We start from the raw sequence: 57,500 nt of genomic DNA, 5'->3' as shown, positions 1-57,500 counted from the left end.
CGACCGCCGTCTGGGCCCTGGTCGCCGGGTTCGTCGAGGCCGGCGAGACGCTGGAGGAGGCGGTGCACCGCGAGGTCGCCGAAGAGGTCGGCCTCGACGTGCACGAGGTGGACTACTTCGGCAGCCAGCCGTGGGCGATGTCCGGCCCCGGCGTGGTGCTCGCCGGTTTCACCGCCCGCGCCGGGCCGGACGTCGAACCGGTCGTCGACGGCCGGGAGATCGCCGAGGCCCGGTGGTTCGCCCTGGACGACCTGCCGGCCGAGCTGCCGGCAACGTACTCGATCTCCCGCTGGCTGATCGAACACCAGCGGGGCGGCGGCCGGTCAGATCGACATTAGCGCCGGCAGATGCCGTGGCGGCGGGGAGCCGTGCGACAGCATCGCGTCGTGCCACTGCCGGGCCGGTACGCCGGCTGGCCGCGCCGCCGCCACCTGTGCCACTTCGGCGTAGCCCACGAAGTACGTGGACAGCTGGGTGGAGGTCAGCAACGCCCGACGCCACTTGCCGGCCGCTTCGCCCTCCTCCTGGAAGCCCCGACCGGTCATCAGTGCCATCGCCTCGGCCTGCGGCAGCTCCGCGCAGTGCGTCAGCTGGTCCAGGATCGCGTTGATGGTCATCCGCAGCTGCATCTTCAACTGTTGCAGCCGTACCGGCAGGCCACCGAACCCGGCGTGGACCATCATCTCCTCGGCGTACACCGCCCAGCCCTCGACGAACGGCCCGGACCGGCCGACCGCCCGCGCCCGGGTGGTGCCGAGGAACCGGCGAGCGTGCGCCAACTGCAGGAAGTGCCCCGGCATCGCCTCGTGCACGGTCAGGTTACGCACCATGTGGTCGTTGTACTCGCGGTAGAACGACTCGACCCGCTCGGCGGGCCAATCCGTCGGCGTCGGCGCGATGCAGTAGAACGTCGGCACGTCGGCTCGCTCCAGCACCCCGGGCGGGTCGCAGTAGGCCACCGCGACGCCCCGGGCGAACTCCGGCATCTCCTGGATCACGCACCGGTCGTCCACCATCGACACCAGATCGTGGGCGGCGACGAACTCGGTGGTCTCCCGCATCGCGGTCTGCGCCAGCGACACGATGGACGAGTCGTCCGGATGCTCGGCGGCCAGCCGGGCCAACGCGGTGCGTACCGTGTCGTCGGTGGCCGGCCCACCGGTCAGCTCGGCCGCCGCCGCCCGGATCTCGCCGGTTACCCGCTCCAGATTCGCCCAGGCCCGGTCCAGCACGTCGGCGGCGGTCAGCTCGGTGTCCAGGGTGTGCCACAGTTGAGCCTCCCACAGCCGCCGGCCCAGCCGTGGGTCCCGCCGGTCGACGTCGCGGTCCAGGCTGTCGCGAAGCCAGCCGGCGAACTCGTCCAACGCGAACGCCGCCTCGGCCGCCAGCGGCTCGACCTTGTCCCGCAGCCCCGGCTCCTCGGCCAGCAGCCCCGGCACCTGGTCGCGAACCAGCGCGGCGGTGCCGGCGAACTGGCCGGCGGCGGTCTCGGCGTGGATCGCCGGCACGCCGCGCAGCGTCTCGCGCGCGGTGGCCAGCACGTCCGGTACGGCGCCGAGCCGCCCGGCCAGGCTGGTCAGCCGCTGCGCGGCCGGCGCGAACGGGCGGGCGATCAGCCCGTGCAGCAGCGGCCCCGGGTTGTAGACCAGCGGATTCCACTCCCGGGCACGCACCTCGGTCAGCTCGAACAGCCGCCGGTCGACGATCGCCGACAGGATCGCGTGATCCACCCGCTCCTGGGTGGACAGTGTGTCCGCGTCCACCTCGGCGAGCGCGTTGGTGGCGTCCAGCAGCATCGTCGCGGTCGCGGCGACCCCGTCGACCGACAGGTCCGGCAGCCGGTCGTCGTGGCGGTGGTCACCGGCCGACGACGCCAGGGCCGGATCGCTGGCCAGCAGCGCGTCGATGATGCGTTCAGCCAGAGGTACGAACGACGCCATGCCACCGACCCTAGGCCATCCCACCGACACCGACGCGGAGACCGGGCTGGCCTCGGGCCATTCGCCAACCGCTCCGTCACGCGATACGGCTGACACCGGTCCGCCGAGGTCGGCCGCTGTTTTGCCGGCCAGCACCGCCGGCCCAAGATCCGGCGGTACGCTGAACCAGCCCAGCCGCATCCCAGGCGCCAGGGCCTTGCTGACCGAGCCGATGTACGCCACCAGGTCCGGGGCCAGCCCTTGCAGGCAGCCGACCGGGTCCCGGTCGTAGCGGAACTCGGCGTCGTAGTCGTCCTCGATGATCAGCCGGCCGGTACGCCGGCTGGCGATGCTCGGCCCGCTGCTGCGCGGCTGCCGCCCGGCAGCCCGGCTGGTGCTTGCCGCCGGCATCGTGGTCGTCGGTACGGCGACCGTCCACGGCGCCGGCACCGCCGATGCCGTCGGGCTGACCGCCTGCGCGGGGGCGCTCGCCGGCGAGGTGGCGTTCTCACTGCTCGCCGCCGCCCTGCTGGACCGGCTCGGGGCGGTACGGGTCTCCGCGTACAGCTGCGGCTTGGCCGTGCCGATGTTCGCGCTGGCCGCGCTCGTCGCCGGAGAGGCGAGCCGCTGGCGGCTACCGACGGCGGCCGAGACGGCGGCGCTCGGCTACCTGGCGGTGATGCTGACCGTGGTGGCGTTCCTGGCCTGGTTCACCGGGCTGCGCCGGCTCGGAGTGGAACGTGCCGGCATGTTCATCGGTGTGCTGCCGATCGCCACCCTCGTCTCGGCCGCTCTGCTCGATCGGGAACCACCGTCGGCCGGGCAGAGCCTCGGCGTACTGATCGTCGCGGCCGGCCTCGCCATCGGGCTGGGTCGAGTTCTGCCGGCCCGGCAGCCCTCGTGCCGGACAGTCGACGCCGCGCCGGTCGAGCCAGAGCACCAGCAGGGCGTGCGGTGCGGTTAGCCCGGCCAACACCGCGAAGCCGGTGGACAGCCCCACCTGCGGCGTGGCCGAGACGGCGAACGGCACCAGGACAGCCAGTACGGCTCCGGTAGGGACCGCCGCCTGGGCAGCGAACCGCCACAGTGCCGGACCGAGCCGGCCGGCGGCCAGGGTGGCAGCGTTGCCGGGGTCGGCCAGCAGCAGCCGGGCCACATGCCGCACCGAGTGACCCGCCGCGAAGTAGGTGCCGAACGCCCACGCAGGCGGCACCAGCACGAACACGGCGATCAGCAGCCCGAGGTATCCGGCGTCACCGCGCCGGCCAGCCCGCAGGTCGTCGACCATGGTGGCGACCACCGCCGCGCCGGCAAGCACGACGGCACTCACCCGGACCTCGCTGTTCAGCAGGTACGCCGAACCGGCACCGATGCTCTCCAGCAGCGGATCAACGTGGTCCGGCCAGAGCGTCAACGGCAGCAGCACCGGCGGCGCTCCGTAGGCGAGCACGGCGTACGGCCGAGGCGGTGTTCGTCGCGCGTCCCGTTGCCGGTGGAACGCCTCGTCGCCGGTGCCGAAGTGGACGACCGCGACCATCAGGAACACGACGAGCGCCGGGCCGGGGACGCGGTAGCAGATCCACCAGACGAGGACTGCGAGGCAGACGTACCCGACGAGCAGACCTGCCCGTGCTCGCCATTCGTCGGCGGCGGGTTTCAGCCAGGCCGGCACCAGATGGTCGACGGCACCGTGGGGTAGGCCGAGTAACAGCCCCACCAGCAACGGTAGCGTGGAATCGGCCGTTGATGTCGGGTGGCTCAGCGCCGGGAGTTGGATCAGCAGCACCACGCCGAACGCCGGGACGACGACCCGCCCGGCCCGGCGCAGCAGCCAACGGTCGGCACTCAATGCACGACGTGCAGCGCATCCCGGTTGGCGAACAACCGCAGCCGCCCCAGGTCGAGCGCGCTCCACACGATCTTCATCAGCACCGTGAGGACCACGAACACCGCCGTCGTGGTGGGCTCGTCGAACACGCCTAGACCGGCTGGTCCCACCAGCCAGACCAGGGTGAAGCCGAGCCACAGTGCGCTGAGCAGCACGGCCAACTGGTCGAAGTGAGTCCGCATGTGGTCCGGCTGCTGGGCTGCCGCTCTGCGCAGCGGCCCCCAGATCACGACATAGTTGGCGCCGAGCGCGAGCACGCCGACGCCGTAGGCGAGGTACCGCGTGGTCGGTTCGAGCGCCAGGTCCCCGACCAGTCCGCAGAAGATCATGGGAACGCTGGTCACTACCACGAGGGCCACCAGGTCGGTCCTCCTGCCGGCCGACGCATGCGTTCCGACCAGCACCAGCGCGTAACCGAGCAACGGTGCGGTGACGATCCAGTCGGCGTAGTACCCCCAGTGCACGGCATGGTCGCCGACCGTGGTCAGGGCGCCGCCAAGCGCCATCACCGCGTGCCAGATGGCAGACCAGATCAGGATGACGATCGCGAGCAGGTACACGGCGACCGGGACGCCCTTGGGCTCGCGCATCCAGCGGACGAAGTACAGCACGGCACCGAGCGCGACCACCACGAAGGACCACAACCACAACTGCGACACCACGAACCCTCCGCAGTCAGGAAGCCCGCCGGAAACCTCTTCCCAACGGTATCCCCTTTCTGCGCCCTTGGTAGCTGTTCGCAACATCGGCCGACCTGCCAGTTGCACCGTCCACCTAGGCTTGAGTCGTGCAGGCGGAGCCAGTGGCGTACTCCGACCCTGCCGGGCAGGGTGCGGGGTTCGGGGAGCCTGTCGACGCGGCTGTGCACTTCCGGGCAGCGGTGGGAGAATCACCGATCATGAGCGATCGGGCCGGCACCGACGAGAGCATCCACGAACCGACTGACGGCGGTACGGCAGCACGCGCGCCCCGGCGGCAGCGATGGACCGAGCGGGCTCCGTGGCTCGCCTTCGCAATCGCCGCCACGGTGCTCGTCGTCGACCAGTTGACGAAGATGTGGGCAGAGGCGACGCTGACCCGGGGCGAGCGAACCCCGCTGATCGGCGACGCCCTCGGCATTCAACTGATCTACAACCCGGGTGCCGCTTTCTCCTTCGGCGAGAACACCACGTGGATCTTCACCGTCGCCGCCGCGATCGGTGTCGGCGTGACCGCCTGGTTCGCGTGGCGGGCCCGTTCTCGGGCCTGGGCGACAGCGCTCGGCCTGGTGCTGGGTGGGGCGTTCACCCATCTGCTGGACCGGCTGTTCCGGAAGCCGTCGTTCGGGCAGGGCCACGTCGTCGACTTCATCGCGTACTTCGACTGGTTCATCGGCAACGTCGCCGACATCGCGCTCTTCTTCGGCGTCGTCACGTTCCTGACCCTGGAGCTGCTCGGCATCCGGCTGCGCCCGGAGGCCTCCGAGCCGACGACCGGTGACGGTGCCGACCGGTGACGCCACGCGACCGCCGTCACCCGGCCGCGGCGCGGACGGCGGCGGCGTACGCGAGGGCCGCCCGGCGTAACGCGCCTTCGGCGTCCAGGCCGTCGGCTCGGGCCTGCGCGACCAGCGCAAGCAACTGCGCGCCGAGCCGCGTCGACGGATCCGCCGCACCGTCCGGCTCCAGGTCGGCCGCGTCCGGCTGCGGCAGCGGTACGTCGACCCCAGCGCGTCCAGCCCGGCGCAGCACCTTGTCGGCCAGTGACAACGCCGGCTGGGCGAGCACGATCCCGTCCATCGGTGACGGAATGCCACCCGCCCCGGAAGCGACACCCGACGCGGCCCGTTCGGCGGCCTTGATCCGCTCCCAGTTGTCGATGATCTCATCGACGTCGGCCACCGCGACACCGGCGAAGACGTGCGGGTTGCGGCGGATCATCTTCGCCACCAGGCCTCCGGCCACGTCGTCGACGTCCCAGCGTTCACCGTCCGGCAGCTCCTGGGCGAGTCTGGCGTGCAGCACCACCTGCAGCAGCACGTCACCCAGCTCGTCGCGCAGCGCCGTCAGGTCACCGGCGGAGATCGCGTCGTACGCCTCGTAGCTCTCCTCCAGCAGATACCGCGCCAGCGAGTCGTGGGTCTGCTGCCGCTTCCACGGATCGCCGCCCGGTGAGACGAGCCGGTCGATCACCTCGACCGCGTCGAGCAGCCGGGCGCCGGGCGGATCCCAGGAGCCGTACATCAGCTCCAGCTCGGCCAGGGCGGGCTCGCGGGCCAGCCGCAGACCCAGCCGGCGGGCCAGGTCCTCGTCACCGGCCGGACCGGCCAGCCACACCGCCGTACCGTGCTCGGCGGCGGCCGCCAGCAGCGTCTCCTCAGCCGACTCCGACTTCGGTGCCGGCACAGTGACAGCGCCACCGGCGACGCTGACCGCCGCGGCCAGCTCACTGTCCACGGCGGCGAACACCGGAAACCGGCGTACGACGTCCCAGGCCTGCGCGGTGAGCAGCCCGGCCGGCAGCCGGGGCGAGGTGACCAGCAGGATGATCCGGGGGTTCACTGCCGTTCGGAGACCGTGCCCGAGTCGCCGTCGCCCAGCGGGATGCCGACCGCGATCACGTTGCCCTGAGGGGCCTGGAAGCTGAGCACCGGGAACTCCAGTGGGCGGTACCGCGGGTTGACCGTGACGTCCTGTTCGGCGACCGCGTCGGCGAGCGCGTCGCGGGCGGCCAGCGAGGAGCGCAACTGCTCACCGTCGAGCTGGCCGGCGGCCTCCTCGTCGGTGACCTCGTCCGGGATCACCCCGGCGGCCCGGCCCTTCTCGACCAGGTCGAACAGCTCTTCCTGGGTCGGCTGCACCTGGCCGCCGGCCTGCAGGCCGACGATACAGGTCCAGGCCTGCGAAGCCGTCTGCCCGTACTCCGATGCGGGCGGCAGACCCAACTGCTGCGGGGAGACCGGCTGCGCGCCGCCCGGCACATCGAGCTGGGCGCAGACGTCGGCGAGCACCAGAGCGCTGACCACCTGCTGCCGAGTCGGCAGCAGCGGGGCACCCTGCTGGCCGGCCTGCTCGCCGAGCTGGTCGGCCATGTCGTCGATGAGGCTGGTCACCTGCTCCTCGGTGTACTGCTCGTCGCCGACGTAGGCGGCGACCCCGGGCTGCGACCGGCAGGCGGACAGTGCGGCGACCCCGACCAGGGCAATGACGGTGATCGACGCCAGGCGACGGACACGCTGCATGGACGACACTCTCTCACGCACCCCTGCCGGCCGGTGCACCGACCCGGGCACTGTCCGTCGACAGTACGGCACCCGTGGTCGGCGGGTCACCGAGCACGTCGCGCAGCAGCTGGGCGCACCAGTCCAGCAGCGCCTGGTCGCGCAGCGGCTCGCCCCCGATCCGCCGGGTCGTCGGCCGAGGCACGCTGACCTGGTCGGCGGCCGACTTGTAGACCGAGTCCGGGTGGTAACGCTTGAGCCGCAGCTGCTTCGAGTCGGGCAGCACCAGCGGGGCGAACCGGACATGCTTGCCCTGCATCGACACGTCGGTCAGCCCGTACGCCTTGGCCAGCAGCCGGAACCTCGCCACCGCCACCAGGTTGCCGACCTGCGCCGGTGGTTCGCCGTACCGGTCGGTCATCTCGGCGACGACCTCCTGCAGCGCGGCGGCGTCGCGGGCCCCGGCAAGCTTGCGGTACATCTCCAGCCGCAGCCGCTCCACCCCGATGTAGTCGTGCGGCAGGTGCGCGTCAACCGGCAGGTCGACCTTCACCTCGGCGGCCTCGGCGTCGTCGGGCGCCTCGCCCTTGAAGTTCTGCACCGCCTCGCCGACCATCCGCACGTACAGGTCGAACCCGACTCCCTCGATGTGGCCGGACTGCTCACCGCCGAGCAGATTGCCGGCGCCCCGGATCTCCAGGTCCTTCATCGCCACGTACATGCCGGCGCCCAGCTCGGTGTGCTGGGCGATGGTCGCCAGCCGCTCGTGGGCGTGCTCGGTCAACGGCTTCTCGCGCGGATAAAGGAAGTAGGCGTACGCCCGCTCCCGACCCCGGCCGACCCGGCCGCGGATCTGATGCAGCTGGGCCAGGCCGAGCAGGTCGGCCCGCTCCACTATCAATGTGTTCGCGTTCGGGATGTCGATGCCCGACTCGACGATCGTGGTGCAGACCAGGACGTCGAAGTCCTTCTCCCAGAAGCCGACCATCACCTTCTCCAGGGCGTCCTCACCCATCTGGCCGTGCGCCACCGCAACCCGCGCCTCCGGCACCAGCTCGCGCAGCCGCCGCGCAGCCTTGTCGATCGACTCGACCCGGTTGTGCAGGTAGAAGACCTGGCCGTCGCGGAGCAGCTCGCGGTGGATCGCGGCGGCGACCTGCTTGTCGTCGTACGCCCCGACAGCGGTCAGCACCGGATGGCGCTCCTCCGGTGGGGTGGCGATCGTCGACATCTCCCGGATACCGGTGATCGCCATCTCCAGGGTGCGCGGAATCGGCGTCGCCGACATGGTCAGCACGTCGACCGAGGTGCGCAACGACTTCAGGTGCTCCTTGTGCTCCACCCCGAACCGCTGCTCCTCGTCGACGATGATCAACCCGAGCGCCTTGAAGCGAGTGGCCGACTGCAGCAGCCGGTGGGTGCCGATGACGATGTCGGCGGTGCCCTCGGCTGCCATGGTCAGCGTCTGCTCGGTCTCCTTCGGGGTGGCGAACCGGGACAGCTGCCGGATCTCGACCGGGAACTGGGCCATCCGCTCGGCGAACGTGTTGAAGTGCTGCTGGGCGAGCAGCGTCGTCGGCACCAGCACCGCCACCTGCTTGCCGTCCTGCACCGCCTTGAACGCCGCCCGTACCGCAATCTCGGTCTTGCCGTAGCCGACGTCGCCGCAGATCAGCCGGTCCATCGGGGTCGACTGCTGCATGTCGCCCTTGACCTCGTCGATCGCCGCGAGCTGGTCCGGGGTCTCGGTGTACGGGAAGGCGTCCTCCAGCTCCCGCTGCCACGGGGTGTCCGGGCCGAACGCGTGCCCCTTGGCTGCCTTGCGGGCCGCGTACAGCTGGATCAGCTGGGCGGCGATCTCCCGGACCGCCCTGCGGGCCCGGGTCTTGGCCTTCTGCCAGTCCGAGCCGCCCATCTTGTGCAACGTCGGCTGCTCCCCGCCGACATAGCGGGACAGCTGGTCCAGCTGGTCGGTCGGGACGAACAGCCGGTCGCCGGGCTGGCCGCGCTTGGCCGGCGCGTACTCGATGACCAGGTACTCCCGGTCGGCGCCGTTGACCTTGCGCTGCACCAGCTCGACGTAGCGGCCGATACCGTGCTGCTCGTGCACCACGTGGTCGCCGGCGCGCAGCTCCAACGGGTCGATGGTGTTACGCCGCCGGCTCGGCATCTTGCGCATGTCCTTGGTGGACGCACCCCGACCGCCGCTGATGTCGGCGCCGGTGACGATCGTCAGCCGGGCCCGCTCGGCGACGAAACCGTTGCCGAGGCTGCCGCAGGTGACGACCAGCTCGCCGGGGGTGGGCGCGGTCGCCAGGGTCTCGACGAGCGTCGCGCCGAGACCGGCGTCGCGCAGCACGCTGACTGACCGCTGTGCCGGCCCGTGCCCCTCGAAGACCAGCACCACCGACCAGCCGTCGCCGGTCCAGCGTTTGAGGTCGTCGACGACCCGAGCGGTCTCCCCGTGGTACAGCGGTGCCGGGACGGCGGCCAATGCCACCGCGTCGCCAGTGTCCGGGCTGACGCTCACCGGGGCCAGCGCGTCCTCCCATGGCTGCGCGCCTGCTGTGTCGGTGTCGGTCGCCGTGTCGGCTTCGGCCAGGCCGAACGGGGACAGCGTCCACCACGGCTGGTCGAGCGTGGCGGCCACCGCGCGTACCTCGGCGAGGGTGCGGAAGGCTGCTGCGCCCAGGTCGATCGGGGCCTGGCCTCCGACGGCGGCCGCAGCCCAGCTGGCTTCGAGAAACTCCGCCGAGGTACGGACCAGATCGTGGGCCCGGGTACGGATCCGCTCCGGGTCGCAGAGCAGTACGTGGGTGCCGGCCGGCATGCAGTGCAGCAGCAGCTCCATGCTGTCGGTGCCGTCCAGCAGGGCCGGGGCCAGTGACTCCATGCCTTCGACCGGGATGCCCTCGGCCAGCTTGTCCAGGATCTCGCCCAGCTCGGGATGCTGCTTGGCCAGCTCGGCGGCCCGCTGGCGTACCGGGTCGGTGAGCAGCAGTTCCCGGCACGGCGGTGCCCACAGCCGGTCGACGGCTTCGATGGTGCGCTGGTCGGCGACGGCGAAGGTGCGGATCTCCTCGACGTCGTCGCCCCAGAACTCGACCCGGGACGGGTGCTCGTCGGTCGGCGGGAACACGTCCAGGATGCCGCCGCGAACCGCGAACTCACCGCGCTTGGTGACCAGGTCGACCCGTGCGTACGCCATCGAGACCAGCCGGTCGACGACCTCCTCCAGGCTGGCCGCCCGGCCCGGTGCCAGCTGGACGGGTTCCAGGTCACCGAGCCCTTTGAGCTGAGGCTGCAGCACGGAGCGGACCGGGGCCACGACCACCCGCAGCGCACCGGTCACCCCGCGCGCCGACTCGGCATCCGGATGGGCGAGCCTGCGCAGCACCTCCAGCCGCCGCCCGACAGTGTCCGAGCGGGGCGACAGCCGCTCGTGCGGCAACGTCTCCCAGCTCGGGAAGACCGCCACCTGGCCGGCCGGCAGCAGGTCACCGAGGGCGGCGGCCAGGTCGTCGGCCTCCCGGCTGGTCGCGGTGACCGCCAGCACCGGTCGCCCCGCCCCGCCCGCCTGCGCCTCGGCGGCCACCGCCGCGACGGTGAACGGACGCAGCGCCGGCGGCGCGGTGACGTCCAACCCGTCCTTTTCCGGCGTGGCAATCTCGGCCAGATCCCGTACCCGGGTCAGGGCGGGATCGGCGAGGGCGGCGCTGAGCAGGCCGGCGAGCGCGGTCATGGTTACAACCTCCGCGGTGGGATACGCCTTGCTGTGGTGCGCGCTTCGGCGGCGCGCACGCGACGACAACCCCACGCCCGGTCCGGGCGGGGGGTCAGGCCTACCAGCCTATCCGCCCACCGATCCGCCCTCACCCACTAACCTCGCCGGACATGGGCACACCGACCAAGAAACGGTTCGTCGAACTCAGCCACGTCGTCCGGGACGGTATGGTCACCTATCCGGGACTACCCGCTCCGGCGATCACCGAGTGGCTCAGCCGGGAGGCCTCGGCCGAGCGGTACGCGGCCGGCACCACGTTCCGGATCAACCAGATCACGATGATCGGCAACACCGGCACGTACCTGGACGCCCCGTCGCACCGCTGGTCCGACGGGGCGGACCTGGCCGGACTGCCGCTGGAGAAGCTGGCTGATCTGCCCGGCGTGGTGGTCCGGGTGCCGTCCTCGGTGCGAGCGGTGGACGCCGCGCTGCTGCGCCCGCACCTGGCCGGGGCTGCCGTCGCCGGCGACGCGGCTGCCAACGACGGCACGGCCGCCGGCGGCGCGGTGGCGGGGCGGGCGGTGCTGCTGGACACCGGCTGGTCGGCGCACTTCGGCACCGAGCGGTACGCCGACCCGGACCACCCGTACCTGACGGCAGACGGGGCGGAGCTGCTGGCCTCGGCCGGAGTCGCCCTGGTCGGCATCGACTCGATCAACATCGACGACACCGCACCCTCGGCCAACGGTGCCCGGCCGGCGCACAGCATCCTGCTGGCCGCCGGGATCCCGATCGTCGAGCACCTACGTGGGCTCGGCGAGCTACCGGCGTACGGGTTCCGGTTCAGCGCCGTACCGCCGATGTTCGCCGGGCTGGACACCGCGCCGGTCCGCGCGTACGCCGTCGTCGACTGACCGTACTGAACCTACGGTCGCCGACCGGCGACGCGCCGGCCTCGACCGTCAGCCGGCACCCCGTCAGGCTGCGCGGCGGCGTCGGGGCGCGACGTCGTCGCGCAGCAGTCGCGGGATGAGCCGGGTCAGGGCGAGCGCCTGCGCGCCGTCAACCGGCCACTGGTCGACGTCGTCACCGAGCCGAAATTCCCGTAGTACGCCGCCAGCCAGCAGCGCCGCCGCACCGGTCGCGCCGGTCGGCTGCCTTCGGGCCGCCTGCGCTGGTTCGGCCGGATCGAGTTGCCAGCGGCCGACGGCGACGTCCACGCAGGGGTGCACGTCGGCTGCGGGGACGCGGTGCAGGTGAGACGAGTGCCAGGCGGCGCTGTCGGGCGCGGTGGCGCAGTCGGCGCCGCGCAGACACCACGGCGGATGGGCACGCTTCGGTAGATTGCTCATGGGCCGGGGTCCTCTCCCGGTCAAGGCCCGGGAGCCTGGTGCGCCAACTCCACCCGGGCCGCCTACAAAGTCCTGCTCCACCCGGTTGCGAGCCAAGGAGAGCAGTACTGAGGTTACGACAGAGCGTCGACATTGTCGACACTGTCGACGTAATAGACGCTGTCGATCTTCAGTGGTCTACTTGGCGCTGCGAGCCAGGGAGACCAACCGACATGACCACGCCGAAGTACGAACGGGTGGCTTCCGCCATCCGAGCCCAGATTCGCTCAGGCGAGCTACGACCCGGTGACCAGCTGCCGACGACGCAAGGGCTCATCGAGCACTACGGCGTGTCGTACGGCTCGGTCAGGACGGCTCTGCTGATCCTCAAGGCCGAAGGTCTGATCGAAGGCCGCCAAGGCGAAGGTGTCTTCGTGCGGGAACAGTCGGATCGGTGACGTAACCGGCCGCCGGGGCAGCGGGAAGTCGTTCCTGGCCGGCAGGCTCTGCCGATGCCGGTCGCCGCCAGAATCCCCCGCGAGTTGAGGTTCGCCCCGTTCTCCGGCAGCCGAGCGGTGGCTGCCGGCCGGATCACCTGGCGAATGCTCCGCGGCCCTGCCTGGCAACGGCTGCTTCCCGACGTCTACGTGGAGGCAGCGTCGTACGACCCCGACGACCACCGGATGTGGTGCGAGGCGGTCGCGGTGAAACTGCCGATCGGCGGGGCGATCAGCGGGCTGAGCGCCGCGTACCTCTGCGGTGTCGACCTGCTTCCCCGCCGCAGCCCGGTGCACGTCACCCTGCCCCGATCGACTCGACCGAAACCCAACCGACAAATCGCGGTCACCTACGCCACGCTCGCTCCGACCGACGTCACGACGTTGTTCAACGACATACCGATGACCACCGAGGTGCGCACCGCGTTCGATCTGGGCAGGCTGCTGCCCCGCGCCGACGCACTCGCCGCACTCGACGCCATGTTGCACCGGCGCCTGCTGAGCCGCGAGGCCCTCACCCGCTACCTCGACACCAAAGCGGGTGCGCGCCTCGTTGCTCAACTGCGCGAACTCGTCGCGCTCGCCGAGCCGCTGGCCGAGTCGCCGATGGAGTCACGGCTCCGGCTCCTACTGCACGATGCCGGCCTGCCTCGCCCGACCCCACAGTACGAGGTGCGCCTTCCGCCGCCGGGGGTGGCGTCGCCGGCAGCGCGCCCCGGATCGCGAGGCCGCTTCATCGCCCGCGTCGACCTTGCTTACCCGCAGTGGCGAATCGCCATCGAATACGAGGGTGACCACCACCGGGAACGCATGACCTTCCGCCGGGACGTGACTCGCTACAACGCGCTGCAGGCGGCCGGCTGGTTGGTGGTGCGCTGCACGGCCGACGAGGTGCTCCGACAAAAAGAACAACTCGCTCATAGTGTCCGCCGGGCGATCGCCGGACGGTCGCCGACCACAGCTGACGCCAAGATCATGTGAGCGCTATGGACGTCTCGGCGACCCTGAGACGTCCATAGCGCTCACATGATCTTGCAGAGCGCGGACCCAACCTCACCCGGACAGCCGACAAGAGGGGCGGAAGCTCCGAAGAGCGCAGTAGGCGCAAGCAGCGAGAGGGGTTTTATAGGGACATTTCGGGACGGTACGCCGAACGTTGAGACAAGACTCACCAGTTTCCCCGTGGCCGGGGGGACGGCCGATAACATCCAAGTTGTCGGACAGCGCCGTCCTTCGTACTCGCGTGAGGAGCGCCCAGTGACTGAGCTGTCCGCAAACCCGATGCCCGACGCCCAGCAACTCGCCGCCACCCAACCCGCAAACGCCCAGCAACCCGGCGCCACCCAGGCCGGCAGCACGCAGGCCGGCACCGATGCTGCTGGCAGCGGTCAGGATCATGACGGGCCGGACGCGGCGCTGCGGGCCGACATCCGCCGGCTCGGCACCCTTCTCGGCCAAACGCTGGCCCGGCAGGAGGGCCAGCCGCTGCTCGACCTGGTCGAGGAAATCCGTACCCAGGTACGGAGCGACGCCGAGGCGGCCGCGGCCCGGCTCGCCGCGATGGACGTGACGACGGGTACGAAGCTGGCCCGCGCCTTCTCCACCTACTTCCACCTGGCGAACATCACCGAGCAGGTGCACCGGGCCCGGGACCTGCGCCGCCGCCGGGCCACCGAGGGTGGCTGGCTGGACAAGGCCGCGACGTTGATCTCCGCTCGCGGGGTGTCGGCCGACGAGATCGCCGCCGCTGCCCGCCGGCTCGCGGTACGCCCGGTGTTCACCGCGCATCCGACCGAGGCGGCCCGCCGGTCGATCCTGTCGAAGCTGCGGGCGGTCGCCGACGAGCTCGACGTGGAGATGTCCGAGGCGGTGCTGTACGGGGCCAGCGAGCACGCCTCGGCGAGCAGCCGCCGGCTGGCGGAACTGCTGGATCTGCTCTGGCAGACCGACGAGTTGCGGCTGGACCGCCCGGACCCGACCGACGAGGCCCGTAACGCCGTCTACTATCTGCGTGACCTGTACGCCGACGCCGCCCCGCAGGTACTCGACGACCTCGCTGACACGCTGCGCAAACTGGGCGTTGAAACCTCACCGACGTCACGGCCGTTGACCTTCGGCAGCTGGATCGGCGGCGACCGGGACGGAAACCCGTACGTCACCCCGGCGGTGACCCGCGACGTGCTGATGATCCAGCACGAGCACGGCATCCAGGCCACCGACGAGGCGATGGACGCCCTGATCAACGAGGTGTCGGTGTCCCGGCGGCTGCGCGGGGTCTCGCTGGACCTGTCGGCCAGCCTGGCCAAGGACCTGGACGCGTTGCCCGAGGTGGCGCCCCGGTTCCGGCGGACCAACGCGGAGGAGCCGTACCGGCTGAAGGCCCGGTGCGTGAAGGCGAAGCTGGCGAACACCCGGCTGCGACTCAACCGGGGCACCGCACACGTGCCAGGCCGTGACTACCGCGGCTCCGACGAGTTGCTGTCCGATCTAGAGCTGATGCGGGCGTCGCTGGCCCGCAACTCGGGTCAGCTGACCGCGGTCGGCAAACTGGCGTCGGCGATCCGCACGGTGTCGGCGTTCGGTCTGCACCTGGCGACGCTGGACGTGCGCGAGCATGCCGAGGCTCACCACGCGGTGCTGGCCCAGATGTACGCCCGGGTCGGCGAAGTGACCGACTACAACTCGTTGTCGCGGGCCGAGCGGACAAAGCTGCTGGCCGACGAGTTGACCGGCCGGCGTCCGCTGTCCAGCATGGATGTTCCGCTGACCGAGTCGGCGCGCAAGACGTTCAACGTCTTCGGCACGATCCGCGAAGCGCAGCAGCGGTTCGGCCCGGAGGTCGTCGAGTCGTACATCATCTCGATGACGTTGGGCACCGACGACGTGCTGGCCGCCGCGGTACTGGCCCGCGAGGCCGGCCTGGTCGACGTGCACAACGGGCTGGCCCGGGTCGGCTTCGTGCCGCTGCTGGAGACCCCGGCCGAGCTGGATTCCGGTGGCGATCTGCTCGACGAACTGCTTTCGCTGCCGGCGTACCGGGCGATCGTTGCCGCGCGTGGCGAGGTGCAGGAGGTGATGCTGGGCTACTCCGACTCCAACAAGGAGGCCGGCATCACCACCAGCCAGTGGAAGATTCACCGGGCGCAGCGGGCGCTGCGCGACGTCGCGGCCCGGCACGGCGTACGCCTGCGGTTGTTCCACGGCCGGGGCGGCACCGTCGGCCGGGGCGGTGGGCCGACGCACGAGGCGATTCTGGCTCAGCCGTACGGCACCCTGGACGGCTCGATCAAGGTGACCGAGCAGGGCGAGGTGATCTCCGACAAGTACACGATCCCCGCCCTGGCCCGGGAAAACCTGGAGCTGACCGTGGCGGCGGTGCTGCAGGCGACGCTGCTGCACACCGAGCCGCGCCAGCCGCTGGAGCTGCTGGAAAACTGGGACGCGGCGATGGACGTGGTCTCCGACTCGGCGTTCCGCTGCTACCGCTCGCTGGTCGAGGACCCGGATCTGCCGGCGTACTTCTGGGCGGCGACCCCGACCGAGTTGCTAGGCGCGCTCAACATCGGCTCCCGGCCGGCGAAGCGGCCGAACACCGGCGCCGGGCTGGGTGGGCTGCGGGCGATTCCATGGGTCTTCGGCTGGACCCAGTCGCGGCAGATCGTGCCCGGCTGGTTCGGGGTCGGCTCCGGGCTGGCCGCCGCCCGTGAGGCCGGCCTGTCCGACGTGCTCGGCGAGATGTTCGAGCAGTGGCACTTCTTCCGCACGTTCCTGTCGAACGTCGAGATGATGCTGACCAAGACCGACCTGGGCATCGCGCGGCGCTACGTGGAGACGCTGGTGCCGGGTCCGCTGCAGCCGATCTTCGACAAGATCACTGAGGAGTACGAGCGGACGGTACGCGAGGTGCTGGCGATCACCGGGTCGTCGAGCCTGCTGCAGAACAACAACGTGCTGCAGCGCACCCTCGCGGTCCGGGACACCTACCTGGAGCCGCTGCACCACCTGCAGGTGGCGTTGCTGCGGCAGTACCGCGACTCGGGGGCGGCGACGCGGACGGTGGCGACCGCGCCGGGTGCCCGGCGGGCGCCGAGCGACAACACCGCGTTGGAGCGGGCCCTGCTGACCACGGTCAACGGCATCGCCGCCGGCATGCGCAACACGGGCTGACGCGGCCGGGCCGGCCGACCAGCGGGGAGACTGGTCGGCCGGCACGGGCACCCCCCGATACGAGCCGCTCGGTACGGTCGGTTCAGCTGGTCTCGCCGGCCACGCTGAACGAGCGGAGCCGATCGATGGCGAGCAGGGTGAACAGCACCGCGATCACCGCGGTCATGATCACCGACACGGTGACCGACACCTGGCCGTCGAACAGTGTCGTGGCGGCCATCCGGTCGGCGAAGGTGACCACGTACTGCTGGACGGAGAGCACCTGGGTGCCGGAGACGATGTTGCCCAGCAGCCCTTCCCAGATCAGCACGTAGACCAGGCCGAGCAGCACCGGACGGCGGGTGACCAGGCTCAGCGCCACGAACAGCGCCGAGTACGCCAGCGCTCCGGCGGCGCTCGCGGCGGCCAGGGCCAGGCCGAGGCGCACCGATTCGGCGAGCACCCCGGCGACGTACAGCGGCACCGCGACGGTCAGCGTGGTGACACCGAACGCGACTACGAGCTTCGGCAGCACGATCTGCCAGCGCGGCAGCGGCTTGCTGAGTACGTGCACGATGGTGCCGTCGTCGATCTCCGAACCGAGCACCCCGGTACCGACGATCAACGCCACCACCGGCAGCACCACGGCCAGGCCGAGCGCGATCAGGACCGGCTGGGCCCAGTTACCCGGCGCGACACCGAGCCACCGGCACAGGACGGCGAGGGCGATCACCAGCACCGGCAGCGGCAGCAGGAGCAGGAACCGGCGGCGGCCGAACAGCCCACGCGCGGTGATCCACATGACGGTCGAGTTCACGGCTCTCAGGCCTCCACGAGGTAGGAGAAGACGCTCTCCAGGGATTCGTCCGACGGCAGCAGGCGGTGCACCCGGATCCCTTCGGTCAGCGCGATCCGGGGCAGGGCGCGGGTGAAGCTGCCGTAGTCACCGGCCCGTACGGTGATCCCACCGCCCTTGGGCAGGTCGACGCCGGTGACCGAGTCGTGGCGCAGCAGTGCCACCGCCAGGGCCCGGTCGTCGCTGGACTGGACGGCGAACACGTGCGGCCGGTTGGTCATCAGCCGCCGGATGCTGCGGAAGTCGCCGGAGGCGGCCAGCCGGCCGGCGACCATCACCTGGACGGTGCCGGAAACCTGCTCGACCTCCTCCAGGATGTGCGAGCTGAACAGGATGGTCCGGCCGGCGTCGCCGAGTGAGTGCAGCAGCGTCATCATGTGCATCCGCTGGCGCGGGTCCATGCCGTTGAACGGCTCGTCGAGCAGCAGCACCGTCGGGTCGTGCACCAGCGCGGCGGCGACCCGGGTGCGCTGGCGCATCCCCTTGGAGTAGGTGCCGATCCGCCGGTCCTGCGCCGGTGTCATCTCGACCAGCTCGATCGCCCGCCGGGCGGCGGCCGCCGGGTCGGGCAACCCGTGCAGCCGGGCACTGGCCAGCACGAACTCGTACGCGGTGAGGAAGCCGTGCACGGCCTCCCGTTCGCTGACCAGCCCGAGTTTGCGGTAGACGCCCGGGTTGCGCCAGGTCGGTTCGCCCTCGACGGTGACGGCACCCCGCGACGGCGGCAGGAAGCCGGCCATCATGTGCAGCAGCGTGGTCTTGCCGGCGCCGTTCGGGCCGAGCAGGCCGGTGACCCCGGCACCGAGGGCCATGCTGACGTCGTTGACCGCGACGACGTTGCCGTACCAGCGGGACACCCCGGCGAGCTCGATAGCGGCGGGGCGGCCGGCGGGGCTGGAGGTGCCGGTGCCGGCGGCGGAGGTGACCGGGGCCGCAGCGGCCGGGGTGGAGCTCGGGGTCGAGGTCGAGGTGGTCATCGACGGGCCGCCTTCCGGTAGCGGGCGATCAGGGCGGCGATGCAGCCGGCGATCAGGACGACAGTGACCAGCCCGTACACCGGCCCGAAATCGCCGATGTCCAGACCGGTTCCCGACTCAGGGACCAGCGCGTCGCGGAACAGCCAGATACCCGTCCCCTGCACCAGGATGGACGGGGTAGCCAGGCCGGCGAGCTGGTTGACGGTGACCGACGGCAGCACCGAGAGCACCCCGCCGATCGGGATGGTCATCAGGAAGACGGCGACGATCCCACCGGCGGCGAATGCCCGCTTGCCGGTGACCGAGGCGGCCGCCAGCCCGATGGCGCTGAACACACCGGCCCACAGCACGGCGTATGCCAGGCCCGGCGCGAGGTCGGTGACCTCGTCCCACACCCCGGACCAGCCGGCGTCGGTGGTGAACGCGCCGCCCAGGAACATCACCAGCTGTGGTGCGCCGAGCAGCATGAACACGGCGGTGGCCAGGGCGGCGAACTTTGCCAGCGGGTAGTCGACGAGCCGCAACGGCCGGGAGAAGTACAGCGGCAGCACACCGCTACCGAGGTCGCGGGATACCAGTTCTGGCGCGACCACCGCGACGAAGAAGATCACCAGCCAGCTCATCGTGTCGGCGAACTGCGCGTAGCTGAGCAGCACCTGGCCGATCTGGGCGCGGACGGCCACCAGGCCGGCGGCGGCGACGACCACCACCCCGACGATGAACCAGGGAAAGATCTTGGCCTTGGCGCTGCGGCCGAGGCCGAAGGCGGTACGCAGACTGTGCGCGTAGAGCGCGCCGACGACGTGCCGGCGGCCCAGCCGGACTCCGGTGTAGCGCTGGTAGCCGATGTCGTGGATGACACCGCCCGGCGCGCCGTTCGAGGTGCTGCCCGCAGCGGCCGGGCCGGCCGGCGTCGGCCCGGTGCCCCGGGCGGCGGTGAGCTGGTCAGACGTTGACACGGGAGTCCTCCGTGGTGGCGAAGAGTTCGGCGACCCGGTGCCGGCGCTGGTCGAGCCGGTGCAGCGGCAGGTCGAGTTCGACGACCGCGGTGAGGATCCGGTCGTACACGTCGGAACCGTTCTCGGCGGGCACCAGCAGCAGTTGCCCTTCCCGACTGACCGGCAGGTCGGCCGCAGCCAGCCGGGCGGCCAGCGCCTCGGTGCCCTCGCTGACCTCGATCGCCAGCACGTCGCTGGCGGTGGTCATGTCGGAGAGCTGGGCGGAGCGCAGCAGCCGGCCGCCGTCGATGGCGATCAGCGAGTCGCAGATCCGTTCCACCTCGCCGAGCAGGTGCGAGCAGACCAGCACCGAGATGCCGAACTCGGCACCGATCCGGTGCACCAGGGCCAGCATGGCGTCCCGGCCGGCCGGGTCCAGGCCGTTGGTTGGCTCGTCCAGCAGCAGCAGGTCGGGGTCGTGCACCAGCGCCTGGGCCAGCTTGACCCGCTGCTTCATGCCGGTGGAGTAGCCGCCGATCTGCCGGTAGCGCTCCTCGTAGAGCCCGACGTGGCGCAGCGCCTCGGAGGCCCGTTCCCGGGCCGCCGCGCGCGGCAGACCGCTGATCCGCCCCAGGTGGGTGACGAATTCGGCGGCGCTGAGGTCCGGCGGCAGGCAGTCGTTCTCCGGCATGTAGCCGACCCGGGCGCGGACCGCGTCGGCGTCGGTGGTGGGGTCCAGTCCGAGTACCCGGGCCTGTCCGCTGGTCGGGGCGAGCAGGCCGAGCAGGATCTTGATCAGGGTCGACTTGCCGGCGCCGTTGGCCCCGACGAGGCCGACGATGCCGGGCTGGACCTCGACGGTCAGGTCGGCCAGGGCCGTCACCCGCCCGCCGTACGTCTTGGTCAGCGCATCGGTCGCGATGAGAGTCACCCGGCCAGCGTATGGACTGCCGGCACATCGTGGGATGGGGTTTCCCCCTGGAGGTTCCCTGAGGAGCGACCCATGCCTTGCCATTAGGGGTGACACCGCCGGACCCGGAAGCAAGCGTTGCTCTGGTTCTGCCCCGGACGGTATGTCGACATCGCGTGACGATGGTCGACATCCCGCGATGGTGGCAGAACTCGCCGTGCCAGTCTCGACCGACGGCCGGCCGGCTGCGAAACTGTGAGTTCGATCCATTGGGGGTGTGATGACCGACGGCTGGGTGCTGCCTGACGACGTGCTGCGGGACGCGCCGGCGTACACGCCGCGGCCGTTCGAGTTGGCCGACCTTGAGCTGATCCTGTCCGAGGCGTACGCCCCGCTGACCGGCTTCCACACCCGCGCCGATCTTGCCTCGCTGCGTGGTCGCGGCCGGCTGGCCGACGGCACCGCCTGGCCGGTGCCGGTCACCCTGGAGGTGCCGGCCGGCCTGGTCGCCGGGCTCGACCTGACGAATCCACTGCTGCGGGTCCTGGTGCTCACCGACCCGGAGGGTGCTCCGGTGGCCGCGCTGGAGGTCACCGACGCCTGGCCGAGCCGGGACGGCTTCTCAGCTGTCGGCGGCCGGGTGCGCCGGCTCGGCGACGGCACCGGCGGGCCGTTCCAGCGGCTGCGTCGCAGCCCGGCGGAGGTACGTGCGCTGCTGCCCCCGGGCCGGGTGCTCGGGGTGATCGCCGACCGCCCGTTGCACCGCCCGCAGCTGGCCCAGATCGCGCACGCCGCCCGTACCCTCGCCGCACATCTGCTGATCCTGATCCCGGTCGCCGACGGCGGGGTCAGCGGACTGCCGCCGGAGGTGCTGGTCCGCACTGTCTTCGCGGCCCGGGACCGGATGCCGCCGGCGACGTTGGTCGCGGTGCCGTTGACCCGGCGCGGTGACGAGATCCGCGACGCGCTGCTGCGGGCCCGGGTGGCGGCCGCGTACGGCGTCACCCACCTGCTGTCCACCGGCGAAATGCTCTCCGGCGGCGGTCCACGGGTGCTGGTGCCCCGGGAGCTGGCCTACGACAACCGGGACGGTCAGTGGCGCTGGCGCGACGACATCCCGCCGCGCAACCGGCGGCTGGCGCTCGATCAGGAGGAGATCGACGACCTGCTGGACCGGGGTTTCCCGTTGCCGGAGTGGCACACCCCGCCGGCGGTGGCGCGGGAGCTGGCCCGGGCCCGGCCGCCGCGCCGGCATCGTGGCCTGGTGGTGTTCTTCACCGGGCTTTCCGGTTCCGGCAAGTCGACCATCGCCCGGGGGGTGGCGGACGCGCTGCGGGAGAGCGGCGACCGGACCGTCACACTGCTCGACGGGGACGTGGTACGCCGCGAGCTCTCCGCCGGGTTGACGTTTTCCAAGACGGACCGGGACCGTAACGTCCGTCGGATCGGCTGGGTCGCGTCCGAGGTCGGTCGGCACCACGGGGTGGCGATCTGCTGCCCGATCGCACCGTACGCCCAGGCCCGGGCGGTGGCCCGGCAGATGGCGAACGACGCCGGGGCCGGGTTCCTGCTGGTCTGGGTGGCGACTCCGTTGGAGGTCTGCGAGGCCCGCGACCGTAAGGGGCTGTACGCCAAGGCGCGGGCCGGTCAACTGACCGGGATGACCGGGATCGACGATCCGTACGAGGAGCCGACTGATGCCGACCTGGTGCTGAACACCAGTGAGATGAGCATCGAGCAGGGCGTGCAGACGGTGCTGCAACACCTCACCGAAACGGGTTGGGTGGAGCCGCGACTGAAGCCAGCCTGACCCACGACATCCTCCTTTGTCGCCTTTTCTGCAGATGACGGCAAGTCGTGCGGGAAGCCGCTCTTGTTCGGTTAGCGCCATCGTTATCCGGATAAATAGCGTTTCGCGCCACCCCGGCAGCACAGCCGTCCAGGCAGGACAGGAGAGGGCGACATGCCGTTACGCAGTCGGATCCCGGAGCCGCTACGCCGGATCGTGCCCACCCGGTCCTGGTCGTACGGGCAGTGGACGGCCCCGAGGCGGGTGCTGCCGTCATTCCTGATCTGCGGCGGGCACCGGTGCGGGACCGCCGGGTTGCACCGGATGCTGACCGCTCATCCGCTGGTGCTGCGGGCTGCCCGGCGCGACGGAGTCAGCTTCTTCGACACCTCGTACGAGCGCGGCATCGACTGGTACCGGGGGCACTTCCCCCGCCAGCGCACCGCCCGCCGGTTGCAGCGACGCCACGGCGGCACCGCCAGCGCCTTTGAGACCAGCACCTACTACCTCTACCACCCGTACGCGGCGGTGCGGATCGCCCGGGACCTGCCGGACGTGCGGCTGCTGGTGCTGGTCCGCGATCCGGTGGACCGGGCCTGGTCGCACTTCCGGGTGGAACGGCTGGCCGGGCACGAGCCGGAGCCATCGTTCGCTCGGGCGCTGGCGCTGGAGTCCGCCCGGCTACGCGGGCAGGAGGAACGCCTCGGGGTGGAGGCTGGGTACCGCAGCTTCGCCCACCAGCACCACGCGTACCGGCAGCGCGGCGAGTACGCCACCTACCTGGACCGGTTGGCTTCTCAGGTTGGCCGGGAGCGGATCTGCCTGGTGGAGGCCGAACGGCTGTGGACCACGCCGGCCAAGGTGTACGGCGAGGTGCTGGACTTCCTCGGCCTGCCGAGGCTCGACGAGGTGCCGTGGCTGCCGCTGCCGACGCCACCGCCGGCCCTGGTCGACGGAGCACCGGGCGCACCGTCCGACGGACTACCGGTCGAGCCGCCCGGTACCCGTACCCGTCGGGAGTTGGCCGACCACTACGCCCCGCACGACGCGCGGCTCGCCGCCTGGCTCGGCCGTCCGCCGGTCTGGCGCAGCGCGGTGGCGGAAGCGTTCCGCTGACCCGACCCTACGCGGGCGCCGACCTGGCAGGGCGTACTTCCGTTCGGCCGCACCTGCGCGATAGTGTTCGCATCTGTTGGATTGAGTGCGAGCAGGTGGGAGCGGGACGTGGTGCTGATGCTCGCGCCGCAGCGCCAGGCAGCGATCCTGGACCGGGTCCGGGCCGCAGGCGGGGTACGGGTCACCGACCTGGCCGGCGAGTTCGGCGTTTCGGACATGACGATCCGCCGGGACCTTGACGTCCTCGCCGACCGGGGGCTGCTGGCCAAGGTGCACGGCGGGGCCACCCTGGTCGATCCCGGGGCCACCCACGAGCCCGGGTTCGTGGCGAAGTCCGCCCGGCAGCAGGCTGAAAAGGCGGCGATCGCCGCACGCGCCGCCGAGCTGGTCGTCGCCGGCGGGGCGGTGGCGTTGTCGGCCGGCACCACCACGGTGGAGCTCGCCCGCCGGCTGGTCGACGTCCCCGGGCTGACGGTGGTGACCAACTCGATCCCGGTGGCCGACGTGTTCTACCGGGACGGTCGGGGCGACCGGACGGTGATCCTCACCGGTGGGGTGCGTACCCCGTCGGACGCGCTGGTCGGGCCGGTGGCCGTGACCGCCCTCCGCGACCTGCACGTGGACCTGCTCTTCCTCGGTGTGCACGGGATGAGCGAACGGGCCGGCTACACCACCCCGAACCTGATGGAGTCCGACACCAACCGCGCCCTGATCACGGCGGCGGCCCGCCTGGTGGTGCTGGCCGATCACACCAAGTGGGACGTCGTGGGGATCTCCTCGATGGCGGAGCTGGCCGCGGCCCAGGTCGTGGTCAGCGATCCCGGACTGCCCGCACCGGCCCGCGACGTCCTGGCCGGACACGGCGTCGAGTTGTCGATCGCCGACCCACACCGATAGGACCCAGCGTCGTGAAACGCAGTGCGGTAAGGCTCGCCGACGGGCGGGAACTCATCTACTTCGACGAGCGGGACGACGCCGTCCGGGAAGGACCGGACCGGCGGGAGCTGCCGCCCCCGCCGCCCGCCTCGGAGCTTCGCTACGATCCGTTGACCGACGAGTGGGTGGCGATCGCCGCGCACCGACAGACCCGGACCTTCCTGCCGCCGACCGACCAGTGCCCGCTCTGCCCGTCGCGACCCGGCCGGTCCAGCGAGATCCCGGCGTACGACTACGACGTGGTGGTCTTCGAGAACCGGTTCCCGTCGCTGAGCGACCGGGTGGGTGACGGGACCGCCGGCTACCCCGGTGGTACGCCGTTCACCCCGACCCGGCCCGGTCGCGGGCGCTGCGAGGTGGTCTGCTTCACCGCCGAGCACGGCACCTCGTTCGCCGCGCTGGCCCCGGCCCGGGTCCGCACCGTCGTCGACGCGCTGGCCGACCGGACCGCCGAATTGTCCGCACTGGACGCGGTGGAGCAGGTGTTCTGTTTCGAGAACCGGGGCGTGGAGATCGGGGTCACCCTGCACCACCCGCACGGGCAGATCTACGCGTACCCGTTCGTGCCGCCGCGTACCCGGTCGATGCTGGCCGCCGCCCGACGGCACGCCGAGGCGACCGGCGGGCGGAGCCTGTACGCGGACGTGCTGGCCGCCGAGCGGGCGGCCGGGGTACGGGTGGTGGCGGCGAACGACCGGTGGACGGCGTACGTGCCGGCCGCGGCGCGCTGGCCGTTCGAGGTGCACCTGGCACCGCACCGCCGGGTGCTGGACATCGCCGCGTTGAACGACGCCGAACGGGACGCCTTCGGGCCGCTCTACCTGGACGTGCTGCGCCGCTTCGACCGGCTCTTCGGCAGCCGGCAGGGCACACCGTACATCGCGGCGTGGCATCAGGCCCCGGTCCGTCACGAACGGGAGCTGGGTTACCTGCATCTGCAGGTGTTCACCATCCGGCGGGCGGCGGACAAGCTGAAGTACCTGGCCGGTTCGGAATCGGCGATGGGCGTGTTCATCAACGACGTCCGGCCCGAACAGGCGGCGGCCCTGCTGCGCGGCGCCTGACCAGGCCGGACATGGTTGCGGGGGGCCCGGGACAGGGCCCCCCGCAGGGAAGGGACGGCAGGCTGCTGGTTCACAGCCGAGGATCGACCGTTGACGTCATGTTGCTCAGGGCGACCGCCTCCGGAAGATCCCCTTGGACGCGACTGGCACCACGTCCACCCTGTTCAACGATTCGCCGGAGGAACCGGTGACGGTGCCGGCCGAGTGCTCGAACGCTCAGCTGCGAGGGCTCAGGCGCTCAGGCGCTTGGCCAGGTTGCCGTCGAGAGCCGCCATGAACTCGTCGGTGGTCAGCCACGGAGCGTTGCGGTCGATCAGCAGCGCCAGGTCCTTGGTCATCTGGCCTGCCTCGACGGTCTCGATGCAGACCTGCTCGAGCGTGTTGGCGAACTCGGTCACCGCCGGGGTGCCGTCCAGCTTGCCGCGGTGGGCCAGGCCCCGGGTCCAGGCGAAGATCGACGCGATCGGGTTGGTCGACGTCTTCTCGCCCTTCTGCCACTGCCGGTAGTGCCGGGTGACCGTGCCGTGCGCGGCCTCCGCCTCCACCGTACGGCCGTCCGGGGTCATCAGCACCGACGTCATCAGCCCCAGCGAGCCGAAGCCCTGGGCGACGGTGTCCGACTGCACGTCACCGTCGTAGTTCTTGCAGGCCCAGACGAAGCCGCCCTCCCACTTGAGCGCGGCGGCGACCATGTCGTCGATCAGCCGGTGCTCGTAGGTGATGCCGGCGGCGGCGAACTCGGTGGCGAACTCGGCCTCGTACACCTCGGCGAAGATGTCCTTGAACCGACCGTCGTACGCCTTGAGGATGGTGTTCTTGGTAGACAGGTAGACCGGGTAACCGCGGTCCAGACCATAGCGCAGCGAGGCGCGGGCAAAGTCACGGATCGACTCGTCGAAATTGTACATCCCCATCGCGACGCCGCCGCCGGAGAAGTTGGCGACCTCCATCTCGACCGGGGCGCTGCCGTCGGCCGGGGTGTAGGTGATGGTCACCGTGCCCGGCCCGGGCACCACGAAGTCAGAGGCCTTGTACTGGTCGCCGTGCGCGTGCCGGCCGATGATGATCGGCTTGGTCCAGCCGGGCACCAGCCGGGGGACGTTCGACATGATGATCGGCTCGCGGAACACCACGCCGCCGAGGATGTTGCGGATGGTGCCGTTCGGGGAACGCCACATCTTCTTGAGGCCGAACTCCTCGACCCGGGCCTCGTCCGGGGTGATGGTCGCGCACTTGACGCCGACGCCGTGCTGCTTGATGGCGTTCGCGGCGTCCACCGTCACCTGGTCGTCGGTCTCGTCGCGGTACTGGATCGACAGGTCGTAGTAGTGCAGGTCGACGTCGAGGTAGGGCAGGATCAGCTGCTCCCGGATCTGCTTCCAGATGATCCTGGTCATCTCGTCGCCGTCGAGCTCGACGACCGGGTTGGTTACCTTGATCTTCGCCATCGACCGGCGCTCCTCTCGGAAACTCGTGTTAGCAGTACGAGCGTACTGGATTGCCGAACGCGGTGCGCAGCGGGCGGGACGAACGAGGCACCGCACACGATCGGGGCGGGCACCTGGATGCCCGCCCCGATCGTCACGCCCGTACGGCTCAGAGGTCGGCTACGTCCGCCTGCTTGGCCCGGACCGCCTCGGCGGCCTCCTTCAACGCGGCCAGTTCCGTACCGGTCAGGTCGGTGGTCACCACCCGACGGACGCCCTCGGCCCCGAGCTCAGCCTCCACGCCCAGGTAGACGCCGTCGATCCCGTACTCCCCGGTGACCCAGGCGCACACCGGCATCACCGCGCCGGAGTCCTCGGCCACGGCCTTGGCCATCCGGGCCGCCGCCGCCGACGGCGCGTAATACGCCGATCCGGTCTTGAGCAGGGCGACAACCTCGGCCCCACCGTTGCGGGTCCGGACCACCAGTTCCTCAATCTTGTCCGCCGGCAGCAGCTCGGTCAGCGGCTTGCCGTTGACCGTGCACCGCGACGGCACCGGCACCATGGTGTCACCGTGCGAGCCGAGGGTCAGCGTGCGTACGGTCGCCACCGGTACCGCGAGCGTCTCGGCGACAAAGTGGGAGAACCGGGCGGTGTCCAGCATGCCGGCCTGCCCGAGCACCCGGTTGCGCGGGAACCCGGTGGCGATCTGCGCCAGCGCGGTCATCTCGTCGAGCGGGTTGGACACCACGATGACCACCGCGTCCGGGGCGTACCGGGCGATGTTCTCCGCGACGCCGCGGACGATCTTGGCGTTGACCTCCAGCAGGTCCATCCGGCTCATCCCCGGCTTGCGCGGCAGGCCGGCGGTGACGATGACGACGTCCGAGCCGGAAATCACCTCGTAGCCAGAGCCGTCCACCCCGGTGGTCGCACCGACGACCTTGGTCTCGAAGCCCTCAATCGGCCGCGACTGGTTGAGATCGAGGGCCAGTCCCTCGGGCTTGCCCTCGATGATGTCGGTCAGCACGACGGTGTCGAAGACGTCGTACTCGGCCAGGCGCTGCGCGGTCGTCGAGCCGTAGAAGCCGGCCCCGACGACGGTGACCTTCTTGCCCATTGTCGTCTCACTCCCTGCTACCGGGCGAATTTGACGGGACCGTATCAGCCAGGTAACGGCTGAGCGGGTCAGGGGCGGGCCCGGAGACCAACCTCACGCCCGCCACGCCGGTCGACTCGCCGACCGGCTTCACCGGTCGGCGAGGCCGCGCTCCGCCAGTTCGACGACGTTGGTCAACAGCATCGCCCGGGTCATCGGACCGATGCCGCCGGGCACCGGGGCCAGCGCACCGGCCACCTCGGCCACATCCGGTGCCACGTCACCGGTGTACTGGCCCTTGCCGTTCTCGCCGAGCACCCGGGTGATGCCGACGTCGACGACCGTCGCCCCCGGCGTGATCATTTCGGCGGTGACCAGCCCCGGTACGCCCGCCGCAGCGATCACGATGTCGGCCCGGCGGGTGTGGTCGCCCAGATCCAAGGTGCCGGTGTGGCACAGCGTCACCGTGGCGTTCTCGCTGCGCCGGGTCAGCAGCAGACCCAGCGGCCGACCGACGGTGGTGCCCCGGCCGATCACCACCACCTCCGCGCCCCGGATCCGGATCCCGTTACGGCGCAGCAGGTCGACGATGCCGCGCGGGGTGCAGGCGACCGGCGCGTCGTAGCCGAGCACCAGCCGGCCCAGGTTCACCGGATGCAGCCCGTCGGCGTCCTTGTCCGGGTCGACCCGCTCCAGCACCCGCTGGGTGTCGATCTGCTTCGGCATCGGCAGCTGCACGATGTAACCGTGGCAGGCCGGATCGGCGTTCAGCTCGGCCACCACCGCCTCCACCTGCTCCTGGGTCGCGTCGGCCCGCAGGTCGCGGCGAATCGAGGCGATACCGACCTCGGCGCAATCGCGGTGCTTGCCGTTGACGTACGCCTGGGAGCCGGGATCTTCACCGACCAGCACGGTGCCGAGACCGGGCACCACCGACTGCTCCGCGAGCGCCTTGACCCGGGCACGAAGGTTGTCCTTGATGGCGGATGCCGCCGCCTTGCCGTCCAGAATTGTCGCCGTCACGTCACCGATCGTCTCACGTCGCCCGATCCGCCCCGATTGGCACCTCGCGCGGACCAGCCGGTCAGGGCCGCACGTCGGCGCCGTACGCCGCCGCGACCTGCACCGCCTGGGCCAGGTCGATCCGCGCCCCGGTGAGGTCGAGGCCGCGCAGCTCGACCCCGGCCAGATCCGCCCCACGCAGGTCCGTGCCGCGCAGCTTCGCGCTGGTCAGCCGGGCATGGCCGAGGTCGGCCCCGGAAAGATCCACCCGGCTCAGGTCCGCCTCGGTCAGATCGGCCTCCCGTAGCCGTAGCCCGGACAGCTTCGTCCCGGTCAGGTCCTGGCCGCGCAGCAGCACGAACCCCCAGTCCCCGCCATCGACGTGCAGCGGACGCAGCGTGCAGTCGAGGAACTGGGTGCCGGTCAGCTTGCAGTCGGCAAACGTCGCGTCGAAGAACGACGACCGTCGAATCACGCAGTGCAGCAGCGCGCAGTGGGTCAGCCGGGCCGCGTTGGCCCGCACGTTCGCCAGTACGCAGTTGGTGAAGACGCAGCCGGTCAGCACCGCCTCGGTCAGGTCGACGTCGACGAGCTCACAGCGGTCGAAGTGCACCCGGTCGAACTCGTCGAGCGCCCAGTCGGCCCCGACGATTCGCTCCTCGACGCGCTGCTGCGGCGACACGACGACGGTCAACCGGTCAGTGGAAGAAGTGCCGGGTGCCGGTCAGGTACATGGCGACCCCGGCGGCGTTCGCCGCCGCGATCGTCTCGTCGTCCCGGATCGAACCACCGGGCTGCACCACCGCGCGTACCCCGGCGTCGATCAGCACCTGCAGGCCGTCCGGGAACGGGAAGAACGCGTCGGAGGCGGCCACCGCGCCGGCGGCCCGGCCGGCACCGGCCCGGCGTACCGCCAACTCGGCAGCGTCGACCCGGTTGACCTGGCCCATCCCGACCCCGACGGTGGCACCGTCGCGGGCCAGCAAAATCGCGTTGCTCTTCACCGCGCGTACCGCCCGCCAGGCGAAACCCAGGTCGGCCAGCAGGTCCGCGTCGGCCGGCTCACCGGTGGCCAGCCGCCAGCTCGCCGGATCGTCGCCGGCGGCGTCGATCCGGTCGGCGGTCTGCGCCAGCCGGCCGCCGGTGACCTGCCGCCACTCGACCTCCGCCGGCTGCCACGCCGGGGCGAGCAGCAGCCGCAGGTTTTTCTTCCGGGCCAGCACCTCGACCGCAGCCGGGTCGAACCCGGGTGCCACCACCACCTCGGTGAAGATCTCCGCGACCTGGCTGGCCAGCTCGACGGTGACCGGCCGGTTGACCGCGATCACCCCGCCGAACGCGGAGACCGGGTCGCAGGCGTGCGCCTTGCGGTGCGCCTCGGCGACGTCGACACCGACCGCGATGCCGCACGGGTTGGCGTGCTTGATGATCGCCACGGCCGGGGCGGTGAAGTCGTTCGCCGCCCGCCAGGCGGCATCGGCGTCGACGTAGTTGTTGTACGACATCTCCTTGCCGTGCAACTGCTCGGCCTGGGCCAGCCCGGCCGGTGCCGCCGGGTCCAGGTAGAGGGCCGCCCGCTGGTGCGGGTTCTCGCCGTAGCGCAGCACGGCGGCCCGGCGCAGCGCGGTGCCGGCGAACTCCGGCCAGTCCACCGGCTGGTCGGTGTCCGCGCCGACCAGGGTCCGGGCGCACCAGTCGGCGACCGCGACGTCGTACTCGGCGATGTCGGCGAACGCGCGGGCGGCGAGGGCGCGCCGCTGCCGCAGGGTGAAGCCACCGTCGGCGAGGGCCTGCTCGATCAGCGGGTACGCCGACACCGAGGTGACCACCGCGACGCTGGCGTGGTTCTTCGCCGCCGCCCGCACCATCGCCGGTCCGCCGATGTCGATCTGCTCCACACAGCCGTCCAGGTCGGCGCCGGAGGCCACGGTCTGCTGGAACGGGTACAGGTTGGACACCAACAGGTCGAACGGGGTGACGCCGAGCTCGGCCAGCTGCGTGGTGTGGTCGGCGGAGCGCAGGTCGGCCAGCAGCCCGGCGTGCACGTGCGGGTGCAGCGTCTTGACCCGGCCGTCCAGGCATTCCGGGAAGCCGGTCACGTCCTCCACCCGGATCACCGGCAGGCCGGCGGCGGCGATGGTGGTCGCGGTCGACCCGGTGGAGACGATCTCCACCCCGGCGGCGTGCAGCATGGTGGCCAGCTCGACCAGGCCGGTCTTGTCGTAGACGCTGATCAACGCCCGGTGCAGCGGGCGGCGGCCGTCGATGCTCGGGTTCATCGGATGGTGACCTTTCGATGCGAGATGGTCCAGCCACGCCGGACCAGCCGGCCGACGTACTCGACGAGCTGCGCCCGTTCCGCTTCCTTGATCCGCTCGGTCAGGCTGGCCTCGTCGTCGTCCGGCTCGACCGGGACCGCGACCTGCGCGACGATCGGTCCGGTGTCGACGCCGGCGTCGACGAAGAAGAGCGTGGCACCGGCCAGCTTGACCCCGTAGGCGAGGGCGTCCCGCGGTCCGTTCATGCCGGGGAACGCGGGCAGCAGCGAGTTGTGGGTGTTGACGTAGCGGTCCCCGAAGGCGGCCAGGAACCGGGCGCCGACCAGCTTCAGGAAGCCGGCCGAGACGATCAGGTCCGGCTGGTACGCGGCGACCTCGGCGGTCAGCGCGGCGTCCCAGTCCGCCCGGCTGGCGTGGTCGGCGACCCGGGCCACGAAGGTGGGCACCCCGGCGGCCTTGGCCCGGTCCAGCCCGGTGATCCCGTCCCGGTCCGCGCCGACCGCGACGACGACCGCGCCGTACGCGGGGTCCTCGGTGGCGTCGAGCAACGCCTGCAGATTGGTGCCGGAGCCGGAGACGAGCACCACGAGTCTGGCCGGGGACGAGGTCACCCGAGCACCCTACCCGGCCGCCGACGACGTCCCGTCCAGGTCCCGCCCAACGCGACGGGCGGGCGCGACGGGCGGCAGGATTTGCGCTGACCAGATACGCTGCCCGACGCTCGGGCAAACACGATCTCCGACCGCCCTGAGCGTCGTCGCCATGAAGGAGCTCTCTGTGCAGCCCGGCTACCCAGGCCAAGATCCGTACGGCCAGCAGCCCCAGGATCCGACCTCGTCGCCACCGTCCGACCCGTACGGTCAGCCCGGTTACAGCCAGCCGTCGTCGGGGCAGCCGTACTCGGACCCGTACGGCCAGCAGCCGCCGCCGGGGCAGCCCTACTCGGACCCGTACGCGCAGCAGCCGGTGCCGGGGCAGCCGTACCCGCAGCAGCAGCCGGGGCAGCCCTACGGTGACCCGTACGCGCAGCAGCCGGTGCCGGGCCAGCCGTACCCCGCTGGCGGCTACGGAATGCCGGGCCAGCAGAAGGACAACAACCTGGGCCTGATCGGCATGATTGTCGGCATCACCTCGCTGGTGCTGGCCCTGTGCTGCCCGCTGCTCGGCATCCCGGCCGGGATCGCCGGCGCGGTGCTCGGCTTCCTCGGCAAGAACAAGGTCGACCAGGGGCTGGCGGACAACCGCGGCCAGGCGATGGCCGGGCTGATCTGCGGCGCGATCGGGGTGGTGCTCAGCATCGCGTACTCGATCCTCGGCGTTCTGATGGACGTCGGCACCGGGTTCAACAGCATCTGAGCCAGGCTCTGTGACGCGACCCGTTCAGGGCGTCCCGGATCGTCCGGGGTGCCCTGTGCCGTTGCCGACGTGTCCAGCACCGGCGCCTTATCCCGGCCCGGCACCGGACCGTCGCTGGCGGGGCCCGGACCGGTCCGCCGGGGGTGCCGCCACCGCCCGCGCCGCCGCCGCGCCGACCACCGCCCCGACCGCGACCACCGCGCTCGACACCGCCGCCACCTGCCAGGCGACCGGGCCGACATCGATGAGCCGTCCGGCGCCGAGCGGCCCGCCGGACACGGCCGCCGCACCGCCCAGGAACAGTCCGGCCACCGGCCCGCTGATCAGGGCAGCGCCGATCAGCACCGGCCAACCGGGCAGCCCGGCACCACCCCGGTCGGACCCCGCCGGCCAGCGGCGGGCCAGCACCCACCCGGTGGTCATCCCGGCCAGCACCGGCAGGGCGAGCAGCGCCGCGCTGAGCCCGCCGGCCGGGCCGTTGGGCAGCCCGGCGAGCAACGGGACCGCTGGCAGGCTGCCGAGGGTGACTTCGGTGGTCCGTACCGCCGTGTCGGATCCGAGCGCGAAGCCCGGCCCAAGTAGGTAGGCGGTCGCCCAGATGGTGGCGTTCGGCGCGTAGGCGATGCTGAGCAGCGTGATCCCGGCCTGCCCGGCCACCCCGGCCCGGTACACCCCGATGGTGTCGGCGGCGTCCCCACCGCTGATCGCCACGGACAGCCCGGCCACGGCGGCGCCGGCGCCGAGCACCAGCAGCGCGGCGACCAGCCCGGCCCGCACCGCGTGCCGCAGCAGGTCGGGGCAGCGCGCCGCCAGTCGGCGCAGCGTTCCGGTGGTCTGGCCGGCGCCGAGCAACGCGCCGACCACGCCGAACGCCGCCAGCGTGGTCCCGGCCCGCAGCGGTTCGACCGCCGTGGTAGCGCTGCTCGCGACGTGCCCGGCGGCGGCACCGAGCACGCCGTACGCGGTCGCGACGGCAAACGCGACGACGATCGCCCGGCCGGCGGATCCGCGGTGCCGGGCACCGACCGCCCGGGTGGTGTGCACGCCGGCCCGGTAGATCCGCCAGGCGGCGAGCGCGCTGAGCAGCAGCGGCGGCAGCCCGAGTGGGCCGGTCGAGGTGTCCAGCGGTACCCCGTGCCCGAGCAGCCAGGCGGCCAGACCGACCCGGGCCGCGCCGAGGATCGACGAGTCGCCTTCGGCGAGCCGGATCAGCCACATCACCACCGCGACCGGCAGACAGGACACGACCGCGGCCCACAGGGTGGTCACCGAGGCCGCGACGGCCAGCGGGGCCCGGTTACGGCGGGCGGCACCGGGGTCGCGGCCCGGGCCTGAGCGCCGAACGGCGTCGACCGACGCGGTACCGTCCGCCGTCCGTGGCGGATCCGGGGGGTGGGCTGCCATCGTGCCTACTTTGGCACGTGGGCGCACTGATCCGGCGGCAATATCGCCGTGGCCTGGCCGGTCACCTGCCGAACCCGCCGACATTCCGGTCATTTGGCCGTACGCTCGGTGCTGGACCGCGCCGTCGACGACGGCGGTCGTCGAGTTGACGGGGGGCCCTGCTGATGACCCAGTATCCACCGGCCGCAGCAGCGGGCGGCAGCGACCGCAGCACCTTGTGGGGTGTGCTCGGCATCGTGATCGGCCTGCTCTGCTGCGGTATCCTCGGCATCGTCTTCGGCGCGCTGTCGATCCGCGACGCCAGCCGATTCCGTAAGTCCCCGGTCCTCGGCTGGGTGGCGATCGTGCTGAGCGTGCTGAACATCATCGCCAACGCGAGCTTCTGGGCCACCGGGAACTACCCGATCGGCTGACCACACGACGACGGCCGCCGACCGGTCTCCCGATCGACGGCCGATGTCGGCTGTGGCCGGTCAGCCGCCGGTGATCACCTGACGCATCAGCCGGGCGGTCTCGCTCGGCGTACGGCCGACCTTGACTCCGGCCGCCTCCAGCGCGACCTTCTTGGCGTCGGCGGTGCCCGCCGAGCCGGAGATGATCGCACCGGCGTGGCCCATCGTCTTGCCGGGCGGGGCGGTGAACCCGGCGATGTAGCCGACCACCGGCTTGGTCACATTCGCCTTGATGAACTCCGCAGCCCGCTCCTCGGCGTCGCCGCCGATCTCGCCGATCATCACGATCGCGTCGGTCTCCGGGTCCTCCTGAAAGGCCGCCAGCGCGTCGATGTGGGTGGTGCCGATGACCGGGTCGCCGCCGATACCGACGCAGGTGGAGAAGCCGATGTCACGCAGCTCGTACATCAGCTGGTAGGTCAGCGTGCCGCTCTTGCTGACCAGGCCGATCCGGCCGGCCGGGGTGATGTCCGCCGGAATGATGCCGGCGTTCGAGGCACCCGGGGAGGCGATGCCCGGACAGTTCGGACCGACGATCCTGGTCTTGCCGCCCTTGGCCGTGTTGTAGGCCCAGAAGGCGGTCGAGTCGTGTACCGGGATGCCTTCGGTGATCACCACGGCGAGCGGGATCTCGGCGTCGATCGCCTCGATCACCGCCGCCTTGCAGTACGCCGGCGGGACGAAGATGACCGTGACGTCGGCTCCGGTCTCCTTCATCGCCTCGCCGACGTTGGCGAACACCGGCAGTCGGGTGTCGCCGAACTCGACCTGCTGCCCGGCCTTGCGCGGGTTGACCCCACCGACGACGGTGGTGCCGGCCGCGAGCATCCGCCGGGTGTGCTTGGAGCCCTCGGAGCCGGTCATCCCCTGCACGATGACCTTGGAGTCCTTGGTCAGCCAGATCGCCATCTCGATCACTGTCCTTCCGGGCGGCCGGACGCCGCTGCGGCGAGCTGTGCGGCCCGCTCGGCCGCTCCGTCCATGGTGTCGACCCGCTCGACGAGGGGGTTGGCGGCCGAGTCGAGGATCGCCCGGCCCGCCTCGGCGTTGTTGCCGTCCAGCCGGACGACGAGCGGCTTGGTCACCGTCTCTCCGCGCTGTTCGAGCAGGTCCAGCGCCTGGACGACGCCGTTGGCCACCTCGTCGCAGGCGGTGATCCCGCCGAAGACGTTGACGAACACGGTCCGCACGTCCGGGTCGGAGAGCACGATCTCCAGCCCGTTGGCCATCACCGCGGCGCTGGCGCCACCGCCGATGTCGAGGAAGTTGGCGGGTTTGACGCCGCCGTGCGCCTCGCCGGCGTACGCCACCACGTCGAGGGTGGACATGACCAGGCCGGCCCCGTTGCCGATGATGCCGACCGAGCCGTCTAGCTTGACGTAGTTGAGGTCCTTCTCCTTGGCCCGCTGCTCCAGCGGGTCGACCGCGGACTGGTCGACCATCGCCTCGTGGTCGGGGTGCCGGAAACCGGCGTTCTCATCCAGGGTGACCTTGGCGTCGAGGCAGAGCACCCGACCCTCGGGGGTCCGGGCCAACGGGTTCACCTCGACCAGGGTGGCGTCCTCGGCGATGAACGCCTGCCAGAGGCGGACCGCGATCTCGGTGATCTGGTCGGTGAGCTCGGCCGGAAAGCCGGCGGCGGTGACGATCTCGGCGGCCTTGGCCTCGTCCACCCCGACGTTGGCGTCGATCGCGATCTTCGCCACCCGCTCCGGCGTCTCGGCGGCGACCTGCTCGATGTCCATCCCGCCCGCGACACTGGCGATGCAGAGGAAGGTGCGGTTGGCCCGATCCAGCAGGTACGACAGGTAGTACTCGTCGGCGATGTCGGCGGTCACCGTCAGCATCACCTTGCCGACGGTGTGCCCCTTGATGTCCATACCGAGGATGTTGGTGGCGTGGCTGACCGCCTCGTCGGCGTCCTCGGCCAGCTTCACGCCGCCGGCCTTGCCTCGACCACCGACCTTGACCTGGGCCTTGACCACGACACGGCCGCCGAGGCGCTCGGCGATCGCGCGGGCCTCTTCCGGGGTGGTGGCGACGCCGCCGGCGAGCACGGGCAACCCGTGTCGCTCGAACAGCTCGCGCCCCTGGTACTCGTACAGGTCCACGTTTGCGCGTCCCGTTCCGTCTCCGCGGCGCGCCGTCGCGCCGCCGCCAGCGTGCAGAATCAGATGATTTCCCGGTCACGAGCGGTGACCGGCCATTGGCGCAGCCTAACCACCCGCCCCCGGGACGCCAGTAGGCGGGCGGACGGTGTGCGCAACTGCACACATCCGGCGAGCCGCCCACCCAGCCGTACGACGACCCGGTCGCGACCACCGGCCCGGCCCCGAAAATAAGGTGTGCCGGCGACGTAACCCCCGGTGACAGGTGTCGTTGAGTGAGGTGTCGGAAACGCAGCGCGGGGCCGACGGAAGCGGCCGATGCCCTGTCGGTCGAGGGGTGGCGGCGGGGCATCGTGCATGGAGAGGCCGGACGTGTGAGGGGTGCGTCCGGCCTCTCACCTCTTTCGCTGGTCCGCTCACCTTCTCTACTGGGCGGGGACGTTGCCGCGGACCCAGTCGACAATGTCGGCGGTGCTCGCCCCGGGGGTGAAGATCCTCGCCACGCCGAGCGCACTGAGTGCCGCGACGTCCTCGTCGGGGACGATGCCTCCACCGAAGACCACGATGTCGTCCGCACCCCGCTCGCGTAGCAGGTCGAGCACTCGGCGGAACAGCGTCAGGTGGGCGCCGGACAGCACGGAGAGCCCGATGGCGTCGGCATCCTCCTGGATGGCGGTCTCGACGATCTGCTCCGGCGTCTGGTGCAGACCGGTGTAGATGACTTCGATGCCGGCATCCCGCAACGCCCTGGCCACCACTTTGACGCCGCGGTCGTGGCCGTCGAGACCAGGCTTCGCCACCACCACCCGGATCCGAGTCTCCATCGCTGCGCGCCTCCTGCCGACCGGTCGATCCTTAACGAAGGTTAACCAACCTCGGCACATCGCCGGCAACCCGGCCGACCCTGAGTCGCAACCCCGATTCACCCTGACTGAACGCACGATAAGCATTGCTCAATGTAACCGGCAGTTACCAACGAGTGGCCCGATAAAAGGTTACGAAATCGGGCAATACACAACGGACGGTCGCAGATCGTCAACAGTTTTTCGCGAGTCGGGTTGTGGCGGCCCTAGGGGTTGGCTACCGTGTCCACGGTTGTCCTCTGGCTCCGGCCAGAACCAACCCGGCCAACGAGCGTTAATCCCAGGTTCCGCAACGAGGTCCCGGATGCTCGCACCGCCGCCGAACTACCCGCCGATGGAGGGTGTGCGTGCGCCAGCGCCTGTCGTCAGAGCCCGATCGATATCGGGGTCGTCGCCGCGTACCGACTCCGCCCCGTAGCCGCTACGCGGTCGTCATGACCACCGCCGTCGTCGGCGCGGGTGTCGTCGCCCTCGGGGCCAGCGCGATGCCCGACGCCAAGACGCTCAGCCCGGCGGCCCTGGCCGACCTGGAGAACAGCGTCGCCCTGAGCGACCAGGCCCTGGAGATCGACGACCAGGCCCTGGACCTGGACAGCCAGATCAGCGAGCGGGCCGAGGACGCCGAGCGCGCCTCCCGGGACGCCGACCGGACCCCGGCCACCTCGATGACCCAGGCCGCCCCGGACGTCTGGATGCTGCCGCTGCGCGGCTACACCTTCACCTCCCCGTACGGCATGCGCTGGGGAAAGCTGCACGCCGGCGTCGACCTGGCCGCCGCCGAGGGCACCCCGTTCCACTCGATCCACGCCGGCACGGTCACCCTCGCCGGCTGGAACGGCGGCTACGGCTACTGCGTGATCGTCAAGCACGACGACGGGACCGAGGCGGTCTACGGCCATGCGTCCCGGCTGCGGGTCACCGCCGGTCAGCGGGTGGAAGCCGGTGATCTGCTCGGCGACGTCGGCAACACCGGTCACTCCTACGGTGCCCACCTGCATCTCGAGGTGCACGTGGACTCGGAGCCGCAGGACCCGATCACCTGGCTGCGGGGCAAGGGAGTGGACCTCAAGCTGCAGGTCGAGGCGATCTACGGTGGCGTCGTCGAGCCCTGACACTCTAAGTGACTGACAAAAACCGCTCAGACTGTACGGTCTGAGCGGTTTTTTGTGCAGTTCGGCCAGCCACACCAGCGAGAAAATGTCCTGCGTCACATTGGAGCTTGTGATCCGCGCCACCATCTGCCGGGTCAGCGAATCCCCCATCTGACCACGGAGAGTAACGAAAGTCCGGCCTCCGGGCGGTGCGCGCAGACTTCCCCGGCTACCCGGTACCCACCCTCTGTGCCTGGCACACCACCATTTCCAGGTCCGTGCCCCCTTACCACGGAGGTCACCCCCGTGTCGCACCCTGAGCCCACGGAGCGCAGCGAGCCCTCGACCCGGCGGCGGTCACCAGGGCTGCACCGGCTGGTTCCACCTGGCAGGCACGCCCAGGTGGCGGAGTTCGGCCGTCGGACCCGTACCGCCGCCCTCACCGTGCTGGCCGTCGCGGCCCTCGCTATCGGCGGCGCGGCCGCCGCACTCAACTCCGCCCCCGACGCCACCGCGACCGATCCGGCGACGGCCTCGGCCCTCGCCGACCGGGCCGGCTCGGCGGGACGTGCGGACCGGAGCACCCGTCAGCTGACGGCCACCCCGCACAGCGGCGGGGACGAGACCGGTTTCGGCCCGGCGCCCACCGACAGCAGCACCAGCCGCGCCGAGGAGACCGGTCAACCGGCGGACCCGACCGAAGCCGGCGACGATGCCGCGCAGGCCGGGACCGACGACGAGACCGCGAGGTCGACCGACGACGCCGGCAGCGACGGCAGTGACTCGGCCACGACCACGGCGGCGGCGCAGCCGAGTACAGCGGCCAGCACGGCCGACTGGGTCACTCCGATGCCCGGCGCCCAGATCACTTCCTGCTACGGCCAGCGCTGGGGGGTGCTGCACGCCGGGATCGACCTGGCCCTACCGGCCGGCACCCCGGTGCTCGCCGCTGGCGCCGGAACGGTGCAGGTAGCAGGCTGGGCGTACACCGGGTACGGGATCTCGGTGGTGATCGACCACGGCGGCGGTGTGCTCACTCACTACGCGCACCTCTCCGCGACCAGCGTCGCCGTCGGTGACCAGGTGGCCCCCGGGGACACCATCGGCGCGGAGGGCTCTACCGGCGACTCCACCGGCCCACACCTGCACTTCGAGGTGCACGTCGGCGGGCTGTGGAGCCAGGTGGACCCGGCCCCGTGGATGCGCGAACGCGGCGTCGACCTGGGCTGCTGACCGCTGCGGTACGGGCCGGGTCAGATTTTCTCGATCGGCGCGTGCCGGAGCACCAGCCACATCGTCTGGTCACCGAAGTCGACCTGGGCCCTGGCTCCCGGCCCGTGCCCCTCCACCGCCAGCACCCGGCCAAGCCCGTACCGCTGGTGGTTGACCCGCTCCCCCACCGTCACCTTGGGCGCGGTGGGCAACTCGCTGGCGGTGCTCAGCCGGCTCGGATCCACCCCGAGCCGCTGAGCGAGGCGGGCGGCCTTCGGCGTACCGCCGGCGAAGCCGCCGCCGCGCGCGACCGGCGACCGGTCCGCGGCGGCCGACCGCCCACCGACCCCGCCACCCGTGCCCGACCAGGAGGTGTACGCCGCCTCGGTCCGCTCCCAGCGGACCAGCTCGGCCGGCAACTCGGAGAGGAACCGCGACGGCGGGTTGTACGCCGGCTGCCCCCACGCGGCCCGGGTCACCGACCGGGACAGGAACAGCCGCTGCCGGGCCCGGGTGATCCCGACGTACGCCAGCCGCCGCTCCTCCTCCAGTTCCCCGGTGTCGCCGAGGGCCCGCAGGTGCGGGAAGACGCCGTCCTCCAGGCCGGTCAGGAAGACCACCGGGAACTCCAGACCCTTGGCGGTGTGCAGCGTCATCAGGGTGACCACACCCTGGTGGTCCGGGTCGTCGTCGGGCACCTGGTCGGCGTCGGCGACCAGCGCGACCTGCTCCAGGAAGCCGGCGACGGTCGCCGGCTCGTCGGACGCCTCGACCCGCTCGGTGTACTCGCGGGCCACGCTGACCAGCTCCTGCAGGTTCTCCACCCGGCCGGCGTCCTGCGGATCCAGGCTCTCCTCCAGCTCGGTCAGGTAACCCGAGCGCAGCAGCACCGACTCCAACGCCTCCTCCGGGGTGGTGGTGGCCAGTTGCTCCCGTACCCCGTCGAGCAGCGCCACGAAGTCGGCGATCGCGTTCGCCGCCCGGGTGGAGATCCCCGGTGCCTCGGTCGCCCGCCGCAGCGCGGCACCGAACGAGATCCGCTCGCGGGCGGCCAGCGCCTCTACGCACGCCTCGGCCCGGTCGCCGATGCCCCGACGCGGCGTGTTGAGCACCCGCCGGATGCTCACCGTGTCGTCGGCGTTTACCACCGCCCGCAGATAGGCCAGCGCGTCGCGGACCTCCTTGCGCTCGTAGAAGCGCACCCCGCCGACCACCTTGTACGGCAGGCCGACCCGGATGAACACCTCCTCGAAGACCCGGGACTGGGCGTTGGTGCGGTAGAAGACCGCCACGTCGCCCGGGCGGGCCGCGCCGTCGTCGCACAACCGGTCGATCTGCCGGGCCGCCCAGTCCGCCTCGGCGTGCTCGGTGTCGGCGACGTAGCCGACGATCCGCTCGCCGTCACCCTGGTCGCTCCACAGCCGCTTCGGCTTGCGACCGGCGTTGTTGGTGATCACCGCGTTGGCGGCGGTCAGGATCGTCTGGGTGGAGCGGTAGTTCTGCTCCAGCAGGATCGTGCGGGCCTGGGCGAAGTCCCGCTCGAACTCCAGGATGTTGCGGATGGTGGCGCCCCGGAAGGCGTAGATGGACTGGTCGGCGTCGCCGACCACGCAGAGCTCCCCCGGCGGTACGTCGTCCGAACCGTCCCCCACCAGCTCCTTGACCAGCTGATACTGCGCGTGGTTGGTGTCCTGGTATTCGTCGACCAGCACGTGGCGGAACCGCCGCCGGTAGCTGCCGGCCACGTGCGGGTGGGCCTGCAGCAGGTGCACCGTCGTCATGATCAGGTCGTCGAAGTCGAGTGCGTGCGCCTCGCGCAGCCGACGCTGGTAGAGCGTGTACGCCTCGGCCAGGGCCCGCTCGTTGGGGCCGGCCGCCCGGTCGGTGAACGTCTCCGGGTCGACCAGCTCGTTCTTGAGGTTCGACACCTGGGTGGCCAGCCCCCGGGCCGGGTAGCGCTTCGGGTCCAGGTCGAGCTCCCGGGCGACCAGCTGCATCAGCCTCCGCGAGTCGTCCGCGTCGTAGATGGAGAACGTCGACTTCAGCCCGGCGTGCTCATGCTCGGCTCGCAGAATCCGCACACAGGCGGAGTGGAAGGTGGAGACCCACATCATCCGGGCCCGCGGCCCGACCAGGTTGCCGACCCGCTCCTTCAGCTCACCGGCCGCCTTGTTGGTGAAGGTGATCGCCAGGACCTCACCGGGGTGGGTCTGCCGGGCCGCGAGCAGGTAGGCGATCCGGTGGGTGAGCACCTTGGTCTTGCCGGAACCGGCACCGGCCACGATCAGCAGCGGGCCGCCGGCGTGGGTGACTGCCTCCCGTTGCGGGCCGTTGAGCCCGGTCAGCAGCGCGGCACCGGCCAGATTGGGCTCATCCGGCCCTCGGCCGGCCACAGCGGGCTCAACCGGGGGCGGCCCGGCCGCCGGACCGTCCCGATCTGTGGCAGGTGCGGATGGGGCCGCTGGGGTTTCGAAGAGTGGATGCATCGCACGGCGAGTCTATGCCGCACGACCGACAGCCCCGCGCCGCCAGCCCCGGGTCGCAGGCTCAGGCCCGCCAAGCTCAGGCCGTCGGCGCGCCGGGTGTCTTCCCAGAGGATGGCGGAATTCTTGCGCTGGCGTCGCCGGCCTGGGCATACTCGTAGCGTGATCCGCCAGGCACGATTTTTCTTCAGCTACGGTTCCGGGAGTCCGGCTGCCGTAGGTCGCGCCTGATCATCAGACCTACAAGTGCCCCGGGCTCTCGCGAGAGCCCGGGGCACTTCGCGTTCCGGGTTCCGCGTCCACCGGGGCCGGACAGTCCAGGAGGCAGGACATGGGGACCAACGCCGTTGCGCACACCGCCGACAGCAGCGCGACGCCACCGGCCGGCACCGCCGAGGTGGCGAGCCAACCGGGCGCGACCGGCTCGGCGGGGCGATCCGACGGTCGGCACCAGACCGGGACGGACGCGCCGGAGGCGGCCGATCGCATCCTGGCCATCCGGAACAGGATCAACGAGATCGACGACGCTCTGATCGCACTGTGGCAGGAACGGGCCGAGCTGTCGAAGCAGGTGGGCGCGGTGCGGATCGCCTCGGGCGGCACCCGGCTGGTGCTATCCCGGGAACGTGAAATCGTCGACCGCTACCGGTCGGAGCTGGGTGCCGACGGCACCCAGCTGGCGCTGCTGGTGCTGCGGGCCGGCCGCGGCCCGCTGTGAGCACCGGCCGGGACCCACGAAGGCCGGCCGGCCGACCGGCCCGCTCCTGCCAGGCGTCAATGTGACGTGCGGCGACGAGCGGGCCGGCGCCGAGACTACTCGGTGACGTGCACGACGTCGCGTACCTCGGCGAAGTGGCAGGCGCTGGGGTGCGCCGAAGTCGCCCGTACCGTCAGGGTCGGTTCCTCGGCGGCGCAGATGTCCTGCGCCTTCCAGCAGCGGGTCCGGAACCGGCAGCCCGACGGCGGGTCCGCCGGTGACGGCACGTCGCCTTCCAGCACGATCTGGTCCCGCAGGCCGCGTACCGTCGGGTCGGGCAGCGGCACCGCAGAGAGCAACGCCTGGGTGTACGGGTGGGTCGGCCGCTCGTAGATCTCCTCCTCGGTGCCGAGCTCCGCGATCTTGCCGAGGTACATCACGCCGACCCGGTGCGCGATGTGCCGCACCACCGACAGGTCGTGGGCGATGAAGATGTACGACAGCCCCAGCTCCTTCTGCAGCTGCTCCAGCAGGTTGATCACCTGAGCCTGGATCGACACGTCCAGCGCGGAGACCGGCTCGTCGCAGAGGATGATCTCCGGGCGCAGCGCCAGCGCCCGGGCGATGCCGATCCGCTGCCGCTGCCCGCCGGAGAACTGGTGCGGGTAGCGGTTGATGTGGTCCGGGTTGAGGCCGACCAGCTCCAACAGCTCCTGGACGCGGCGGCTACGGTCGCTCTTCGGCGCCACGTCCGGATGAATCTCGAACGGCTCACCGATCAGGTCACCGACCGTCATTCGCGGGTTCAGCGAGGTGTACGGGTCCTGCATCACCATCTGGATGTTGCGCCGGGCCCGGCGCATCTCGGCGCCGCTGCGGCCGGCGATGTCCGCGCCGTGCACCATGATCGAACCGGACGACGGGGTCTCCAGCCCGACCAGCAGCTTGGCCAGGGTGGACTTGCCGCAGCCGGATTCACCGACGATGCCGAGCGTCTCGCCCCGGTGCAGCTGGAGGTTGATCCCGTCCACCGCGCGGACCGCGCCGATCTGCCTCTTGAACAGAATGCCCTGGGTCAGCGGGAAGTGTTTGACCAGATCCTTGGTCTCCAGGACAACGTCACTCATCGCCCTTGACCTCCTTCCAGAAGTGGCAGGCGGAGGTCCGGCTCGGGGTCAGCGCGAACCGGGGCGGCTCCGGGTCGGCCCGGCAGACATCCTTCGCGTACCGGCAGCGCGGGTTGAACGAGCAGCCGGCCGGGATGTTCGTCAACGCGGGCGGCAGGCCCTTGATGACGTTCAGCTCCTGGCCTTTGAGGTCGATCCGGGGGATCGATTCCAGCAGTGCCTTGGTGTACGGGTGGGCCGGCGAGGCGTAGATGTCCCGCACCGGCGCCTCCTCGACGACCCGACCGGCGTACATGACCGAGATCCGGTCGGCGACGTCGGCCACCACCCCCATATCGTGGGTGATCAGCACCAGGCCCATGTTGCGTTCCCGCTGCAGCTCTGCGAGCAGGGCCATCACCTGGGCCTGGACGGTGACGTCGAGGGCGGTTGTCGGCTCGTCGGCGATCAGCACCTCGGGGTCGAGAGCCAGCGCCATCGCGATCATCACCCGCTGGCGCATGCCACCGGAGAACTGGTGCGGGAAGTCGCTGACTCGCTGTTTGGCGGCCGGGATCTTCACCAGGTCGAGCAGTTCGACCGCCCGGGCCTTACCGTCGGCCCGGGACATGCCCCGGTGCTTGCGGAACAGCTCGGAGAGCTGGAAGCCGACGGTGAACACCGGGTTCAACGCCGACAGCGCGTCCTGGAAGATCATCGCGATCCGGTTGGCCCGGATCTTGCGTCGCTGCGATTCGGGCAGCTTGAGCAGGTCCACACCCCGGTACTTGATCTCGCCACCGGTGACGAACCCGGGCGGTGAGTCGATGATCCCCATGATCGCCTGGGCGGTGACGCTCTTTCCGCAGCCGGACTCACCCAGGATGGCCAGGGTCTCGCCGGCCTGCAACGAGAAGCTCACCCCGTTGACCGCGCGGGCGATGCCGTTGCGGGTGCGGAACTCGACCTGCAGGTCGTTGACCTCCAGCGGCGGTGCGCTGGCGTCGAGGCCGGGCAGCGCGTCGATGGTGGCGGTGATGTCTCTGTCTGTCGCCATGGCTCACCTCACCGCAGCTTCGGGTCGAGGGCGTCGCGCAGCGCGTCGCCCATGAGGATGAAGGAGAGCACCGTGCCGACCAGCAGCCCACACGGGAAGAGCAGCAGCCACGGGTGGTCCAGGAAGTAGACCTGGTGCTGGGAGATCATGATGCCCCAGGACTCCTCCGGTGGCTGCAGGCCGACACCGAGGTAGGTCAGCGTCGCCTCGGCGGAGACGAACGCGCCCAGGGTGATCGTCGCGTAGACGACCAACGGGGCGATCGCGTTCGGCAGGATGTGCCGGAACATCAGCCGGCCGTGCCCGGCCCCCATCGCCTTGGCTGCCTGCACGTAGTCAAGGCCCTTGGAGGAGAGCACGCTGCCGCGCATGATCCGGGCGATGGTGGTCCAGCCGAGCACGATCAGAACAGCGGCCAGCGTCCAGACGTTCTGCTGCTTGATCACGGTCAGGAAGACGATCGCACCGAGCAGGAACGGCAACGAGAAGAAGATGTCGGTGATCCGCGAAATGATCGCGTCCACCCAGCCGCCGAAGTAGCCGGCGAGCAGCCCGGCGGTGCCGCCGAGAAGGACGATGCCCAGCGTGGCGAAGATCGCGATCTGCAGCGACGGTCGGGCCCCGTGGATGGCGTGCGAGTAGTAGTCGCAGCCCAGGTTGTTGAACCCGAACGGGTGCTCCCAGCTGGGCGCGATCCGGGTCCGCTGGACGTCACAGGCGCGCGGGTCCTGCCGGGTCCACAGGGTGGGGAAGGCGGCCATCGACGCGACCAGTAGCACGTAGATCGACGCGGCGATGAAGACCGGGTCACGCAGCAGTTGCCGCCGGGCGTCGGCCCACAGGCTGGCGTTGCGTTCGGTGGTGGCCGGGGCCGGTTCGGGTGGCGGTGGTGCCACCTCGGTGCCGCCGGCCGGGGCAGTGGGATGGGTCGGGTCACTCATGGTGGCACCTCGCTACGCTCGGTCCGCCGTGGATCAGCACGGCACCGGGCCGGATGTTCGGTCCATTGCGATCACTCATAGCGGATCCTCGGGTCGAGGACCGCGTAAAGCAGGTCCACCAGCAGGTTCACCAGCAGGAAGACCATGACCAGCATGGTCACGACGCCGATCGCCACCGAGGCTTCACCGGAGGTGGCGGCCTGGGCGACCAATGATCCGATACCACGTACGTTGAAGATCCGCTCGGTGACCACCGCGCCGCCCATCAGGCCACCGATGTCGACACCGAGGTACGTGATCACCGGGATTAGCGAGTTGCGCAGCGTGTGCACGCCGATGACCCGCCGGTTCGCCAGACCCTTGGCCTTGGCGGTACGCACGTAGTCGGCCCGGATGTTCTCCATGATGCTGGTCCGGGTGAGCCGGGCGGTGGTGGCCAGGGAGATTGCGCCGAGCACCATGCCGGGGATGACCAGGCTGGCGGTCGGGTAGTCGGCGATGAACCCGGCGCCGAAGACGCCTCGCGAGATCAGTTCCGGTATCCAGTCCTGGTCGCGCAGGACGTTGCCGAACTCGACGCCGACGTACTGGCGGACTACGACACCGAGGACGAAGATCGGCACAGAGATGACGAAGACCGTGGAGATCTTCACCAGGTAGTCCCAGAAGCTGCCGTTACGCAGACCGGCCAGAACGCCGGCGAAGATGCCGATGATCGCCTCGAAGACGATGGCGATGAGCACCAGCTTGAGGGTGTGCGGCAGGGCCCGGGAGACCAGTTCGGTGACCGGCTCCTGCTGCAGGTTGATGCCGAAGTCGAAGCGCAGGAAGATGTCCTGCAGGCGGTCGAGGAACAGACCGAAGCACGGGTTGCCCGGCTGCTCCAGGCAGGGGTCGCCGAAGCCGAGCTTCTCGGTCATGGCGGCGAGCTGAGCTTCGGTCGGCTTGCGGTCGCCGAAGATCGCCCGGACCGGGTTGCCGCTGAACTGGATGCCCAGCGACGTGACGTAGTGCAGTAGGAACATGGTGCCCAGCACGGTGGGGATGAACTGGAGCAACCGTCGGATGACGTAGCGCCCCATCTGGGGGGTCTCCTCTCGGCGCTAAACGTGGCGGCAACAGGCCCCCTCGTGGGAGTTCCCGTTGCCGCCACGTCGCGTTACGACTTGATCAGTCAGACTCGCAGGTCAGGAGTTCTTCAGAGTGATCTTGCCGTACTCAGCGTCCGAGATCTTGTTCCAGTGGAATTCGTCGACGTTCTCGCCGTACAGCGCAGCGATCTTGCTGAACCACATCGGGATGACCGGCATGTCCTCCACGATGAGGTCCTCGGCCTGGTTGTAGAACGGGATCGCCGCCTCGAGGTCCGCCGCGGCGTCGCCCTGGGCGATCAGCGCGTCGAAGTCGGGGTTGTTGTAGCCGGACGCGTTGCTGTCCGAACCGGAGCCGTAGAGCGGGTAGAGGTAGGTCTCGACCACCGGGTAGTCCGGGCCCCAGCCGAGCCGGAACGGACCGGTGAACTCCTTCTCGTCGGCGGTCGCCAGGTACTCGGGGAACTGCAGGTTGACCTTCAGCTCGTAGTCGATGCCCAGCGCGGCCTTCAGCTGGTCGCCGACCGCCTGCAGCCACTGCTCGTGACCGGCACCGGCGTTGGCCCACAGCACCAGCGGCTCGCCGTCCCAGCCGCCAGCCTCTTCGAGCAGCTCCTTGGCCCGGTCGACGTCCTGGGTGCAGTACTCGCAGACACCCGGGCGGTAGCCGTCGAAGGTCGGCGCCACGACGCCCTCAGCGGGGGTGAACCGGCCGTCGAAGACGGCGTCGATGATGCCCTGCCGGTCGATCGCGAGCGAGAAGGCCTGCCGGACCCGCTTGTCGGCGAAGCGCTCGTCGTAGGTCGGGAAGCCGACGTAGGTGAAGCTGTCGCCGGGGGCCTCGTACATCCGGTCGCCGTACTGCTGCTTGGCCTCCTGGTACCGCGCCGGCGGGATGGTGTACATCACGTCCAGCTCGCCGGACTGGAAGGCGGCGTAGCCGGCGTCCACGTCGGCGTAGATCTTGTAGTCCAGGACGTCGGCCGCGCCCTTTTCCTCACCGGCCCAGGTCTCGCTGCGCGCCAACTGAATCCGCTGGTCGTGCTCCCAGCTGCCGTCGATCTTGTACGGACCGTTGCCGATCGGGGTCTCGTTGCAGGCGTCGGTGTCCTCGAGGCAGGCCTCGGCCATCGGGAAGAACCCGGAGTAGCCGACGATCGCCGGGAAGCCGGCGAACGGCTCCTTCAGCTCGACGGTGAAGGTCAGCTCGTCGACCTGCTGCAGACCGGAGAGCTCCTCGGCCGCCGGCTCCTCGCCGCTGACCTCGTCGATGCCGACGATGCGCTTCATGAAGTACGCGTTGTTCTGGGCGTTGGGCCCGTACGCCGTGTAGTTCCACGCCCGGATGAAGGCGTCGGCGTTGACCGGCTCACCATTGTCGAAGGTGTAGCCGTCCTTGAGCGTGACCGTCCAGGTCTTGTTGTCCTCGGACTCGATCGACTCGGCGAGGTCGTTCTCCGGCTCACCGGTCTCGGCGTTGTACTTGACCAGACCACGGTAGAGCTGGCGGATGACCAGGATGGACGGCTCGTCGTCACCAGCGGACGGCAGCAGGAACGCCGGCTCCGAGGCGTAGATGCGAAGCGTACCGCCGGAGTTGTTGTTCTCCGTGGTGTCTTCGCCGTCGCTACTGCAAGCGGTGGCGAACAGAGCGATGGCGGTCGCTGCGACCGCCACCTTTAGGGATTTCCCACGCATGGGAGAGCCTCCTCAGGGCGCTCACGGGGGGGGTTGTGAGGTGACTGACACTGTGACACCAGGTAGCCCGTTGCGTGAAGGTGCCGTTATCAAGGTGATACGCGGACGGGACGGCCCCGATACTCCGGTCAAGATCACTCAACCGTCGCTCAGACCCGCCCTGACCTGGGCATCGGACCACTGTACAACCTTTATTACCGCAGAGTAGGAACGCCCTCGTGTGACCTTCCCCGCGACCCCTCCATCACGTTCGGATGTCAAGTCCATACGATAAGTCACCACTTGTCCGAGGTGCCCGGATGCCGGATTAGCGGCAATTGCCGGCTTGTAACCTCAGGGTTAACACCGGTCCGCAGCAGACCCACCGCGAGCCCGCAACCAGGCCCGCCATGATCGACTCTAGACGGATCGCCAACTAGGTTCCCACCATCCGGGAGATAGAACAAGTCCGCTGGTCGGTCAGATGAGCCGCCGGTCCGCCGCCCATCTGGACAGTTCGTACCGGTTCGACATCTGCAGCTTGCGCAGCACGTTGGAGACGTGGGTCTCCACCGTCTTGATCGAGATGAACAGCTCCTTGGCGATCTCCTTGTAGGCGTAGCCCCGGGCGAGTAGCCGCAGCACCTCCCGCTCCCGGTTGGTCAGCTGGTCCAGCTCCGGATCCACCACCGGCGCGTCCGACCGGGAGGCGAACGCGTCCAGCACGAACCCGGCCAGCCGGGGGCTGAACACCGCGTCTCCGTCGGCCACCCGTTGGATCGCCGCCGCCAGATCGTCCGGTGAGATCGTCTTCGTCACGTACCCACGGGCACCCGCCCGGATCAGCCCGATCACGTCCTCAGCCGCGTCCGAGACGCTCAGCGCCAGGAACCGCACCGACGGCCGCGCTACGCCGGAGCCCCGGAGCACCGCGTCCAGTACCGCCCGTCCCCCACCATCAGGCATGTGTACATCGAGCAGCACCACGTCCGGCCCGACCGCGGCGATCCCGCTGACCGCCTCGGCCACCGTGCTCGCCTCGCCCACCACCTCCACGTGGGCACCGAGTTCGGCGCGGACCCCGGTACGGAACATCGCATGGTCGTCGACCAGGAAGACCCGCAACCGCCGTCCGTCCGGCTGCCCCGGTGCCCCACCCGCCGCCGGCTGGCCGGTCGGCTCACTCATGTCTGCCATCCTCTCCAGGTTGCCGGCTCTCCGGCCCGACCGGCAGCGTCAGCCGGACCTCGGTGCCCGAGCCCGGCGTACTGATGATCTCGGCTCGACCGCCGTGCCGGCGCATCCGACCGACGATCGAGCCGCGCACCCCGTGCCGGTGCTCCCCCACCCGGGCCGGGTCGAAGCCCGTGCCCCGGTCCCGGACGAAGACGCTGAGCTGCTCCGGCTCCACCTCCGCGTACAACGACACGGTCTGCACCCCGGCGTGCCGCGCCGCGTTGACCAGCGCCTCCCGGGTCGCCGCCACCAACGCTCCGACCCGCTCGTCAGTGCCCCGGTCACCCACCACGACCGCCTCGACGGACAATCCGAAAGTGTCCTCCACCTCGGCCGCCACCTGCTCCAACGCCGCCGCGAACCGCTCGGTCGGCGAGGCCGTCGGCTTGTAGAGCCAGTTCCGCAGAGTCCGCTCCTGGCCCCGGGCCAGCCGCTGCACGGTCTTCGGGTCGGCGGCGTTGCGCTGGATCAGTGCCAGGGTGTGCAGCACCTGGTCGTGGATCATCGCGGCGAGCTCGGCCCGCTCCTGCTCCCGGACCCGGCCCTCCCGCTCGGCGCGCAACTGGTTGAACGTCCGCCACAGCACCGGAGCGGTGACCACCCCGACGCCGGCGAGACCGACCAGGGCGAAGATGACGCCGTTGACGACAGCGGCGAAGTCGCCCCGGGGCGAATACACCGCGGCCACCCCGATCACGCCGACCGCCACCAGCAGCCCGCCGCCAATGAACCGCAGCAGGAAGGCCCGGCGGTCACTCTCGTCGACCACCGCACCCAGCCACGGCACCTGCGGCAGGGTCTCCCGCCAGGCGCGCCGCCGTTCCGGCGCCGACTGGTGCCAGATGATCCCGGTCCCGACCGCGATGACCGCCACCAGCCAGCCGGCGGTGGCACTCACTCCACTGGACTCGAAGACCAGCACCTGGATCAGGATGATACCGAGGCCGATCGCCACGAACGGCAGTAGTTCGCCCAGGTCGCGACGCTTCGGCGGCCCGGCGGTCGCGGGTGGCACCACCGCCCAGAACGCCGCGTAGAGCAGCACGCCGAGCCCGCTGAACCCGATCAGTACGACGAACGCCACCCGTACGCCCACCACCGGCAGTCGCAGGTGGTGGGCGATCCCGGCGGCGACTCCGGCGACCACCCGCTGCTCGCGACTGCGATAAAGACGTGGCGGCCCAATCGCGGTAGTGATCGCTGCCTCCTCGGCGGATGGGACGTGGACGATCTGACGGCCGATCCAGCCGGCGCGCGGTGGCGGCGAGTTCGGCCGGTGGAGTCGATCGTCACACGGCGACGACCCGCGCGACCACGGGGACGTCCCGGACAACCACCGTCTGGAAAGTCAGGGTGGCGTCAGGGTCGATTCCCGAGGCGGGTCGGACAGCCGGGCACGGAGGATCACAAGTATGACCGACGACCCGACCAAGCCAGGTGGACCGGATCAGCCACCCGACCCAGCGACCAGACCGGCTCAGCCGCCCGACCCGGCCGACGAGTCGGCAGAGCAGCCCGGCACAGCGGGCGAGCCGGCCGACGGGACCGCGTCGGCCCCGCCGACGGACGCCCCCGGGTACAGCTGGCCGCCACCGCCACCACAGGCCGAGGCCCTCGCCTCGCGGTACGGATTGATCAGGCCGCGTCAGGGCCGGTACCTGGCCGGGGTGTGCGGGGCTATCGGCCGGGCCACGAACACCGACCCGGTCCTGTGGCGGGTGCTGCTGGCGGTGCTCGGCTTCTTCGGCGGCATCGGCATCCTGATCTATCTGGTGGTGTGGCTGGCCACCCCCAGTGAGGGGGACAGCACCTCGCCGGTGGAAGGGCTGCTGGGCCGGGGCCGGTCGAGCACCTCACCGGTCGTCGTACTGGTGATCGGCATCCTCGCCGCTGTCATGTTCGGCTTCATCGTCACCGACGGGTTCCGGGCCGTCCTGCTCGGCTCGGCGGTGCTGATCGGCGGCGCGTTGCTGCTCAACCGGAGTCTCCGGGAGGACGGCCCTCGACCGGCCGGACCCCCGGCGGCGGCACCGCCGGGCTACGGCCCACCACCGCCGCACGGGTACGGCCCACCACCGCCGCACGGGTACGGCCCACCACCGCCGCACGGGTACGGCCCACCACCGCCGCCCGCGCCGGTAGCGGGGGTAGCGGGACCAGCCGTACCGGTCGCCGCCGGGCAGCTGGCCCAGCCACGGCCGGACGACCAGCCGACCCGCCCGCTGCCGGTTTACCCGCCGGTCGGCCCGCCACCACCGGTCGGGGGCTACCGGGCCCCGTTCGCGCCCTACGGCCCGTACGCCGGTCGTAGCGGGCCACCGGGGCAGTTTCCCCCGCCGCCGGTGGCGCCCGCACCACGCCCCCGTAAGGAACGGTCCCGGCTGGGCACCATCACATTTTCGATGATCTTCGTGGTGCTCGGGCTGGTCGCCGCGCTCGACCTGACCGACCTGGCGCCCACGCCACCCTCGGCCTACTTCGCGGCGGTACTCGCCACGATCGCGGTCGGGCTGCTGGTCGGGGCCTGGATCGGCCGGGCCCGCTGGCTCATCGCGCTGGGTCTGACGGCTGCCGCAGCGGTCGGTGTCTCCAGCCTCGTCGAGTCGGCCAAGGAGGCCACGTCGGAGCCGGTGGTGTGGAAACCGGCAACCTACGGCCAGGTGGATTCGCGGTACGCGGCGACATTCGGCGACGCCGTACTGGACCTACGCAACGTGGACTTCACCGACCGGCAGAAGGACGTGACGGTCTCGCTGTCGTTCGGCAAACTCCGCGTCTATCTGCCGGACGAGGTCGACGTCCGGACCGAGACCGACATGAACGCCGGCAACGCGTCCGTGCTCGGCCACCGCTGGGACGGCTTCGAGCAGGGCAGCCGCGTCGTGGAGGACCTCGGTTCGGACGGCACCGGCGGCGGCCGACTCACCCTGCGGATCGAAATCAACGCTGGCGACCTGGAGGTCATCCGATGAAACGGCATCGTACCGACGGCGTCTCCCTCACCTTCGGGCTGATCTTCCTCCTGATCGCCGGTTGGTGGTTGATCGCGCAGTCAGTCAACCTACCGCTGCCTCGAGTCGGCTGGATCGTCGCTGGCGGGCTGATCCTGATCGGCGTACTCGGGTTGGTCGGTGCTTTGCGGTCCGGCCGCCGCGAACCTCCCGCTGGCACCGCTGGCCAGGACAACGGGCCGGCGGAAGCCGACGCCTCCGCGACCGCACCCGACGAGCCGACGTCCGATGCCCCGACGTCCGCCGAGCCGGCCACCCGGCCCAGCGGGTCGGGTGATTGACGGCCCGCTGCAGCCCACCGGTGGTGCACCTATGCTGGGTCCGCGTCCCACCATTGCCGCGAGGAGCCCGTCTGCCATGTCCGATACCCCCGTACCAGTCGCTTCCGTGCTTCGCACCCGCGTCGACATCGGCGAGCGCGCCGCCCGGGCGCTGACCGCCGAACTCGCCCGGGACAACGCGGCGAAGCACGTCCTGCTGGTCGAGGTGGTTCCGGGAGCGAGGGTGGTCGACGCCGCCATCGACGCACTGCTGCCCGGCGACACGATGACCGTGGTGCCGGGCAGCGTCGACCAGACGGCACAACTGCGGGCGGAGATCGGCGGTCACGGCCGGTGGGTCGACGAACGGGTCCGGGTGATCGAAACGGTGTCGGCCGCCGACCCGGCCGATCTGCTGATCGTCGGAACCGTCCTCACCGGAAGTGGTGAACAGGCCCGCACGATGATCGACGGCTACGGCAAGTACCTCACCGACGGCGCCGTACTGTCCGTGGCCGTCGCGGCGCTGCCGGGCGGCACCTCCGGTGCGGCCGCCGAGTTGGATCGGCAGGCGGCGCTCTTCGGCGTCGGTAGCGACCTGGTGCTGCGCAACGTCCCGCCGCTGCGGGTGCACCGGCTGCGATTCACCCCGGCACCGGTCGACCGGGCCGCCAAGCTGGGGCCAGCGTTCCGGACCAGCAGCGTTGCGCTGACCCGGGGGATGCACATCGACTCCAGCGGGGTGGCCGCCGCCGGGCTCGCCCTCGGGCTGGCCGCCGCGACCCGGCTGGCCCGGCCGAAGAGCCGGCTATGGCTGCTGCCGGCGTTGGCCGCCGGCCCGGTCGCCGCATTCTTCCGCGACCCGCAACGCGACGTACCTGAGGACCCGACCGCCGTGGTCGCGGCGAGTGACGGCCGGGTGCTGTCGGTGGAACGGGTGCACGACGAACGGCTCGGTGCCACCGGGTTCCTACGGATCGCGGTCTTCCTCTCCGTGCTCGACGTGCACGTCAACCGCAGTCCGGTCGCCGGACGGGTGGTCGACCACTTCGTCACCGACGGGGGTTTCGCCGCCGCGATGAAGTCGGCGGCCGAGCACAACGTCGCCGCGTACACGGTGCTGGAGACCTCCCACGGGCGGGTGATCGTTGCGCAGCGTACCGGCATGGTGGCCCGACGGATCGTGCACCGCGCTCCGGTCGGCAGTCTGCTCGCCAAGGGTGAGCGGTTCGGGCTGATCAGGTTCGGTTCACGCACCGACGTCTACCTGCCGGCGGACGCCGCCGAGTCGCTGGTCGGGCCGGGTGACCGGGTGGCCGGTGGCAGCTCGGTGATCGCCCGCTGGCGCTGACCCTGGGTCAGGTGGCCCGCCGCTGGTGCAGCCAGAGCAACGGCCCGCTCACCAGGTAGGCCAGCACGGTCAGGCCGAAGGTCAGCCGCGCGTCGATCAACGCGCCGACCACCGGCACGACCCACAGCCACGGCGGCAGCTTGATCAGCCGGGCCAGCTTCGCGTACGGGAAGCTGGAGACCATCGCGAAGGCCAGCAGCGCCACGACCGCCAACTGCGCACCGCCGGGGATCGGGACGTCGATCAGCACGCCGAGACCGAGGACGGCGGCGGCCAGTGTGGTCGGTACGCCGGTGAAGAACCGGCCGTCGCACGGCGATACGTTGAACCGGGCCAGCCGGATCGCTGCGCAGCCGGCGACCAGGGCGCAGGCGACCGCTGCGGCGGTGGTGGAGACCGAGCCGGCCAGCGAGGCGTAGACGACGACCGGGGCGGCCAGCCCGAACGAGCACATGTCGGCGAGTGAGTCCATCTGCGCGCCGAACGGACTCGCCACCCCGAGCCGGCGGGCCAGCGCCCCGTCGAGTCCGTCGAAGACCACGCAGGCGATCAGGCAGGCCGCAGCCGGGCGTACGTCGCCTTCCATGGCCAGAAAGATGGCGGTGAGGCCGAGCGTGAGGCTGGCCAGCGTGGTCGAGTTGACCAGCACGAAGCCGGCCCGCCGGGCCGCCGTCGGGGTGCCGGGCAGCAGCGGTACGGGAGCCGGCGGCAGCACTCCGGGCCGGCTGTCCGCCGTGGCGGTGTGGTCGGCAGGGGTGATCGGGCGGTCCTCGACGCCGGTGGCAGGTGCCGGACCGACCGGACCGATTGCCGGGCTGAGCGGAGCGATCGCGGCTATCTCAGCCGCCGTCAGCGGGTCGACCCGGTACCGTCCGACGGAGTCCGCCGACCGCCGGCCGAACCGGAGCCGGTCGCTGCCGCTGCGGCCGACCCGCACCAGCAGGACCTGGCGGGCCAGGCTGCCACTACGACGAAGCGGACCGGTCCATCGACGGCCCGCCCATTGACGTCCTGCCGGCCGGGGACTGTCAGTCGTGCGCCGCCGCCGCCACGGGGCTCTCGCCACGGATCCCTCCATCATCGGTCGGTCCCCCGGCGCAAGATTGTGCCGGACGCCCGATTATGCGGCCTACACCATTGCACAGCCGACGCGGGATGGCGAGAGATCAGTCTGAGTTATGCCGGTTCGTCCGGGCCAAACCGGTCACCTGCTCACGGCGATGCGCTTGCTTCAGCAAGCAGTGCTTGCCGAAGCAAGCATCGGCCACGGCCTTCCCAACAGTGCCGCCGAGCGTCGGAGGCACCGCCCGGGTGTCAGGGGTCAGACCAGCCGGGCGGCTCCGACCGCCTCGGCGGTCACCTCGGTCAACTCCGACCGGATGGCAGCCAGATCCGTCCGGGCGAACCAGCGGGCCTCCGAGGTCGACCCACCGATGTCAGTGACGATCGGCAGGGACGGGCGGTCCACCTCAACCTGGTAGAAAGCACGCACCCCGTGCCAGTCGATCGGGTAACCCTCCGGACCGAGCGAGGCCGCGTCCCGGTGGCTGGCCACGCCGAGCAGCCGGACCAGCCGGCCACGCTGACCGGTCTCCTCGACCAACTCGCGGATCAGCGCCGTGCCGGGCTGCTCGCCGTAGTCGGTGCCACCGCCGGGCAGATGCCACCGCCCGGCACCCGGGTAGCCGGGCGCGATCCGGGTCAGCAGGACCCGCCGGGCCGGGTCGGTGGCGACCGCGTACGCCGCGAACCGTTGCGCCCGGTGCAGCCCGTCCGGCCCTGGTACGGCGTAGAACGACGGGAAGTCGGGAGCGGTGTCCGGGCGCAGGTCGATCGTTTCCGGCGGCAGGCCGAGAGCGCTGGCGGTGAACGGACGCAGCGGCAGTTGCTTCGCCTCGTCCAGACTGCACCACCGGGCGAGGTCGGTGGGCTGGTTGATCCGGTGGCAGATCTGTCCGCCACGGATCGACGCGTCGTAGATCAACCGGTCGGTGTGCAGGGTGATGCCGCGCCGGGGGAGGGAGCGCATGTCGGCGAGGACGTCCCGCAACCCGGTGACCGCGACCGAAATGCCAGTTTCCGCGGCGGTCTCCCGGACGACGGTGTGGTTGGGATCCTCCCCGTGGTCCACTGCTCCTCCCGGCAGCGACCACACCCCGGGTGTACCGGAGCGCGGAGAGGCGCGGACCAGCAGAACCCGGTCCTCCGAATCGGCACAGACAGCGTATGCCGCGATCCTGCGAAGCGGCTCTAGGGCGGGAGTCACGAGTCCGAATTCTGCCCGCAAGTGGCCAGTCGGCGCGGACGACTGTCAGATTGGCGACAGTATTCTAGGTAACTACTTGACTACCTAGAGCCGCATTCCGGGACGGATCAGGGTATTGATCCGGGGGGTCACCGAGGTCGCCGAGGACCGCCGTGTGGACCGTTGAAGCATGACGACCTCCCAGAACCCCACAGCTCAGGCCCCGTACAAGCAACTCCGGCGACCCACCACGGACCGGATGATCGCCGGTGTCGCCAGCGGCCTCGGCCGCTACTTCGACACCGACCCCACCCTGGTCCGGGTGATCTTCGCGGTGGTCACCGTGCTGACCGGCGGGCTGGCCGCGCTGACCTATCCGGTGATCTGGTTCCTGATGCCGGAGGAGCCACCGACCGCGCCGCCCTGGCCCGCAGCGGCGACCACCGCACCGGCACCGACCATGCCGGCGGAAGGCAACCGGGGGCCGATCTGACCGGCCCCTCGGCCACCACCGGCTGACCGGTCAGTTCACTCCCACTCGATGGTGCCCGGCGGCTTGCTGGTCACGTCCAGCACCACCCGGTTCACTTCGGGCACCTCATTGGTGATCCGGGTGGAGATCCGGCCGATCACCTCGTACGGCAGCCGGGACCAGTCGGCAGTCATGGCGTCCTCACTGGACACCGGACGCAGCACCACCGGGTGGCCGTAGCTGCGCCCGTCGCCCTGCACCCCGACGCTGCGCACGTCGGCCAGCAGCAC

At 70.9% G+C, this 57,500-nt stretch carries 51 protein-coding genes and 1 pseudogene (2 of these 52 only partly in view); 19 read left to right on the top strand and 33 right to left on the bottom strand.

Going from position 1 to position 57,500, the window contains the following annotated elements; genetic code table 11:
• Positions 1-338: the 3' end of an NAD(+) diphosphatase gene (gene nudC / locus O7621_RS09435; RefSeq protein ID WP_282233620.1), read on the top strand. 529 nt of this gene lie to the left of the window's left edge; only the last 338 of its 867 coding nucleotides appear in the window; its start codon lies off the left edge, out of view; the stop codon is at positions 336-338.
• Here nudC and O7621_RS09430 read toward each other — a convergent pair.
• The 4 genes and pseudogenes from O7621_RS09430 to O7621_RS09415 form a co-directional block, all read right to left on the bottom strand.
• Positions 324-1,940: a DUF885 domain-containing protein gene (locus tag O7621_RS09430; protein WP_282234520.1), complete on the bottom strand. Its 1,617-nt coding sequence runs from the start codon at positions 1,938-1,940 to the stop codon at positions 324-326. The two genes, nudC and O7621_RS09430, sit on opposite strands and share 15 nt — an antisense overlap.
• Before the next feature lie 144 nt (positions 1,941-2,084).
• Positions 2,085-2,258: pseudogene (locus tag O7621_RS09425) on the bottom strand (PLP-dependent aminotransferase family protein); the annotation flags it as partial.
• A 295-nt stretch (positions 2,259-2,553) separates the two neighbouring features.
• Positions 2,554-3,768, bottom strand: a complete 1,215-nt coding sequence (locus O7621_RS09420) for a Brp/Blh family beta-carotene 15,15'-dioxygenase (protein WP_282233619.1) — start codon at positions 3,766-3,768, stop codon at positions 2,554-2,556.
• Positions 3,765-4,469 carry a bacteriorhodopsin gene (locus O7621_RS09415; RefSeq protein ID WP_282233618.1) on the bottom strand — a complete coding sequence of 235 codons (705 nt, stop codon included), beginning with the start codon at positions 4,467-4,469 and terminating at the stop codon, positions 3,765-3,767. Before O7621_RS09415 ends, O7621_RS09420 begins: the two co-directional genes overlap by 4 nt.
• A gap of 236 nt (positions 4,470-4,705) precedes the next feature.
• On the opposite strand from O7621_RS09415, the gene O7621_RS09410 reads away from it, so the two are divergent.
• Entirely contained in the window at positions 4,706-5,302 is a 597-nt protein-coding gene (locus O7621_RS09410) for a signal peptidase II (protein ID WP_282233617.1), read from the top strand.
• Positions 5,303-5,318: 16 nt separating this feature from the next.
• Here O7621_RS09410 and O7621_RS09405 read toward each other — a convergent pair whose 3' ends face one another.
• From O7621_RS09405 to mfd, 3 genes are read right to left on the bottom strand one after another with little or no spacing between them, the layout of a single operon-like run.
• On the bottom strand, positions 5,319-6,347 hold the full coding sequence (locus O7621_RS09405; RefSeq protein ID WP_282233616.1) for a MazG family protein: 1,029 nt from the start codon (positions 6,345-6,347) through the stop codon (positions 5,319-5,321).
• Entirely contained in the window at positions 6,344-7,027 is a 684-nt protein-coding gene (locus O7621_RS09400) for a hypothetical protein (RefSeq protein WP_282233615.1), read from the bottom strand. Before O7621_RS09400 ends, O7621_RS09405 begins: the two co-directional genes overlap by 4 nt.
• Positions 7,028-7,040: 13 nt before the next feature.
• Positions 7,041-10,748, bottom strand: coding sequence for a transcription-repair coupling factor (mfd, locus tag O7621_RS09395; RefSeq protein WP_282233614.1), 3,708 nt, complete (start codon positions 10,746-10,748; stop codon positions 7,041-7,043).
• Positions 10,749-10,900: 152 nt separating this feature from the next.
• Here mfd and O7621_RS09390 point away from each other — a divergent pair, with 152 nt between their 5' ends.
• Positions 10,901-11,644: a cyclase family protein gene (locus O7621_RS09390; RefSeq protein WP_282233613.1), complete on the top strand. Its 744-nt coding sequence runs from the start codon at positions 10,901-10,903 to the stop codon at positions 11,642-11,644.
• A gap of 63 nt (positions 11,645-11,707) precedes the next feature.
• Here O7621_RS09390 and O7621_RS09385 read toward each other — a convergent pair whose 3' ends face one another.
• On the bottom strand, positions 11,708-12,082 hold the full coding sequence (locus O7621_RS09385) for a hypothetical protein (protein ID WP_282233612.1): 375 nt from the start codon (positions 12,080-12,082) through the stop codon (positions 11,708-11,710).
• 212 nt (positions 12,083-12,294) lie between these two features.
• On the opposite strand from O7621_RS09385, the gene O7621_RS09380 reads away from it, so the two are divergent.
• The 3 genes from O7621_RS09380 (at position 12,295) to ppc (ending at position 16,725) form a co-directional block, all read left to right on the top strand.
• On the top strand, positions 12,295-12,519 hold the full coding sequence (locus O7621_RS09380; protein WP_278173860.1) for a winged helix-turn-helix domain-containing protein: 225 nt from the start codon (positions 12,295-12,297) through the stop codon (positions 12,517-12,519).
• 54 nt (positions 12,520-12,573) lie between these two features.
• Positions 12,574-13,539, top strand: a complete 966-nt coding sequence (locus O7621_RS09375) for a DUF559 domain-containing protein (RefSeq protein WP_282233611.1) — start codon at positions 12,574-12,576, stop codon at positions 13,537-13,539.
• 276 nt (positions 13,540-13,815) lie between these two features.
• Complete coding sequence (gene ppc, locus O7621_RS09370; protein WP_282233610.1) at positions 13,816-16,725, top strand: phosphoenolpyruvate carboxylase; 2,910 nt, start codon at positions 13,816-13,818, stop codon at positions 16,723-16,725.
• A gap of 82 nt (positions 16,726-16,807) precedes the next feature.
• On the opposite strand, the gene O7621_RS09365 is transcribed toward ppc, so the two are convergent.
• The 4 genes from O7621_RS09365 to O7621_RS09350 form a co-directional block, all read right to left on the bottom strand.
• Positions 16,808-17,506: an ABC transporter permease subunit gene (locus O7621_RS09365; RefSeq protein WP_123606025.1), complete on the bottom strand. Its 699-nt coding sequence runs from the start codon at positions 17,504-17,506 to the stop codon at positions 16,808-16,810.
• 20 nt (positions 17,507-17,526) lie between these two features.
• Complete coding sequence (locus tag O7621_RS09360) at positions 17,527-18,537, bottom strand: ABC transporter ATP-binding protein (protein WP_282233609.1); 1,011 nt, start codon at positions 18,535-18,537, stop codon at positions 17,527-17,529.
• Entirely contained in the window at positions 18,534-19,394 is an 861-nt protein-coding gene (locus O7621_RS09355) for an ABC transporter permease (RefSeq protein WP_282234519.1), read from the bottom strand. The genes O7621_RS09360 and O7621_RS09355 overlap by 4 nt, the downstream gene beginning before the upstream one ends.
• Before the next feature lie 88 nt (positions 19,395-19,482).
• The gene (locus O7621_RS09350; RefSeq protein ID WP_282233608.1) at positions 19,483-20,406 is read right to left on the bottom strand and encodes an ABC transporter ATP-binding protein; all 924 of its coding nucleotides are present in this window, start codon (positions 20,404-20,406) and stop codon (positions 19,483-19,485) included.
• A 259-nt stretch (positions 20,407-20,665) separates the two neighbouring features.
• Here O7621_RS09350 and cysC point away from each other — a divergent pair, with 259 nt between their 5' ends.
• The 4 genes from cysC to galT all read left to right on the top strand — a co-directional run bounded on the left by cysC (position 20,666) and on the right by galT (position 25,290).
• Entirely contained in the window at positions 20,666-22,195 is a 1,530-nt protein-coding gene (cysC, locus tag O7621_RS09345) for an adenylyl-sulfate kinase (protein ID WP_282233607.1), read from the top strand.
• A gap of 153 nt (positions 22,196-22,348) precedes the next feature.
• A complete protein-coding gene (locus O7621_RS09340; protein ID WP_282233606.1) occupies positions 22,349-23,290 on the top strand; it encodes a sulfotransferase domain-containing protein in 942 nt (313 codons plus the stop codon).
• 117 nt (positions 23,291-23,407) lie between these two features.
• Complete coding sequence (locus tag O7621_RS09335) at positions 23,408-24,187, top strand: DeoR/GlpR family DNA-binding transcription regulator (RefSeq protein WP_282234518.1); 780 nt, start codon at positions 23,408-23,410, stop codon at positions 24,185-24,187.
• 11 nt (positions 24,188-24,198) lie between these two features.
• The gene (galT, locus tag O7621_RS09330) at positions 24,199-25,290 is read left to right on the top strand and encodes a galactose-1-phosphate uridylyltransferase (RefSeq protein ID WP_282233605.1); all 1,092 of its coding nucleotides are present in this window, start codon (positions 24,199-24,201) and stop codon (positions 25,288-25,290) included.
• A 230-nt stretch (positions 25,291-25,520) separates the two neighbouring features.
• Here the strand turns inward: galT and O7621_RS09325 are convergent, their stop codons facing one another.
• The 6 genes from O7621_RS09325 to purN form a co-directional block, all read right to left on the bottom strand.
• A complete protein-coding gene (locus tag O7621_RS09325) occupies positions 25,521-26,738 on the bottom strand; it encodes an NADP-dependent isocitrate dehydrogenase (RefSeq protein WP_278173844.1) in 1,218 nt (405 codons plus the stop codon).
• Between the two features lie 148 nt (positions 26,739-26,886).
• A complete protein-coding gene (mdh, locus tag O7621_RS09320) occupies positions 26,887-27,837 on the bottom strand; it encodes a malate dehydrogenase (RefSeq protein WP_281551802.1) in 951 nt (316 codons plus the stop codon).
• Between the two features lie 129 nt (positions 27,838-27,966).
• Positions 27,967-28,839 (bottom strand): bifunctional methylenetetrahydrofolate dehydrogenase/methenyltetrahydrofolate cyclohydrolase, encoded by an 873-nt coding sequence (locus O7621_RS09315; protein WP_282233604.1) that lies wholly within the window; start codon positions 28,837-28,839, stop codon positions 27,967-27,969.
• A gap of 61 nt (positions 28,840-28,900) precedes the next feature.
• Positions 28,901-29,512, bottom strand: coding sequence for a pentapeptide repeat-containing protein (locus O7621_RS09310; protein ID WP_282233603.1), 612 nt, complete (start codon positions 29,510-29,512; stop codon positions 28,901-28,903).
• A gap of 4 nt (positions 29,513-29,516) precedes the next feature.
• Positions 29,517-31,097 (bottom strand): bifunctional phosphoribosylaminoimidazolecarboxamide formyltransferase/IMP cyclohydrolase, encoded by a 1,581-nt coding sequence (purH, locus tag O7621_RS09305; protein WP_282233602.1) that lies wholly within the window; start codon positions 31,095-31,097, stop codon positions 29,517-29,519.
• Positions 31,094-31,708 (bottom strand): phosphoribosylglycinamide formyltransferase, encoded by a 615-nt coding sequence (gene purN, locus O7621_RS09300; protein ID WP_282233601.1) that lies wholly within the window; start codon positions 31,706-31,708, stop codon positions 31,094-31,096. The genes purH and purN overlap by 4 nt, the downstream gene beginning before the upstream one ends.
• A gap of 151 nt (positions 31,709-31,859) precedes the next feature.
• On the opposite strand from purN, the gene O7621_RS09295 reads away from it, so the two are divergent.
• On the top strand, positions 31,860-32,453 hold the full coding sequence (locus O7621_RS09295) for a DUF4190 domain-containing protein (protein WP_282233600.1): 594 nt from the start codon (positions 31,860-31,862) through the stop codon (positions 32,451-32,453).
• 87 nt (positions 32,454-32,540) lie between these two features.
• Here the strand turns inward: O7621_RS09295 and O7621_RS09290 are convergent, their stop codons facing one another.
• Complete coding sequence (locus O7621_RS09290; protein ID WP_282233599.1) at positions 32,541-33,857, bottom strand: DUF6350 family protein; 1,317 nt, start codon at positions 33,855-33,857, stop codon at positions 32,541-32,543.
• Between the two features lie 161 nt (positions 33,858-34,018).
• Here O7621_RS09290 and O7621_RS09285 point away from each other — a divergent pair, with 161 nt between their 5' ends.
• Positions 34,019-34,270, top strand: coding sequence for a hypothetical protein (locus O7621_RS09285; RefSeq protein ID WP_282234517.1), 252 nt, complete (start codon positions 34,019-34,021; stop codon positions 34,268-34,270).
• A 60-nt stretch (positions 34,271-34,330) separates the two neighbouring features.
• Here O7621_RS09285 and sucD read toward each other — a convergent pair whose 3' ends face one another.
• The 3 genes from sucD to O7621_RS09270 all read right to left on the bottom strand — a co-directional run bounded on the left by sucD (position 34,331) and on the right by O7621_RS09270 (position 37,241).
• Positions 34,331-35,218 (bottom strand): succinate--CoA ligase subunit alpha, encoded by an 888-nt coding sequence (gene sucD / locus O7621_RS09280; RefSeq protein ID WP_282233598.1) that lies wholly within the window; start codon positions 35,216-35,218, stop codon positions 34,331-34,333.
• A gap of 5 nt (positions 35,219-35,223) precedes the next feature.
• Positions 35,224-36,420 (bottom strand): ADP-forming succinate--CoA ligase subunit beta, encoded by a 1,197-nt coding sequence (sucC, locus tag O7621_RS09275; RefSeq protein ID WP_282233597.1) that lies wholly within the window; start codon positions 36,418-36,420, stop codon positions 35,224-35,226.
• 422 nt (positions 36,421-36,842) lie between these two features.
• Positions 36,843-37,241 carry a cobalamin B12-binding domain-containing protein gene (locus O7621_RS09270; protein ID WP_282233596.1) on the bottom strand — a complete coding sequence of 133 codons (399 nt, stop codon included), beginning with the start codon at positions 37,239-37,241 and terminating at the stop codon, positions 36,843-36,845.
• A gap of 386 nt (positions 37,242-37,627) precedes the next feature.
• Here O7621_RS09270 and O7621_RS09265 point away from each other — a divergent pair, with 386 nt between their 5' ends.
• Complete coding sequence (locus tag O7621_RS09265; protein WP_281551812.1) at positions 37,628-38,392, top strand: M23 family metallopeptidase; 765 nt, start codon at positions 37,628-37,630, stop codon at positions 38,390-38,392.
• 447 nt (positions 38,393-38,839) lie between these two features.
• On the top strand, positions 38,840-39,604 hold the full coding sequence (locus tag O7621_RS09260; protein WP_282234516.1) for a M23 family metallopeptidase: 765 nt from the start codon (positions 38,840-38,842) through the stop codon (positions 39,602-39,604).
• Positions 39,605-39,624: 20 nt separating this feature from the next.
• Here O7621_RS09260 and pcrA read toward each other — a convergent pair whose 3' ends face one another.
• Positions 39,625-42,069 carry a DNA helicase PcrA gene (pcrA, locus tag O7621_RS09255; protein WP_282233595.1) on the bottom strand — a complete coding sequence of 815 codons (2,445 nt, stop codon included), beginning with the start codon at positions 42,067-42,069 and terminating at the stop codon, positions 39,625-39,627.
• A gap of 394 nt (positions 42,070-42,463) precedes the next feature.
• Between pcrA and O7621_RS09250 the strand changes: the two genes are divergently transcribed.
• Positions 42,464-42,784 (top strand): chorismate mutase, encoded by a 321-nt coding sequence (locus O7621_RS09250; RefSeq protein ID WP_282234515.1) that lies wholly within the window; start codon positions 42,464-42,466, stop codon positions 42,782-42,784.
• Between the two features lie 95 nt (positions 42,785-42,879).
• Here the strand turns inward: O7621_RS09250 and O7621_RS09245 are convergent, their stop codons facing one another.
• From O7621_RS09245 to O7621_RS09215, 7 genes are all read right to left on the bottom strand, one after another.
• Complete coding sequence (locus O7621_RS09245) at positions 42,880-43,890, bottom strand: dipeptide ABC transporter ATP-binding protein (protein WP_282233594.1); 1,011 nt, start codon at positions 43,888-43,890, stop codon at positions 42,880-42,882.
• Positions 43,883-44,926 (bottom strand): ABC transporter ATP-binding protein, encoded by a 1,044-nt coding sequence (locus O7621_RS09240; RefSeq protein ID WP_282233593.1) that lies wholly within the window; start codon positions 44,924-44,926, stop codon positions 43,883-43,885. The genes O7621_RS09245 and O7621_RS09240 overlap by 8 nt, the downstream gene beginning before the upstream one ends.
• Positions 44,927-44,934: 8 nt before the next feature.
• Positions 44,935-45,867 (bottom strand): ABC transporter permease, encoded by a 933-nt coding sequence (locus O7621_RS09235; protein ID WP_348775294.1) that lies wholly within the window; start codon positions 45,865-45,867, stop codon positions 44,935-44,937.
• Between the two features lie 71 nt (positions 45,868-45,938).
• Complete coding sequence (locus tag O7621_RS09230) at positions 45,939-46,949, bottom strand: ABC transporter permease (RefSeq protein WP_282233592.1); 1,011 nt, start codon at positions 46,947-46,949, stop codon at positions 45,939-45,941.
• 105 nt (positions 46,950-47,054) lie between these two features.
• Positions 47,055-48,656: an ABC transporter substrate-binding protein gene (locus O7621_RS09225; RefSeq protein WP_282233591.1), complete on the bottom strand. Its 1,602-nt coding sequence runs from the start codon at positions 48,654-48,656 to the stop codon at positions 47,055-47,057.
• A gap of 459 nt (positions 48,657-49,115) precedes the next feature.
• Positions 49,116-49,823, bottom strand: a complete 708-nt coding sequence (locus O7621_RS09220) for a response regulator transcription factor (protein ID WP_282233590.1) — start codon at positions 49,821-49,823, stop codon at positions 49,116-49,118.
• Positions 49,816-51,057, bottom strand: coding sequence for an ATP-binding protein (locus O7621_RS09215; protein WP_282234514.1), 1,242 nt, complete (start codon positions 51,055-51,057; stop codon positions 49,816-49,818). Before O7621_RS09215 ends, O7621_RS09220 begins: the two co-directional genes overlap by 8 nt.
• Before the next feature lie 226 nt (positions 51,058-51,283).
• Between O7621_RS09215 and O7621_RS09210 the strand changes: the two genes are divergently transcribed.
• From O7621_RS09210 to O7621_RS09200, 3 genes are all read left to right on the top strand, one after another.
• Positions 51,284-52,843 carry a PspC domain-containing protein gene (locus O7621_RS09210; protein ID WP_282233589.1) on the top strand — a complete coding sequence of 520 codons (1,560 nt, stop codon included), beginning with the start codon at positions 51,284-51,286 and terminating at the stop codon, positions 52,841-52,843.
• The gene (locus tag O7621_RS09205) at positions 52,840-53,163 is read left to right on the top strand and encodes a hypothetical protein (protein ID WP_282233588.1); all 324 of its coding nucleotides are present in this window, start codon (positions 52,840-52,842) and stop codon (positions 53,161-53,163) included. The genes O7621_RS09210 and O7621_RS09205 overlap by 4 nt, the downstream gene beginning before the upstream one ends.
• A gap of 76 nt (positions 53,164-53,239) precedes the next feature.
• Entirely contained in the window at positions 53,240-54,493 is a 1,254-nt protein-coding gene (locus tag O7621_RS09200; RefSeq protein WP_282233587.1) for a phosphatidylserine decarboxylase, read from the top strand.
• Between the two features lie 7 nt (positions 54,494-54,500).
• On the opposite strand, the gene O7621_RS09195 is transcribed toward O7621_RS09200, so the two are convergent.
• Both O7621_RS09195 and O7621_RS09190 read right to left on the bottom strand, forming a co-directional pair.
• The gene (locus tag O7621_RS09195) at positions 54,501-55,559 is read right to left on the bottom strand and encodes a phosphatidylcholine/phosphatidylserine synthase (RefSeq protein ID WP_282233586.1); all 1,059 of its coding nucleotides are present in this window, start codon (positions 55,557-55,559) and stop codon (positions 54,501-54,503) included.
• Between the two features lie 255 nt (positions 55,560-55,814).
• Complete coding sequence (locus O7621_RS09190; protein WP_282233585.1) at positions 55,815-56,759, bottom strand: NUDIX domain-containing protein; 945 nt, start codon at positions 56,757-56,759, stop codon at positions 55,815-55,817.
• A gap of 169 nt (positions 56,760-56,928) precedes the next feature.
• Between O7621_RS09190 and O7621_RS09185 the strand changes: the two genes are divergently transcribed.
• A complete protein-coding gene (locus O7621_RS09185; protein WP_282233584.1) occupies positions 56,929-57,231 on the top strand; it encodes a PspC domain-containing protein in 303 nt (100 codons plus the stop codon).
• Between the two features lie 35 nt (positions 57,232-57,266).
• On the opposite strand, the gene guaA is transcribed toward O7621_RS09185, so the two are convergent.
• Positions 57,267-57,500, bottom strand: the 3' portion of a protein-coding gene (guaA, locus tag O7621_RS09180) for a glutamine-hydrolyzing GMP synthase (RefSeq protein WP_281551826.1). The gene runs 1,320 nt beyond the window's last position; only the last 234 of its 1,554 coding nucleotides appear in the window; its start codon lies beyond the right edge, outside the window — the gene reads right to left on this strand; it ends in the stop codon at positions 57,267-57,269.

Source organism: Solwaraspora sp. WMMD937, from assembly GCF_029581175.1.
Classification (GTDB): domain Bacteria; phylum Actinomycetota; class Actinomycetes; order Mycobacteriales; family Micromonosporaceae; genus Micromonospora_E.
This window is presented reverse-complemented; position numbering and strand designations above follow the sequence as displayed.

Bases quoted from the DNA above. Each gene is read 5' to 3' on its own strand.
- O7621_RS09410 (WP_282233617.1), top strand. From the start codon at position 4,706: ATGAGCGATCGGGCCGGCACCGACGAGAGCATCCACGAACCGACTGAC.
- O7621_RS09295 (WP_282233600.1), top strand. From the start codon at position 31,860: ATGAAGGAGCTCTCTGTGCAGCCCGGCTACCCAGGCCAAGATCCGTAC.
- O7621_RS09390 (WP_282233613.1), top strand. From the start codon at position 10,901: ATGGGCACACCGACCAAGAAACGGTTCGTCGAACTCAGCCACGTCGTC.
- O7621_RS09185 (WP_282233584.1), top strand. From the start codon at position 56,929: ATGACGACCTCCCAGAACCCCACAGCTCAGGCCCCGTACAAGCAACTC.
- O7621_RS09375 (WP_282233611.1), top strand. From the start codon at position 12,574: ATGCCGGTCGCCGCCAGAATCCCCCGCGAGTTGAGGTTCGCCCCGTTC.
- O7621_RS09235 (WP_348775294.1), bottom strand. From the start codon at position 45,867: ATGAGTGACCCGACCCATCCCACTGCCCCGGCCGGCGGCACCGAGGTG.
- mdh (WP_281551802.1), bottom strand. From the start codon at position 27,837: ATGGGCAAGAAGGTCACCGTCGTCGGGGCCGGCTTCTACGGCTCGACG.
- O7621_RS09360 (WP_282233609.1), bottom strand. From the start codon at position 18,537: ATGACCACCTCGACCTCGACCCCGAGCTCCACCCCGGCCGCTGCGGCC.
- O7621_RS09270 (WP_282233596.1), bottom strand. From the start codon at position 37,241: ATGGAGACTCGGATCCGGGTGGTGGTGGCGAAGCCTGGTCTCGACGGC.
- cysC (WP_282233607.1), top strand. From the start codon at position 20,666: ATGACCGACGGCTGGGTGCTGCCTGACGACGTGCTGCGGGACGCGCCG.
- O7621_RS09200 (WP_282233587.1), top strand. From the start codon at position 53,240: ATGTCCGATACCCCCGTACCAGTCGCTTCCGTGCTTCGCACCCGCGTC.
- O7621_RS09430 (WP_282234520.1), bottom strand. From the start codon at position 1,940: ATGGCGTCGTTCGTACCTCTGGCTGAACGCATCATCGACGCGCTGCTG.
- O7621_RS09385 (WP_282233612.1), bottom strand. From the start codon at position 12,082: ATGAGCAATCTACCGAAGCGTGCCCATCCGCCGTGGTGTCTGCGCGGC.
- O7621_RS09240 (WP_282233593.1), bottom strand. From the start codon at position 44,926: ATGGCGACAGACAGAGACATCACCGCCACCATCGACGCGCTGCCCGGC.
- O7621_RS09380 (WP_278173860.1), top strand. From the start codon at position 12,295: ATGACCACGCCGAAGTACGAACGGGTGGCTTCCGCCATCCGAGCCCAG.
- O7621_RS09290 (WP_282233599.1), bottom strand. From the start codon at position 33,857: ATGGCAGCCCACCCCCCGGATCCGCCACGGACGGCGGACGGTACCGCG.
- O7621_RS09210 (WP_282233589.1), top strand. From the start codon at position 51,284: ATGACCGACGACCCGACCAAGCCAGGTGGACCGGATCAGCCACCCGAC.
- pcrA (WP_282233595.1), bottom strand. From the start codon at position 42,069: ATGCATCCACTCTTCGAAACCCCAGCGGCCCCATCCGCACCTGCCACA.
- O7621_RS09365 (WP_123606025.1), bottom strand. From the start codon at position 17,506: ATGTGGATCACCGCGCGTGGGCTGTTCGGCCGCCGCCGGTTCCTGCTC.
- O7621_RS09220 (WP_282233590.1), bottom strand. From the start codon at position 49,823: ATGAGTGAGCCGACCGGCCAGCCGGCGGCGGGTGGGGCACCGGGGCAG.
- O7621_RS09245 (WP_282233594.1), bottom strand. From the start codon at position 43,890: ATGAGTGACGTTGTCCTGGAGACCAAGGATCTGGTCAAACACTTCCCG.
- purH (WP_282233602.1), bottom strand. From the start codon at position 31,097: ATGAACCCGAGCATCGACGGCCGCCGCCCGCTGCACCGGGCGTTGATC.
- O7621_RS09205 (WP_282233588.1), top strand. From the start codon at position 52,840: ATGAAACGGCATCGTACCGACGGCGTCTCCCTCACCTTCGGGCTGATC.
- mfd (WP_282233614.1), bottom strand. From the start codon at position 10,748: ATGACCGCGCTCGCCGGCCTGCTCAGCGCCGCCCTCGCCGATCCCGCC.
- O7621_RS09325 (WP_278173844.1), bottom strand. From the start codon at position 26,738: ATGGCGAAGATCAAGGTAACCAACCCGGTCGTCGAGCTCGACGGCGAC.
- O7621_RS09335 (WP_282234518.1), top strand. From the start codon at position 23,408: ATGCTCGCGCCGCAGCGCCAGGCAGCGATCCTGGACCGGGTCCGGGCC.
- sucD (WP_282233598.1), bottom strand. From the start codon at position 35,218: ATGGCGATCTGGCTGACCAAGGACTCCAAGGTCATCGTGCAGGGGATG.
- O7621_RS09340 (WP_282233606.1), top strand. From the start codon at position 22,349: ATGCCGTTACGCAGTCGGATCCCGGAGCCGCTACGCCGGATCGTGCCC.
- O7621_RS09400 (WP_282233615.1), bottom strand. From the start codon at position 7,027: ATGCAGCGTGTCCGTCGCCTGGCGTCGATCACCGTCATTGCCCTGGTC.
- O7621_RS09230 (WP_282233592.1), bottom strand. From the start codon at position 46,949: ATGGGGCGCTACGTCATCCGACGGTTGCTCCAGTTCATCCCCACCGTG.
- O7621_RS09225 (WP_282233591.1), bottom strand. From the start codon at position 48,656: ATGCGTGGGAAATCCCTAAAGGTGGCGGTCGCAGCGACCGCCATCGCT.